This window comes from Ensifer sp. ENS09, from assembly GCF_014852425.1.
In the GTDB taxonomy this organism is placed as follows: Bacteria; Pseudomonadota; Alphaproteobacteria; order Rhizobiales; family Rhizobiaceae; genus Ensifer.
Genome location: NZ_JACVBP010000001.1, coordinates 449,777 through 507,181, shown reverse-complemented (window position 1 = coordinate 507,181; position 57,405 = coordinate 449,777). Strand labels below are relative to the sequence as shown.

Below are 57,405 nucleotides of genomic sequence, written 5' to 3'. Positions count from 1 at the left end.
AGCTTATTTAAGCCAAACTTCGATATTGGCCGCTAGGGTGCCCTCAGTATCGGCTGCCATCGTTGCGCATCGCACCTCCACAAGTGCTAGAATGCCCGGCATGGCCGGTGCGGACGAGGGGGACTGGCGTGGTGGAAAAGGCGTTGCGGCAGGCAAAACGGGACAAGACGGTCTGGGCGATCCATGCCGCCTGTACCCTGGTCGCGGTCCTGATCATTGCAAGCCTCATCTATGTGCTCGACCGGTCGGTCACCGAGGCCGATCGTTTCGGACTTTCGGCCGAGCGCCGGCTCGTCGCAAACGAACTGCGCCACCAGATGGATGCCGTCGTTCAGTTCCAGGCGCAGGTGTCCTTCTGGGACAAGACCTACGAGGAACTGGCGAGCGGGCACGCCAGCAACAGTTTTATCACGGACGAGCTTTCGGGCTGGCTTTGGGAAGACTACGGCTTCTCCTGGATCATCTTCACGGATCCGGCGCGCAACGTTTCGACGGCGCTCAAGAACGGCGTGTCGGTTCCGGCCGCGGTGGCGCGCGTGCCGCTCGACGAGGTCGACGATCTCGTGGAGGAGGCCAAGCGCCGCTACGACAATGCGCTCAGGAACAACGGCGGCACCTATAAACTCGATGTCACGACGCCGGATCCGCAGTCCGTCATGCCGGCGGTGCCCGGCATCCATGCGGTGGACCTGCGCGAGATCGACGGGCGCATGAGCGTTGCGGTGGTGCAGGCGGTCATTCCGGAGACTTTGGTGGTTCCGGCGGAACGGCGTGATCCGGTGCTGATGGTCGCCGTTCGACCGGTCACGCCGAAGATGACGCGCGAGATCGCGGCGCGGCTGGGTATCCGCGGACTGGCCTTTGTTCCGCTCAACGAGCTGCCTGCAGGCAGCGCCCATGCGTCTGTCGGGCGCTGCACAGATTCGTCCTGTCTCGTGGCCGCCTGGGTGCCGAAATCGCCCGGTGGGTTCGTGCGCGCGGAACTGTTGCCGAGCGTCATCATCATGGCGATTGTCGCCGCCCTACTGATGGCCTTCGTGGCGCTGCGGTTCTCGACGCTCTTTGCCGCCCTGCAGCAGAGCGAGGCGCTGAACCGGCACCTTGCCAAGCACGATCGCCTGACGGGGCTGATGAACCGCAGCGGCTTCGACGACATGCTGGCAGCGGCGCTTCTGCGGGCGAATACCCACCCTTTCACGCTCGTCTATGCCGATCTCGACGAGTTCAAGGAGGTCAACGACCGCCACGGCCACGCCGCCGGCGATGCCGTGCTGGTAGCCATGGCCGAGCGTTTTCGCAATCGCGCCGGGCCCAAGGGCACGGTTGCCAGGCTCGGAGGTGACGAATTTGCGGTCATTCTCGGCGATTGCAGCGAGGCCGAGGCCCGCAGCCTGACGGCCGGCCTGATTGCCGACGCGCAGACGCCGGTCGCCTTCAACGGCCAGATGCTCGTCGTCGGCGGCAGCGCCGGCATTGCCTTTGCACCGCGGCACGGACAGACGGCGCGCCAGTTGCTGCTGGCTGCGGACGAAGCGCTCTATCTCGCCAAGCGGCGCGGCCGCAATCGTTTCGAGACGGCCGACGACATGGTGTTGCCGGCCGAGAAGAACGACGGCCAGTCGGCGGCCTGAACGTTACCCGCCGATCGGCGGAAGCTCTATTCCGGAACATTATAGGGCGTGATCACCACCACGGCGGAAAGTTGGGGCCCGAGCGCCGGCGCCTGGGCGCCGGGCCGCAGCATCATCGTGCGAAAGGCGGTGCGTGCGTCGGTCCTGAGGTCATGATGCAGCACGAAGTGAATGCGCCGTTCGCGAAGCAGCGCCAGATTGTCCTCGTCTAGATCATGGGCGATATAGAGCACGCAGGAGCGTTCGAGGCGCTCGAAGGCCGCAAGCACGGAGCGGTTGCCGCCGCCGATCGAATAGGCCGCGTTGATGTCGGGATTGGCCGAAAGCGCTGCATGGGCCAGGAGCCCGGTTTCACTGTCGCGGCCGTGGCCTTCGCTGATCTCGACGATCCGGGTTGCCGGATAGCGCTCGCGCAGCACCCGGCGAAAGCCGATCTCTCGCTCCTCCTCACCTCGAAAACGGCCGCTCGAAAGGGTCACCAGCACGGTTGCCGGCGCGCCGCAAAAGCGCTCGCCGAGAAGGTAGGCGGCCGTTTCGCCCGCTGCCCGGTTGTCGGCGCCGGCATAGGCCGTCCGCTGCGAATGGGGCAGGTCGGTTACCAGCGTCACGACAGGCGTGCCGCCCATCTCGAAGCGGGCGACGGCGGCGACGATCTCGGGCACGTCTGGCGCCTTCAGCACCAACCCGTCGGTTCCGCGCAGCCGGATCCGGTCGAGCAGTTGCACGATTTCCTGCGGGCGCATCGTCTCGGCAAAGTGAAACCGGCAGCGAAAGACGGTGGGCGCGAAGGTCAGCGCCTCGCTCTCGAAGGCGCGCCGCACCGCATTGGTAAAGCGCTGCGGTGACTCCATGACGATATCGATCGCGAACTTGCGCCCCTGGATGTCGAGGCCGGCCTGCTGCTTTTCCAGTTCCTCGATGGCTGCGCGAACCCGGGCCTCCGTCTGGCGGCGCACGCCCGGCCGCTCGTTGAGCACACGATCGACTGTCGCGGTGCTGAGCCCGGCCTGAAAGGCGATGTCCTTGACCAGAAACGGATGGGCCATCGTTGCGCGCTCCTGATGAATTTTTGATGGATTCTTGCTCTATATCATGTTTTGCCGCCGCCTATAGTCGTGTTCATCAGCATGTTCCAGAGGAGGAAACGCGATGAAGACCGACAACAAAGCGCGCCAGCGGATCGACCGTGTCTGGCTCACCGAGGAGGCCTGCGATCTCGAGGCGTTCCGGGCGGAAGTCGAACGCCAGACCAATCTGTCCGACTACCCCCATGCCTCCGGCTGCGAAAAGAACGTCCTGATCTATGACAGCGCCGCGCTGATTGCGGCGTGCGGCGATGGCGCGGCGCGGCGTTCGGTTCTGGCGGAAATCTACGAGGCGCTGGCGACGGGCCCCGGCGTGGCGGTCTTCAAGCGCGCCTATGCCGATACGGCGGCAATCGACGTCGCAAGCGGGGTCTTCGACGCCATCATCGAACAGCAACATCGCAGCAACAGCGGCGGTGGCGATCACTTCGCCAAGCCCGGCGCCAACGACCGCATCTGGAATTCGCTGGAAAAGCACTGCCTGAACGCACCGGAGAATTTCGCCGCCTATTACAGCAACGCCGTCATCGCGCTCGTCAGCGAGGCCTGGCTCGGGCCGAACTACCAGATGACGGCGCAGGTCAACCGGGTCAACCCGGGCGGTGCTGCGCAATCGGCGCACCGGGACTATCACCTCGGCTTCCAGACCGCGGCCGTGATCGAGCAGTATCCGGCGCATGTCCACAAGCTTTCGCCGGTGCTGACGCTGCAGGGCGCGGTTGCCCATTGCGACATGCCGCTCGAAAGCGGGCCGACGCTATTCCTCCCCTATAGCCAGACCTATGTGCCGGGCTATCTGGCACTCAACCGGCCGGAGTTCCGCGCCTATTTCGACGCAAACCACGTGCAGCTCCCGCTCGAAAAGGGTGACGTTGTCTTCTTCAACCCAGCGCTCTTCCATGCCGCCGGCACCAACCGCTCCCGGGATATCCGCCGCGTCGCCAACCTGCTGCAGGTGTCTTCGGCCTTCGGTCGCGCCATGGAAACCGTCGACCGACTGACGATGAGCGCGACGCTCTATCCGGCCTTGCGGGCCTTGCTGGCAAACGGCAAGCTGTCGCAGGCGGAAGCGGCCAATGCCGTCGCCTCCTGTGCCGAAGGCTACTCGTTCCCGACCAATCTCGACCGAGACCCGCCAATCGGTGGGCTGGCGCCGAAGACGCAGGCGCAATTGATGCGCGAGGCGCTCACTGCGGGAACGGGCGAGGAGGAGTTTCTTGCGGTGCTTGAGGCGCAGGCGAAGCGCAAGCTGAGCTGACGCGCGAGCTACCATTTGACAGGCTCCCGGCGTGTTTCGCTCGGGAGCCGCAGCCGTTTCAAACGATCATTTCCGAGGGAGGAATTCGATGAGTGGACAATTACAGGGCAAGATCGCCATCGTCACCGGTGGTACGCAGGGGCTGGGCGCGACGATTGCTGGCCTTTTCGCCGAGCGTGGCACCAAGGGTATCGTCATTTGCGGGCGCAACGCCGCCAAGGGACGGGCGAAGGCCGAGCAGATCGGCAAGGCACATGGCGCGAAAGTCGTCTATGTCGAAGCCGATCTGGAGAAGGTGGACGACGCCCGCAAGGTGGTCGCCGCTTGCGACGCCGAATTCGGCCGGGTCGATGCGTTGGTCAACGCCGCAGCCATCACCGACCGTGGCACCATCCTCGATACCACGCCCGAACTCTTCGACCGCATGTTCGCGATCAACGTGCGCGCACCGTTCTTCCTGATGCAGGAAGCGGTGAAAGTCATGCGGCGCGAGAAGACCGAAGGCACGATCGTCAACATCGGCTCGATGTCGGCGATGGCCGGCCAGCCTTTCATCGCCGCCTATTGCTCGTCGAAAGGCGCGCTCGAAACGCTAACCAAGAACACGGCCTATGCGCTGCTGCGCAACCGCATCCGCGTCAACGGGCTGAATATCGGCTGGATGGCGTCCGAAGGCGAAGACCGCATACAGCGCGAGTTTCACGGTGCGGCTGCCGATTGGCTCGAAAAGGCGGCGGCCAGCCAGCCTTTCGGCCGGCTCGTCGATCCGGCCGAGGTGGCGCGTGCCTGCGCATACCTGTCGTCGGCCGAATCCGGGCTGATGACCGGATCGGTGATCTGCTTCGACCAGTCGATCTGGGGCGCCTACGACGGCTCGCCGCATCCGGTCGCTCCGCTCTGAGGCGAGGCAGAAAGAAGCAGGTGGAGAGCGGCGCGTCCGGTTTCGCCGGGTTGGCGCCGCTTGTCTTTCTCAATTCCCTGTGCACTTAGTGCCGTGGTCAGGTGCCCGCGAAAGCGGGAGAATCGGGAATCCGGTCGATATTCCGGAACGTGCCCAACGCTGTGAAGGGGACGATCGCGTCTAAAAGAGCCTTGAATTGATTCAAGGTTTTGCCACTGGATCTTCAATCGATCTGGGAAGGTGAGGCGATCGGTTGAACCGAAGTCAGAAGACCGGCCTGGCGAGATAGACCGAACCCCGCGTGGACGGCGGGAGGTTTTCGCATTGTTGGGGATCGAACGATGCTGACTGAACCGAAGGGCGGCCTTGCGGCTGCCGGTGCCTTTTCGCTGCAAGAGCGGGAGGCCGTCTACCGTGCCATCGAGACACGTCGTGACGTGCGCGATGAATTCCTGCCCGAGCCATTGTCGGATGATCTGATCAGACGCCTGCTGGCCGCGGCACACAGCGCCCCGTCCGTGGGCTTCATGCAACCCTGGAACTTCGTGCTGGTGCGGGCGGAAGAAACGCGCGAGCGGGTCTGGCAGGCGTTTCGCCGCGCCAATGACGAGGCCGCGTTGATGTTCGAGGCGGAACAGCAGGGAAAGTATCGCGCGTTGAAGCTCGAAGGCATTCGCAAGGCGCCGCTTAGCATCTGCGTCACCTGCGACCGCACGCGCGGCGGCACTGTCGTGCTCGGGCGTACCCACAATCCGCAGATGGACGTCTATTCCACCGTCTGCGCCGTGCAGAACCTCTGGCTTGCGGCGCGCGCCGAAGGGGTGGGTGTCGGCTGGGTCAGCATCTTCCACGAGGCCGAGATCAAGGCGATCCTCGGCATCCCCGACCATATCGAGATCGTCGCCTGGCTCTGCCTCGGCTATGTCGACCGCCTCTATCAGCAGCCGGAACTCGCCGTGAAGGGCTGGCGCCAGCGCCTTCCGCTCGAGGACCTGGTTTTCGAAGAAGGATGGGGATGCAGCAAGGAGAAGGCGTAAGGCCTCGCCCGATCAATTCTGGACCGGCTGATAGGCCGGTCCCTTCGGGTGCTTGAGGTCGATCGCAGTTTCTTCCTGCGGCAGGTAGGTGGGGCCGACGACGCGCACCTTGTTCTTCGACGGATCATAGGGCCGCTCTTCGGCCGGCACCTTGGCGGTCTCGCCCGCCGCTTCCGGCTTCTTCGTCTCGATGACGATGATCGACGACTGGTCGTCGCCGATCTTCGTTCCTGTCGTCTTCGGCGTGGTTGCGGCGGTCTGCGGTATCTGGCAGCCGCACTGGCCGGGCTTGCCGACGGCGCGGGTGCGATAGGCAAAGGCGTTGGGCATTTCGGTATAGGGACGGCCGGTCACGGCCGAGACCATCTTGTCGCTCTCTTCCGTGTTGAGGTCGTGGAAATAGAGCTCCGTCTCAGCCCCAGGGCAGCGGGCCCGGCAGGCCTGTTCATCGCGTGGGAAATCGGCCGGCGTCGCATCCGAAGAGATCGGGAAGAAGGCGCCGTCGCAGGTGCGCACGCACATGGTCCTGAGCGTGCCGCTATAGTAGCGCTCCTGCGGCGCGTAGCCGTCTTCGTCGTGTCCGAGCATCGGGCCGTAGGCGTCGTCCGGCGGCAGGTCGGCAACGATGTTGCGGTGGCTTTCCGGCACGTCCTGTTCGACGCTTGCGAACTCCTCGCGGTCGCCATAGCAACCGTTGATCTCAAGTGCTGCGAGGATGCGGCGCCGGCTGTCGTCGCTGCCGCCGGCGACGATCTGCTCGCGCTCGGATTTCAGCATGCGCAGATTGTCTTCCATCTCGGCAATAAGACCGTTGAGCCCGCCGCAGGTGTCGGGGTCGCCGCCGTCGTAGCCGGTGGCGTTGCCGCCACCGCAACCGGCGCGGCGGCGGTCGTTCTTCGCCCGCCGCAGTTCGATGTTCTGCCGTGAGATTGCGCTTGCATAGTCGCGCGCATCGGCATTGCTGGCGACGTAGTCAGGCAGTTGCGCGAGCCGGGCGTTCAGTCGGTCGCAGGCCGTCGATGCCAGTGACGGACCGGCACCGATCAGAACCAAAGGCACAAGGGCCGCAGCGACGTGTTTCAGGCGCGTGAACACGGGGCGTAAGTCTCTTCCTGTTGCCAGGTCGGCGCCAACTTCTGCGGGTGGCTGCCAGCGGCATTCCTGTTTCGCCTTCCATCATAGAGCTTGTCGGTGATCGTGCAACGACAAGCGACGGTTTGCGTTAACAGTGCCGATCGACGGACGCGCTTACGCGGCGCGGGCGGTTTCCAGCGACATCGGGCGGTCGAGAACGGTGCCTTCGATCGCAGCGACCGCTTTCATCCGTGAAAGCAGATCCGGGGTCACTTCCCATGCAACGGCAACCGCGAAGACCGAGCCGATGCGATGCGGTTCGGCGATGCGCTCGCCCGGGCATCCCATGCGGCGGAACATGCGCTCGAGGAACACGTCCGTGACTGTGACGATATGGCTGATGCCGGAAGCAAGGCCAAGCTCACCGACGCCGCACATGAGTTCGGCAGCCGCGACCGTCACCTGGTTCGAAGCGCGGTCCTGCGAAATCTCCGGCTCGATGCAGAAGCGGCTGGATTCCCAGACCGAGGCGCTACGGATTTCAGGATTGTCGCCGAGCAGGATCGGGAAGGTGTCGTCCAGCATGTTCGGACCGAGCGTCGGGAGCAGCCTCAGCGATCCACGCAGGCGGCCATCCGGGGCGTAGGACAGCACGTAGAGCGGGTTTGCCTGGTCGTAGTTGTCGATTTCCCACTCGCCTTCCGTCTGGACGTCCCATTTCAGGAAGTCGTGGAAGACGCGCTTGCGTAACCGGAACATGTCGTCGACGGCCGCCGGGTGTTGTGCGCGGGTCTTTCCGTTCAGGATCCTGATCATCGTTTTCTCCATCCGAGTTTGGGGATGGGGCGATGCTGTCAGGCTCGCGGCGGTTGCGTAACTGTCAGTAGCGACAGTTCAAATGCGCGATATTTGCCACTAGATTTCGAGGGGTTTCGGTGGAGGAGTGTTGTCGGGTGTCAAACGGTGGGGATCAGCGCGTGTCGTACGGCCTGTGCCACGGCCTGGGTGTTGGAAACGACATTCAGCTTGCGCCGCGCATTGGTCATGAAGAAGCGCACGGTGCGCTCGGAAATGCCGAGGATCGTGGCGATCTCCCAATAGCTCTTGCCGGCGGCAGCCCATGTCAGGACCTCGGTCTCGCGGCCGGTCAAACGCATCTCGCGTGTCGAAATGCTGCCGGCCATGGCGCCATGCTCCAGCATGGCGGCATGGAAGAGATTGGCGGCAAGCTGGAAATCACGCAGGTGATGGCGGCGATAGGTCGTCCATTCGCCGGCCGACATGTTGACGTTGATCGCAAGCAACGCCATGCGCCCGGCAGGCGAGAGCAACGGCAGGGCGACGCCCTCGGTGGAAATGCCGATTTCCTGGGCCGCCTGGAACAGCGGTTCGCATTCCGGGAAGCGATGCCGCGCCATCGTCCATTCCACCGGCCGCACGCCACCAAGCGCCAGCTTCAGGATCGGATCGATCCGGTGAAGGCTGCGGGCGCGGTAGATCTCGGCGGCATAGGCGCCAAAGGTGTGATGCAGCCGGCAGACCTTGAGCTCGTCCGCATAGGGCTCGGCTTCGAGATAGAGCAGATGGGCAATGCGGAAGGTTCGACGCATCAATGTGAAGAAATGAGCGGGCTCTACGCAGCCGCCGCATTCCAGAATTTCCAGCATGTCGAGGACAGCTTGCTGCTCAGTCATGCCACAACACCGAATCTCGTCCGAGGCTCCAGCATGGTTAGAGGTTCACCTTTTGTCCAGCGCAAACTTTCTCGATTGGTGTGTAATACCAATTGTGCACGCCTTGATTGCGGCTGCCGATCGGCCGCGTGAGGCTGGCTGATTCGCAGGCGATGCGTAAAACCGGCGATGTCGCGCCTGAGGCAGGCGCGACATCCGGATACGGTTTTGCCGGCGCCGGTATGGCGCCCAATTAAAGCGAAGACCGGTGGCGATCTCCGCGTTGCCATCTCAACCCGGATGGCTGGCTTCGACGACCGCCAGAGCTGCCATGTTGACGACGCCGCGCGAGGTGACGGACGGCGACAGGATATGGGCTGGAAGCGCCGAGCCGAGCAGGATCGGGCCGACATGCAGGCTGTCGGTCATGGTCTTGACGACACCGAGCGTGATGTTTGCGGCATCGAGATTGGGGAAGACCAGGAGGTTGGCTTCGCTCGTCAGGCTGCTGTCCGGCATGACGCGCTGGCGCAGCGCCTCCGAAATCGCGGCATCGCCGTGCATTTCGCCGTCGACCTCAAGGTCGGGCGCGAGTTCCCGCACGAGCTGCAGCGCCGTACGCATCTTCGTGGCGCTCTCCGAATCGCGCGAACCGAAGTTCGAATGCGAGACGAGGGCTGCGCGCGGGGTGATGCCGAAGCGGCGGATTTCCTGTGCCGCCATGACCGTCGTCTGGGCGATCTCTTCGGCGCTCGGGCAGTAGCTCACATAGGTGTCGGTGAAGAAGGTCGCGCCGCGCTGCGAGATCAACAGGCTCAAGGCCGAGAAATCGAGCACGCCGTCGCGCTTGCCGATGATCTGCGAGACGTCGCGCAGGTGCTTGCTGTAGCGGCCTTCGACGCCGCAGATCAGCGCATCCGCTTCGCCGCGCTTGACGGCGAGCGCACCGATAACGGTCGTGTTGGTACGCACGATGGTACGGGCGGCTTCCGGGATGACACCGAGGCGTCCGACGAGAGCGAAGTAGTCCTCGACATAGTCACGGTAGCGCGGATCGCCTTCGGGGTTGACCACTTCGAAATCGACATCCGGGCGAATGCGCAGGCCATAGCGGCGCAGGCGCGTCTCGATGATCTGCGGACGGCCGATCAGGATCGGGCGGGCCGTGCCTTCTTCAAGCAGCACCTGGGCGGCGCGCAGCACGCGCTCGTCTTCGCCTTCGGCAAAGATCACGCGGTTCTTCTGGGCGTTCTTGGCGGCGGCAAAGACCGGCTTCATGATGAAGCCCGAGCGGAAGACGAAGCGGTTCAGCTTGTCGAGATAGGCGTCATAGTCCTGGATCGGACGGGTGGCGACGCCGCTTTCCTCGGCGGCCTTGGCAACCGCCGGCGCGATGCGCAGGATCAGGCGCTGGTCGAACGGCGAGGGGATCAGGTAGTCGGGACCGAAGACCGGGGTCTCGCCGGAATAGGCGCGGGCGGCAACGTCGGAGGGCTCTTCGCGCGCAAGGCCGGCGATGGCGCGCACGGCCGCCATCTTCATTTCTTCGTTGATCGTGCTTGCGCCGCAGTCGAGCGCGCCGCGGAAGATATGCGGGAAGCAGAGAACGTTGTTGACCTGGTTCGGGAAGTCCGAGCGGCCGGTGCAGATCATCGCGTCCGGACGGGCCTGGCGGGCGGCCTCCGGCATGATTTCCGGCGTCGGGTTGGCGAGCGCCATGATCAGCGGCTTTTCGGCCATCTGCGCCAGAAGTTCCGGCTTCAGGACGCCGGCGGCTGAGAGGCCGAGGAAGACGTCGGCGCCGCCGATGCTGTCGGCGAGCACACGGTTGCTGCTGTCCTGCTCGTAGACGGACTTCCATTCGTCCATCAGCACCTCGCGGCCCTTGTAGACGAGGCCTTCGAGGTCATGCACCCAGATGTTTTCGCGCTTGGCGCCGAGCGTCACGAGAAGGTTGAGGCAGGCAAGTGCGGCAGCACCTGCGCCCGAGGTAACGATCTTCGCCTTGGCGATGTCCTTGCCGGCAAGCTCGAGGCCGTTGAGGATGGCAGCGGCGACGATGATCGCGGTTCCGTGCTGGTCGTCGTGGAAGACCGGGATCTGCATCTTTTCGCGCAGCTGACGTTCGACTTCGAAACATTCCGGCGCCTTGATGTCTTCGAGGTTGATGCCGCCGAATGTCGGCTCCAGTGCCGAAATCACGTCGACCATGCGCTCGATGCTCGACGCATCGATTTCGATGTCGAAGACGTCGATGCCGGCGAATTTCTTGAAGAGGACCGCCTTGCCTTCCATGACCGGCTTCGACGCCAGCGGGCCGATATTGCCAAGGCCGAGCACGGCCGTGCCGTTGGAAATGACCGCAACCAGGTTGGCGCGGGCGGTAAAATCGGCTGCCTGCTCCGGGTTGTCGCGGATGGCGATGCAAGGGGCGGCAACGCCAGGCGAATAGGCCAGCGCCAGGTCGCGCTGGTTGCCGAGCGGCTTGGTGGGCTGGATTTCGAGCTTTCCCGGGCGGGGATAACGGTGGAAGAAGAGGGCCTGCTGGTCGATGTCGCCGCTGGCCGGACCGGTATGGGATTTCGTCTTGTCGCCCGTATTCATGCTCTCACATTCCTCATTCGTGGTCGTGCCTTTTGGCATGAATTCGAAGCGAGGTACAGTTTTGCAGTGCTGATTTCGGCGGCAGACCGGCAACGCAATGTTGATGTCATCTTCTTGAAACACGAGTCTGGTTTCACGAAGGCACGAAGCGTAACCAGAGACGAGGCTGGCATGATGGCGGCGCAGCAAGACAACTCCGTACGAAAGCTCAGGACGTTGTTCATCTCGGACGTCCATCTCGGCTCCAAGGCGGCCAAGACCGACTATCTGCTCGACTTCCTGCGGCATCATGAAGCGGAGACGATCGTTCTGGTCGGCGACATCGTCGACGGCTGGCGGCTGAAGCGCAGCTGGTACTGGCCGCAGAATTGCAACGACGTGGTGCAGAAGCTCCTGCGAAAGGCGCGCAAGGGCACCCGCATCGTCTATATCCCCGGCAATCACGACGAGTTCCTGCGCGACTTTCCAGGCGTGCATTTCGGCGGCATCGAGGTGGCGCAGCGCTACATGCACGAGGGGGCCGACGGCCGTAAGTACCTCGTGCTGCACGGCGACGAATTCGATGTCGTCGTGCGCAATGCCCGCGTGCTCGCCTATCTCGGCGACTGGGCCTATGACACGGCGATCGCCATCAATATCGGCCTTGCGGCGGTCCGCAGGCGTCTCGGCATGCCCTACTGGTCGTTCTCTTCCTGGGCGAAGCTCCAGGTCAAGCACGCCGTCAACTTCATCGGCGAGTTCCAGAAGGTGGTCGCCGAGGAGGCGCGCCGCCACGATGCGCAGGGCGTGATCTGTGGTCACATCCACCATGCCGTGATCGAGGAGATCGGCGACATCCGCTACATCAACACCGGCGACTGGGTGGAAAGCTGCACGGCGATCGCCGAGCACCACGACGGCACGATGGAACTGATCACCTGGCACCAGATGCGCGGCGGCGCCAGCGAAGGCGAAGCATCCGGCGAAGCGGACAAGCTGCTTGCGCAACTGCTGACCCAGCGCGCGGCCTGATCTTCGCGCCGCGCCGAAAGTCCTGTCGCGAAAACTAGGTTATGGCGAGGCGCGTCCGGCTCGTGCTAGAGAGTGGGCACAGCCATCAGGTCAGACGATGATTCCCTCCCAAGCGCCCGCCTATGTGGGCCCTCCGCCGCGCCATTTTGCGCTTCGCATTGCCTTGCTCTTCTGTGCGCCGCTGATCGTCAACGGCTTCGCGATGCCGTATTTCCCGATGTGGCTGAGCACGCTGTCGATGAGCGACTTCGAGATCGGCGTTGTTCTGGCGCTGCCGATGTTCGTGCGCGTCATCACGGCGCCGATCGCCGGCGTCATCGCCGATCGGCTCGGCGAGCGGGCGATCGTGCTGATCTGGTCCGGGTGCCTGTCGCTTGCGACCGCGCTGGTGCTGTTTTACTTCCGTGAGTTCTGGCCGGTGCTGGTCATCTACACGCTGCAGTCGGCCGTCTATTCGCCCTATGTGCCGATCGTCGAGGCGATCGCTCTGTCTGGCGTGCGGCGCTGGGGCTTCGATTATGCCCATATGCGGCTCTGGGGTTCGGTCGCCTTCATCGGCGCGACGATGCTCGGCGGCTGGATGGTCGGCATTTTCGGCAGCGACATGGTGCTTCCGGCGATGGCGATCGGCTTTGGCCTGACGATCGTCATGGCTTATGCCGCGCCACGGGTCGGCAAGCCGCGGCGGCCGTCGCCGATCACGGCCTTGACCGAGCCGCCGCCGAAGTCGCTCCGGCAGCTCGACCTGCAGCTGTTGCTCATCGGGGTGACGCTGGTCAACGCCAGCCACGCGATGCTCTTTGCCTTCTCGGCGATCTATTGGCAGCACATCGGCTACAGCGGTACCGAGATAGGCCTGCTGTGGAGCGCGGGCGTGGCGGCCGAGGTGACGATGTTCATCTTCGCCAAGGCGATCAGCCGCCGTTTCAGTGTCTGGGTGATGATCCTGTCCGGCTGTTTTCTCGCCGTGGTGCGCTGGATCATCTTCCCGATGGATCTCGGCTTCAGCGGCTATTTCATCCTGCAGTGCTTCCACGCCTTCACCTATGCGATCATGCACACCGGCATGCAGCACAAGCTGGTCGAGCGCGTGGTGGAATCGCAGGAAGCGTCGGCCCAGGGGCTCTACTTCTTCTATACCGGCATCTTCACGGCGATCTTCACGTTCCTGTCCGGCTATTTCTACAACTGGTACGGGGTCAACGGCTTCTATTCCATGTCGGTCGTGGCCTTTGCCGGCTGCTGCTTTGCCGTCACCGCCTGGTATCTTCAGCCCCAGAGGCGAGGCTCCGGCGGGAAGACGAGCGAGGCCTCGTAGCGCAGGCCAGGTTTACGATCTTTGGCAAGCAGCAGCGGTCCGTCGAGATCGACGAAATCCGCGCCCTGGGCCACCAGGATCGCCGGAGCCATCGCAAGCGAACTGCCGACCATGCATCCGACCATGACCTTGAGCCCGAGCGCATCTGCCTGCGCGCGCATGCGCAGCGCCTCGGTCAACCCTCCGGTCTTGTCGAGCTTGATGTTGACCGCATCGTAGCGGCCGACGAGGGCTGCGAGGTCCTCGGTCTTATGCACGCTTTCATCGGCGCAGATCGGAACGGGGCGGGCGATCGTCGCCAGCGCCTCGTCTCGGCCGGCCGGCAGCGGCTGCTCGATCAGGTCGATCCGTTCCTCGGCGCAGAGCGCGAAGTGATAGGCGAGGGTCTCGGGCGCCCAGCCTTCGTTGGCGTCGAGGATGATGCGGCTTTCCGGTGCACCGGCGCGCACCGCACGGATCCGGGCGGCATCATCCGCCGTTCCGACCTTGACCTTGAGGAGCGCGCGGTGGGCGTACTTAGCCGCCTGTTGGCGCATCGCGTCGGGCTCGGCAAGCGAAAGCGTATAAGCCGTGGTCAATGCTTCCGGTGAAGAAACGCCGGCAAGAACATGGGCCGGTTGGCTTTTCTGCTTTGCTTCCAGGTCCCACAGGGCGCAATCGACGGCGTTGCGGGCAGCGCCCGGCTTCATCTCGCGCTGCAGGTCCGCACGGTTGAGCCCGGCCTCGATGCGGGTACGGATGGCCGCGATTTCGGCCAGCACCGTGTCGAGCGTTTCGCCGTAGCGGCCGTAGGGAACGCATTCGCCGGAGCCGGTATGGACGCCGTCGCCTATGCGGCAGGTGACGACGCTTGCCGTCGTCTTGGAGCCGCGCGAGATCGTAAACGTGCCTGCAATCGGGAAATGTTCCACGGTGGCATCGAGGGAAAGTGACATGAAAGCGTCTCCGGCAGGTAAACTGTTGGCCCGGCGTCATAGCGCCGCAACGTTCGGGTGACAGCAAAGGTGCGAGCCGTTATGACGGTGGAAGGATTTACGAATCTTTACACAGTCGTTGCCTCCGGTCGGACGCGCAACGCTCGCGGTAACACTTTAGGTCTGCTGCATGATCTTGTCCTCAAATCTATCGAGATTGGGCAGGTTTTGCAGGGGCAAATCGGGATAACAGAAGACACGTGTCGCAAGCCGCCCGCAAGATGACCGCCGATGTCGCGCTGTCCGAGAGTGGCAGCGGGCGAAGCTATGTCTTCACCGGCGCCTGGCGGCACGAGACCGCCGAGGCGATGGCGGCAAAGCTCGATGGCCTTGCGCGCAACGACGACGGGGTAGCCCAGTTCGATCTGTCCGGCGTGACGGCGATGGATACCGCTGGCGCCTGGATCATCCGCCGCTTCATGACCCGGATCGTCGGCCCGTCGCGCGACAACGTCCATTTCGCCGAGGGCGGGCAGCGCTATGTCGAGTTGATCGACGCCCTGCCGGCGGAGCTGCGTTCTCCGGACAAGGGCGGCGAACGGCTGCCGCTGTTCCAGCGCATCTTCGCCCCGATCGGCGAGGTCATGGCGGCGACGTGGGAAGATATCGTCGCGGCGATGTATATTCTGGGCTCCGCGGTGCGCGGCGCGCAGCTGAAGCTTGGACGGCATAGCGGCGTCTCGCCGGCGGCAATCGTTCACCAGATCGACCGCATGGGCGTGATGGCGGTTCCGATCATCACGCTGATGTCGTTCCTGATCGGCGCCATCATCGCCCAGCAAGGCGCGTTCCAGCTGCGCTATTTCGGCGCCGAAGTCTTCGTCGTCGATCTCGTCGGCATCCTGCAGTTGCGTGAAATCGGCGTGCTCCTGACGGCGATCATGATCGCCGGCCGCTCCGGCAGCGCGATTACCGCCGAAATCGGCTCGATGAAGATGCGCGAAGAGGTGGATGCGCTGAAGGTGATGGGGCTGAGCCCGGTCGGCGTTCTGGTCTTTCCGCGCCTCGTGGCGCTGACCGTCGCGCTGCCGCTCCTGACGATCATCGCAAACTTCGCAGCTTTGGTCGGCGCGGCGCTCGTCGCCTGGGGCTATTCCGGCATCACGATCCCGACCTTCCTTGCCCGCTTGCAGGAAGCCGTCGATTTTTCGTCGGTCGCCGCCGGCATGATCAAGGCGCCGTTCATGGCGCTGATCATCGGCGTCGTGGCCGCCGTCGAGGGCTTGAAGGTGGGCGGCAGCGCGGAGTCGCTCGGCCGCCACGTGACGTCTTCCGTGGTCAAGTCGATCTTCGTCGTGATCCTGATCGACGGGCTGTTCGCCATGTTCTACGCGGCCATTGATTTCTGATGCGGAGAACAGCGTGAACCCAGTCGAAAAGAGGCACGAGGAATACCAGCCGACCGAGGCGAACGAGCGGGAATCGGTGCTTTCCGTTCGCGACCTGACGGTCGGTTTCGGGTCCAACATCGTGCTCGACAAGCTGAACCTCGAGATCTACCGCGGCGAAATCCTCGGCTTCGTCGGAGCGTCGGGCACGGGCAAATCGGTGCTGATGCGCACCGTTCTGAGGCTGCTTGCGAAGCGGTCCGGCAAGATCGAAATCCTCGGCGCGGACTACGACAATATCACCGAGGGCGAGCGCATCGCGCTCGACATGCGGCTTGGCGTTCTGTTCCAGCACGGGGCGCTGTTTTCGGCGCTGACGGTGCGCGAGAACATCCAGGTGCCGATGCGCGAATATCTCGACCTGCCGCAGAGCCTGATGGACGAGCTGGCGCGGGTGAAGATCGAGTTGGTCGGTCTTGCACCGGAGGCGGCGGAAAAGTACCCGTCCGAGCTTTCCGGCGGCATGATCAAGCGCGCGGCACTTGCGCGCGCACTGGCGCTCGATCCGGACCTGGTCTTCCTCGACGAGCCGACTTCGGGGCTCGATCCGATCGGGGCGGCCGAGTTCGACGAGTTGATCGCCAAGCTGCGCGACACGCTGGGATTGACCGTGTATATGGTGACTCACGACCTCGACAGCCTCTTTTCGGTCTGCGACCGGATCGCGGTTCTCGGCAACAAGAAGGTTCTGGTCGAAGGCACGGTTGAAGACATGCTCGCCTGCGACGATCCGTGGGTGCAGTCCTATTTCCGTGGCAAGCGGGCACGATCGATCGTTCGCCACGATCAATGACCGGAGCATCCGGCGTCAGGCGAACGGCCTGAAGCGGGTATGATCCGGAAACAAATGTTGGAGCCTTGCGCGATGCGTTCGTTGGACGCATGGCGCTCCGCTAGGTGCGGTTTTGACGCCCAGGTGTCGAGATCGAAGGAAGAGCCGGTGAAGCGGCCACGAAGGTAGTCGGTACGAATGGAAACGAAAGCGAACTACGCCATTGTCGGTTTCTTCACGGTGTTCGTGGTCGCGGCCGCATTCGGCTTCGTCTACTGGATGTCGCAGTATGGCCGAAGCGGCGAGATGATCGAGCTGGTGGTCAATATTCCGGGGTCGGCCAACGGCCTTTCGGTCGGCTCTCCGGTGCGCTTCAACGGCATTCCCGTCGGCACGGTTCGCAACCTCGCGATCGATGCCAACGACCCGCGCTATTCGATCGCGCTGACCGAGGTTTCGGTCGATGCGCCGGTGCTGAAGTCGACCAAGGCGACGCTCGAAGTGCAGGGCCTGACGGGCGCTGCCTATATCGAGCTTAGCGGCGGTCACAAGGGCGACGAGAACATCCTGAAGACCGCGATCGAAAAGGGCACCCAGGCCCGGATCCTTGCGGACCAGTCGAGCGTCACCAGCCTGCTCGCTACGGCCGACCAGATCATGGATCGCGCCAACAGCGCCATCACCGACATCCAGGGCTTCGTGACCGACGTGCGCGGTCCGCTCACCAAGACGATCGGCAATGCCGAGAAGTTTTCCGACGCGCTTGCGAACAATTCCGGCGCTATCGACGATTTCCTCAAAAGCGTGACGGAACTCTCCGGCTCTGTCAGCGCGGCATCCAAGAAGCTCGACTCGACCCTCGAAACGGCCGAGACGCTCGTGAAGTCGGTGGATCCCAAGAAGATCGACCGCATCGTCTCGAACGTCGAGCAGATCAGCAACGACCTGAAGCAGGCTTCGGGCGGCGTTTCCGAGACCATCGCGGCTTTCCGGCAGACCGTCGAAACCTACGAGCAGTTCGGAAAGAACGCTCAGAAGACGCTGGAGCGGGTCGATACGCTGGTCGCTTCGGTCGACAAGCAGAAGGTGGAACTCGTCGTCAACGACATCACCGCGGCGACCGCCGACGCCCGCAAGACGGTCGCCAACATCTCGCAGTTCGCCGCGAAGATCACGGCGCGCCAGCAGGACATCGACCGCACGATCACCGACGTTACGCAGCTTGCGAGCAAGCTGAACGCTTCGGCCAACCGCGTCGACAGCATTCTCGTCAAGGTCGACGGCTTCCTCGGCGACGCCGACGCGCCTTCGCTTTCGGCCGATGCTCGCGCGACGCTCGAGTCCTTCCGCAAGATGGCAGACAATCTGAACGCGCAGATCGGGCCGATCGCCGACAACCTTCGTCGCTTCTCGGGCTCGGGCCTGCGCGACGTCGAGGCGCTCGTCACCGACACGCGCCGCACGGTGCAGAGCCTGGAGAACACGATCTCCACGTTCGACAAGGATCCGCAGCGTCTTCTCTTTGGCGGCGAGACGGTAAAGCAATATGATGGCCGCACCCGACGCTGAGTCGGTGGGCACAGCCGGCGTGGGGCCGGGTGGTGTGTTTCGATCCGGAATGCGCCGAAGTTGTGTGGGACAAAGGTAACGGCAGTATGAGTTTTCCAGGGCTGGTGGGCGTGCGAGTGACGGGAGCGTGGCGCTCCGCCCTGATTTTCATGCTGGCAGCGGGCCTTGCCGGCTGCGGTACCAAAGCGGTCAATGACACCTACAGTCTTTCGGCAAGGCCGGCCGTCGAAGGTCGTGCAGCCACGGGCAAGCAGATCCTCGTGCCGGAGCCGACGGCTCTGAAGGCGCTCGACAGCGATCAGGTGGTCATCCGCCTATCCGGGGCCGAGCTGCAATATCTCGCCAAGGCGCAGTGGAGCGATCGCCTGCCGAAGCTGGTGCAGTCGAAGCTCGTCCAGGCCTTCGAGGACACGGGCAAGGTCGGCGGTGTCGGCAAGCCCGGCCAGGGCCTGGCAATCGATTACCAGGTCATCACCGAAATCCGCGCCTTCGAGATTTCGACCGAAGGCACCGACGTGGCCAATGTCGAAATCTTCGCCAAGATCCTGAACGACCGCAACGGCACAGTGCGGGCGGCGAAGGCGTTTCGCGCCTCGGCTGCGGTGAGGGGCACGGGCAATACGGCCTTCATCAACGCCATGGACCAGGCTTTCGCCACGGTTTCCGCAGAAATCGTCAGCTGGACGCTCGGTTCCATCTAGAGACGCCGACGGCGTCCTCTACCGCGCGACGACCGTCTCGATCCGGTTGATTACTTCCGCGACGCCTTGCACGTGCCTGGCCGCCTCTTCGGCGCGCGCAACTTCGGCTGCCGTTGCCACGAAGCCGGCGAGCAGGATCGTGTTGCCTTTGCCGGTCACCGTGACATCGGCGGCATCGAGGCCGGGCGTGACCGCCAGGAGATGGGCGACGCGACGTTCCAGTTCCGCAGGGTGATCGGCCGCCTGCCGCTCCGGTTCGTCGCCGTAAAATGTGCGCTTCTTGAAGATCATCGTTTTCACCTCGCTCGACGAAAGTGAAACGCCAGACGACGCGCTTTGTTCGCCTGTTTCATTCGAAACAGCGGGATGAGCCCGATCCGTGCGATGGCTCGCTTCAGGCGACGGGCGGCTCCGTCGCGGTTAAGTCACACGGGGATATACAAAATGCGCGGTTCTTGCTTCGCCATGGCTCTGGCGACGACGATGGCATTTGCCTTGGCCATACCGGCAAAGGCGGCGAACTACAGCTACGGCTGCAAGCCGAGCTGCGTCATCAAGACCGAACGGGCCTATGGCGCCGACGGCAAGCTTTTCTGGAAGAAGGTGCGGATCTGCAAGTGATGTTGAATAAGCCCGGAACGGTTCAGGGAGCCGTTTTCTGCTGGGGCGCACGCTGCGCGCGATCCCGGAGAGAAGCGCGTCCGCGCAGTGCAAGCGCTTCTCTCATTCTGTGTGATGCCGTTGAGCCTTACGGCCAGCGCACGACCGGGGGCAGGGACGACAGGATGGACTCGACATTGCCGCCGGTCTTCAGGCCGAAGATGGTGCCGCGATCGTAGAGCAGGTTGAACTCGACATAGCGGCCGCGGCGCACCAGCTGTTCGTCGCGGTCGTCCTCGGTCCAGGGTGTGTTGAAGTTGGTGCGGACGATCTTCGGATAGACGATGGCGAACGCCTTGCCCACATCACGGGTGAAGGCGAAGTCGGCGTTCCAGCCGCCTTGCTCTTCCGGGGAGTGCAGCCAGTCGTAGAAGATGCCGCCGGTTCCGCGCGCCTCGTTGCGATGCGGCAGGAAGAAGTAGTCGTCGCACCACTTCTTGAACTTGGCATGATCGGCGACGGCATGGCGGCCGCAGGTGATCTCCATCGCGCGGTGGAAGAGCTGGGTATCGGGATCCGTCATGACGCGACGGCGATCGAGCACCGGGGTGAGGTCAGCACCGCCACCGAACCAGTTGCTGGTCGTCACGACCATGCGGGTGTTCATGTGAACCGCCGGCACGTTGGGATTGACCGGATGGGCGATCAGCGAAATGCCCGAGGCCCAGAAACGGGGATCTTCGGCAGCACCCGGGATCTGGCTGCGGAATTCGGGCGAGAATTCGCCGTAGACGGTCGAGGTGTGCACGCCGACCTTTTCGAAGACGCGGCCTTCCATCATCGACATGCGGCCACCGCCGCCCTTGCCGTCTTCACGGCTCCAGTCCTTGGCGACGAAGCGGCCGGGGGCGCGATCGGACAGCGGCCCGGTCAGCTCGTCTTCAACCGCCTCGAAGGCGGCGCAGATGGTGTCGCGCAGCCCCTCGAACCATGCACGCGCCTCCGCCTTCTTGTCTTCGATGTCTGCGGGGAGCCCCTGGGGTAGCTGCGGTCGTTCCATGAAATTACGTCCTGTTGGCGGGATATCCCGATGAAATACCGCCGATTCGAGTGAAGTCGTCACAGTTCACACTTTGGCGCTGATGGCAACGGCGGTCCAGCCGCCTCGGCCACTCTGTCGCGGCGCGTCCTTGGCCCAGCGAAACCGCCGCACAAAGCTCTGGCAAAGGCTGGCTTGCCTCCCTATCTTACAATCCAGAGGTATAGCCCATGGCAAGAATACCTGCAGGCCCGCCGCTCGATGGATTGCGGCGGCAGATCGCCCGGCATCGCCGGGACAATCCGACACGAGGCGATGGCCTTTTCGTGCGGGAAACCTTTCGGCTCGATCGCAGTGCTGCCCGCGCGAAGGCCCGGGAATGGTTCGACACCTGGCCGAAGGCCGCCTACTGGACCGAAGTGGAAAGCTGGCGACAGCTCGACGGCGACGAGATCGAGTTTACGATGCGCCGCCTGCCGAGCGCGGATTGATCCGTCGCCCTGCCGCTTTTTCAGTGATCACCAGTCGCGTCGACAAACGCGGCAGATTTCCACCGTCCCGGCGCTCAAGGGCGGCCGTCTTCATCCATGAGCCGCGGCCCGGCACCCTCCATAGACAGCACGTCGTGCGGATTGCGCAGCGGACACTCACGCAAGGACAGGCAGCCGCAGCCGATACAGCCCGTCAGGTGGTCACGCAAGGCCATGAGGTTGGCGATGCGTTCGTTCAGCTGTTCGCGCCAGGTTTCGGACAATCTGCCCCAATCCTCGACCGTCAGCGGACGATCGTCCGGCAGCACCGACAATGCGTCCTGGATTTCCGACAGGGGAATGCCGGTGCGCTGCGCCACCTTGATGACGGCGACGCGCCTGAGCACGCCGCGCGGATAGCGGCGCTGGTTGCCGCGGGTGCGGTTGCTGCGGATGAGGCCCTTGGCCTCGTAGAAATGCAGGGTGGAGACGGCGACGCCGCTGCGCTCCGCCACTTCGCCCACGGTCAGTTCGCGGCGTAATTCGCTTTGCTTCACAATCGTCATGACGGCTATTGACCTCAACTAATATTGAGGTTTTATAGCATTGGCTCCATGACTGAGACAACAGGAGCTTGATCCCATGACTGAGAAAATGACCCTTGCCGTGATCTATGGCAGCGCGCGCCAGGGTCGCTTCTGCGACACGGTCGCCAACTGGCTGATCCGGGAACTTTCGGCTTCCGATACGTTCACGCTGACGATCATCGATCCGGCCAGACTCAGAACGTCGCGCGGCCTTGGCGCGGCGGTCAATCCCGGCGAGTGGCTGGAGCGCAAGATCGCCGAGGCCGATGCCTTCATCGTCGTCACCCCCGAATACAATCACGGCTACCCGGCGGCGCTGAAGGAGCTGATCGACTCGGTCTACGAGCCCTGGCATGCAAAGCCGGTCGCCTTCGTCTCCTATGGTGGCGCCTCGGGCGGCATTCGCGCAGTCGAGCAATTGCGCCAGGTGTTTGGAGAGTTGCACGCGGTGACGCTGCGCGACGGGGTGACCTTCCCGAAGGCGTGGTCGAAGTTCGACGCTGCCGGCAATCTCTACAAGCCGGAGGAGCTGCGCGCGCCGCTGTTTTTGATGATGGATCGCCTGACCTGGTGGGCGCGGGTGTTGAAGCAGGCGCGCAAGACCAAGCCTTACAACGAAGTCGCGGCTTGATGCGCCTGTGTGAACGGCGGTGGGATCTCAAAGGCTCGGCCTGGCGCCAAGGAGACGGCTATGGAGACGGTATCAGACCGGCGAAACCTGCCGGATCGCTTCGCCGGCGATCATCGCGGCGGAGATGGCGATGTTCAGCGAGCGTTGGCCGTCGGCCATCGGAATGAGAATGCGGCCGTCGGCGCGCTCGTGCACGTGGTCGGGCACGCCGGCGCTTTCCCGCCCGAAGAGCAGGATGTCGTCCTGGCGGAAATCGTAGCGGGTATAGGGCAGGGCAGCCTTGGTGGAGGCGAGCACCAGGCGGCGTCCACTCGCGGCGCGCCACTCCTCGAAGCGCTCCCAGTTGACGTGACGGGTCAGCGCCACCGACGCGATATAGTCCATGCCGGCGCGCTTCAGGTTGCGGTCGGAAAGGTCGAAGCCGGCGGGCTCGATCACGTCGACGCCAAGCCCGAGGCAGGCCGCCATACGCAGGATCGTGCCGGTGTTGCCGGGAATGTCGGGCTGGTAGAGGGCGATGCGCAGATTGCTCATGGGGTCGTGACTGCTCCGGGAGATAGCGGCGGAACGAATATCGATGGCGGCTCCTATCGCACCGAATGCATAAGCGATCCACCCTCGATCGAACGGTGTGGCCGTCAATTTCCGGTCGCTCATTTTGCCCGCGCTAATCTGTGCCGAAACAGCAACAGCGGTCGGAGCGATGAAAAATTGGGCAAAAAAGTGCCTGCGACAATCTGGCATGCGAGCGCGAATAAGGGTAGAGATCGGACCTCTTCAACGCGAACCGACGGAGGCAAACATGAATGTATCGATGTTGACACGCCTTCCTGGAGTAGTGGGCCACCGTTTGGCCTGACCGGTTCCGCGACCTATCTTCTAACCGAGATCGACGCGCTTCCGGGACTCCGGAAGACGAAGCCCTTTGTGGGCTGCATTTCCGGACTGACTTTTTCATCATAAGAATGCGGGGCGAAATCCCGCTTTCCTTCAAAATACTCTGAAGGAGCAATGTTATGTTTGGCTGGTTTGAATCCCGCCTCAATCCTTACCCTGCGGAGGAACCGACGGTTCCGCCGAAGACCCTGTTCGGCTTCTGCTGGCACTATTCCAAGCCGGCGGCACCCTGGCTCGTCATCATGTCCGTCTGCACGGCGCTGATCGCCATTGGCGAGGTGGCGCTGTTCCAGTTCCTCGGCAACATGGTGGACTGGCTGTCGAGCGCCGACCGTGAGAGCTTCCTTGCCGCCGAAGGCGGACGGCTGTTCTGGATGGCTGCGCTCGTCCTCATCGGCCTGCCGGGCCTGGTGGCGATCGATTCGCTGATCATGCACCAGGTGCTGCTCGGCAACTATCCGATGATCGCCCGCTGGCAGATGCACCGCTACCTGCTGCGCCAAAGCATGACCTTCTTTGCCAACGAGTTCGCCGGACGCGTTGCAACGAAAGTGATGCAGACGTCGCTGGCCGTGCGCGAAACCGTGATGAAGATCCTCGACGTCTTCGTCTATGTCGTCAGCTACTTCGTCACCATGCTCGCGGTCGTCGCCACCGCCGACTGGCGGCTGGTGATCCCGCTCGGCATCTGGCTGGCGATCTATATCTGCATCGTCAGCTATTTCGTGCCGCGGTTGCAGAAGATCTCCAAGGAGCAGGCGGATGCACGCTCGATGATGACCGGGCGGATCGTCGACAGCTACACCAATATCGGCACGGTCAAGCTGTTCTCGCATGCCGGCCGCGAGGAAGGTTATGCCCGCGACGGCATGGACGGTTTCCTCGACACCGTGCATCGCCAGATGCGCAAGGTGACGCTGTTCCATGTGTTGGTCTATGCCAACAACAGCATCGCCCTCTTTGCGATCGCAGCGCTTGGCATCCATCTCTGGCTGACGAGTGCGATCTCCGTTGGCGCGATCGCGATCGCCGTCGGCCTTGCGATGCGCATCAACGGCATGTCGCAGTGGATCATGTGGGAAGTCTCGGCACTGTTCGAGAATATCGGCACGGTCTATGACGGCATCGGCATGATGACCAAGGCGCACGACATCGTCGACGAGCCGGACGCCAAGGCGCTGACAGCGGACAAGGGGGCAATCGCCTTCGACAACATCCGCTTCCACTACGGCAAGGCCAAAGGCGTCATCGATCACCTCTCGCTCGACATCAAGCCGGGCGAGAAGATCGGCCTCGTCGGTCGCTCGGGCGCCGGCAAGACGACGCTGATGAACCTGCTGTTGCGCTTCTACGACCTGGAGGACGGCGCGATCCGGATCGATGGCAAGGATATCGCAACCGTCACGCAGGACAGCCTGCGCTCGCAGATCGGTGTCGTGACGCAAGACACCTCGCTCCTGCACCGCTCCATTCGCGACAACATCGCCTATGGCCATCCGGAAGCGGACGACGAGGCGATCATCGCGGCGGCCAAGAAGGCGAATGCCTGGGACTTCGTTCAGGGGCTCGAGGACAACCAGGGCCGCAAGGGCCTGGATGCCCAGGTCGGCGAACGCGGCGTCAAGCTCTCCGGCGGCCAGCGTCAGCGCATCGCGATCGCGCGCGTGTTCCTGAAGGACGCGCCGATCCTGATCCTCGACGAGGCGACCTCGGCGCTCGATTCCGAAGTCGAGCAGGCGATCCAGGAGAACCTGTTCGCTCTGATGGCAGGCAAGACGGTGATCGCGATCGCCCACCGCCTGTCGACGCTGACGGAGATGGACAGGCTGGTGATCCTCGAGGCGGGCCGCATCGTCGAGACCGGTTCGCATGCCGAGCTCGTGGCCCATGGCGGTCTCTACGCCGATCTCTGGTCTCGCCAGTCGGGCGGCTTCATTGCCGACGATGTGGAGAAGGAAGAGGCAGCGGAGTAAGCAACCAGAGGCCCGCCGTTCGAATGAGCGGCGGGCCTCTTTGTTAGACGTTACGCATTTGTAATCTGCAATTGTGTCGAAACCGATTGCTGTTGTCGCCGAACCGCCTATATCGGAACCATGCTCAGCGCCATCGTCAGCCTCTTCGAGAACTGGATCAAGCCCTTCGCACCGCGCGAGCGCCTGCAGCCGCCGAAATCGCTCTGGGGTTTTGCCTGGTTCTATGCCAGCCAGGCCAAGGGACCGTTCATCGCAATGGCGGTGCTCGGCGGCCTCGTTGCCATGCTGGAGGCGGGGCTCTTCTATTTCGTCGGCCGGCTCGTCGATCTGCTCGACACCGTGAAGCCGGAAGCCGGCTGGAGCGGCCTGATCGCCGCCAATGGGCCGGAACTCCTGTTCATGCTCCTGACGGTCATGGTCTTCCGCTTCGTCGCGGTGTCGCTGGCGGCGCTCGTTGAAGAACAGGCGATCACGACAGGCTTTTTGAACCTGGTGCGCTGGCAGTCCTATGTGCATGTCGCCCGGCAGTCGCTGACCTTCTTCCAGAACGACTTTTCCGGCCGCATCGTCACCAAGGTCTGGGCCGGGGCGCAGGCAACGAGCGACCTGCTCGTCTCCCTGTTGCAGGTCGTCTGGTTCATCGTCATCTACACCGCGTCGACCATGGCGCTGGTGGCGCAGCTCGACTGGCGTCTGGCGGCGATGGTCGGCTTCTGGATCGTCGTCTTCCTGGTGCTGGCGCGCTTCTTCGTTCCACGCATCCGCAAGCACGCCCGCGACACGGCTGAAATGGCGTCGATGCTGAACGGCCGCATGGTCGATGCCTATTCCAACATCCAGACCTTGAAGCTCTTCGGCCGCGACGAGGAGAACGACCGATACATCCACGGCGGCTTCGACCGGTTCCAGCGCGCGGTCATCCCGTTCACGCGGCTGCTGACGGCGGTGCGCGCTTCGCTGGCGCTGCTTTCCGGCCTGATGATCACGGCGATCGCGGTCTATGCCATCCATCTCTGGCTCGCGGGCGCGATCAGCTCCGGCGCGGTCGCCTTCACACTGGCGCTGGTGCTGCGGCTCAACATGCTGCTCGGCCGCATGATGACGCAGTTCAACTCGATCATGCGCAACATCGGCACGATCCAGAACTCGGCCGAACTGGTCTCGCAGTCGATCGGTCTCGTCGATCGGCCGGACGCGACGGAACTTGCCGTCAGCAAGCCGGAAATCCGCTTCGAACACGTGCGCTTCCACTACGGCAAGGGCGAGCGCGTCATCGACGACTTTTCCCTCGTCGTCCGTCCGGGCGAGAAGGTGGGCATCGTCGGCCGCTCCGGCGCTGGCAAGTCGACCCTCGTCAATCTGCTGTTGCGCTTCTACGACCTTGAAAGCGGGCGCATCTTGATCGACGGGCAGGATATCGCGACCGTAAGCCAGGAATCACTGCGCGCCCAGGTTGGCATGGTCAGCCAGGATACCTCGCTGCTGCACCGCTCGATCCGCGACAACGTCCTCTTCGGCCGCCCCGATGCGAGCGAGGAGCAGCTGATCGCCGCGGCACAGAAAGCCGAAGCCTATGACTTCATCGCCGACCTTCAGGACCAGCGCGGCCACAAGGGGCTCGACGCCCATGTCGGCGAGCGCGGCGTCAAGCTTTCGGGCGGCCAACGCCAGCGCATCGCGATCGCCCGGGTGATGCTGAAGGATGCGCCGATCCTCGTGCTCGACGAGGCGACCTCGGCGCTCGATTCCGAAGTCGAAGCGGCGATCCAGTCCAATCTCGACCGCCTGATGCAGGGCAAGACGGTGCTCGCGATCGCCCACCGGCTGTCGACGATCGCGGCACTCGACCGGCTGGTGGTGATGGACAAGGGACGGATCGTCGAACAGGGAACGCACGCCGAACTTGTTGCCCGTGGCGGGCTTTACGCCGGCCTCTGGTCGCGCCAGTCCGGCGGATTTCTCGCCCGGGAAGAGGCGGCGGAGTAGGGCGCTCTTCGGGCGCCTCCAGGCACATCCGGCGGGTGCAAATTCCGCCTAACTGATGGCCGTCAAGTCCTTGTGCCAATTGGCCGCGCTTTTCCCCGCGACAATCTGCCCACATCCCCTTGTCAAGGCTGGACATAATTTGCGATCAAGCATAGAACGCGCCGGATTGACGGGGATTCTGCGTGCCGTGTGCGCGCCGATTCTTTTCGGATTCTGTGCCGATGTCGCATTTGCAACTGCAGGGCGACGGGGCGACAGCACTATGAATAGGGCGTGGTTCCTTGACCTGGATCAAACCGCAAGGGGCAGGAATTTCGCCGGGGGCGGATGCGGTTTCCGCAATATTGCGTGAGAGGATGGTTTAGCCGTGAGCGAACACGACACTTCAAGCGAGGCCTTGGGCGAGCCCACTCGCCGCGACTTCCTTTATCTGGCTACCGGTATGGCAGGCGTCGTTGGCGCTGGCGCCGTCGCCTGGCCGTTCATCGACCAGATGCGTCCGGATGCATCAACGCTCGCGCTCGCCTCGATCGAGGTTGACGTATCGAGCCTGCAGCCCGGTATGTCGCTGACCGCGAAATGGCGCGGCAAGCCGATCTTCATCCGCAACCGTACGGAGAAGGAAGTCGAGGAGGCAAAGGCCGTCCAGCTCGACGAGCTTAAGGACCAGGTTGCGCGCAACGCCAACCTTCCGGCCGATGCAACCGCGAGCGACCTCGATCGTTCCGCCGGCGAAGGCAAGGAAAACTGGATCGTCATGATCGGTTCCTGCACCCATCTGGGTTGCGTGCCGCTTGGCCAGGCCGGTGATTTCGGTGGCTGGTTCTGTCCCTGCCACGGTTCGCACTACGATACGGCCGGCCGCATCCGTAAGGGTCCGGCGCCTGAGAACCTTCACGTGCCGACCTTCTCGTTCGTATCCGACACAGTTATCAAGATCGGTTGAGGGGACTACTGATAATGAGTGCTGAACATTCAACCTACACGCCGACGACTGGCATTGAGAAATGGGTTGATTCCCGTCTGCCGTTGCCGCGTCTGATCCACGATAGCTTCATCAGCTATCCGGTTCCCCGGAACCTGAACTACGCCTACACCTTCGGTGCCATGCTCTCGGTCATGCTGATCGTCCAGATCCTGACCGGTATCGTTCTTGCGATGCACTACGCCGCTGAAACGACCGTCGCCTTCAATTCGGTCGAAAAGATCATGCGCGACGTCAACCACGGCTGGCTGCTGCGCTACATGCACGCCAACGGCGCATCTTTCTTCTTCATCGCCGTCTACCTGCACATCGCCCGTGGTCTCTACTACGGCTCGTACAAGGCTCCGCGCGAAATCCTCTGGATCCTCGGCGTGGTCATCTACCTCCTGATGATGGCGACCGGCTTCATGGGCTACGTTCTGCCCTGGGGTCAGATGTCCTTCTGGGGCGCGACCGTTATCACCGGCTTCTTCACCGCCTTCCCGCTGGTGGGTGAGTGGATCCAGCAGTTCCTGCTCGGCGGCTTCGCCGTTGACCAGCCGACGCTGAACCGCTTCTTCTCGCTGCACTACCTGCTGCCCTTCATGATCGCCGGCGTCGTCGTCCTGCACATCTGGGCCCTGCACGTAACGGGTCAGACCAACCCGACCGGCGTTGAAGTCAAGTCCAAGACCGACACCGTTCCCTTCACGCCCTATGCGACGCTGAAGGATGCACTCGGCGTTTCCGTCTTCCTGATCATCTATGCCTGGTTCGTCTTCTACCAGCCGAACTTCCTCGGCCACCCGGACAACTACATTCCGGCTGACGCGCTGAAGACGCCTGCTCACATCGTTCCGGAGTGGTACTACCTGCCGTTCTACGCGATGCTGCGCGCCATCACCTTCAACATTGGCCCGATCGACTCCAAGCTCGGCGGCGTTCTGGTGATGTTCGGCTCGATCATCATCCTGTTCTTCCTGCCGTGGCTCGACACGTCGAAGGTCCGCTCGGCCGTCTACCGTCCGTGGTACAAGCTGTTCTTCTGGGTCTTCGTGGTCAACGCCATCCTGCTCGGCTGGCTCGGCTCGCGTCCGGCAGAAGGCCTGTACGTCGTGATGTCGCAGATCGGCACGCTGTACTACTTCGGCTTCTTCCTCGTCATCATGCCGGTTCTCGGCCTGATCGAAACGCCGAAGCGCATTCCGAACTCCATCACCGAAGCGGTGCTGGAAAAGCAGAATGCCAAGGCGCAGCCGGCCGCCGCGCGCGCCTGATCAGAACAGCGATTGATAAGGAACCCACAACAATGAAAAAGCTTGTTACAGGCATTCTGTCACTCGCTGTCGTCGCTGGTCTCGGTCTCGGTGCGGCTGTTGCCGAAGAGGCGAAGAGCGGCGAGGAGCATGGCGGCGGTACGCCCCACTATCCGATCCACAAGCCGGAACAGCAGGACTGGAGCTTTGCCGGTCCCTTCGGTCACTACGACAAGGGCCAGCTGCAGCGCGGCCTGAAGGTCTACACCGAAGTCTGTTCTGCCTGCCACTCGATGAACCTGGTTGCCTTCCGCACGCTGGAAGGCCTGGGCTACTCGGATGCACAGGTAAAGGCTTTCGCGGCGAACTACGAAGTCCAGGACGGCCCGAACGCCGACGGCGAGATGTACACCCGCAAGGCTGTCGCCTCCGACCACTTCCCGTCGCCTTACGCGAACAAGGAAGCGGCTGCCGCATCGAACAACGGTGCAGCTCCGCCGGACTTCTCGCTGATCGCCAAGGCACGCGGCATCGAGCGCGGCTTCCCGCAGTTCATCTTCGACATGTTCTGGCCCTACCAGGAAGGTGGCCCGGACTACATCCACGCGCTGCTGACCGGCTACCAGGATCCGCCGCAGGGCGTCGAAGTGGCTGAAGGCACGCACTACAACCCGTACTTCGCCAACGCCGCCGCGCTGGCGATGGCGCAGCCGATCTCCGCCGACCAGGTCACCTATGACGATGGCACGCCGCAGACGGTCGACCAGTACGCCAAGGACGTTTCGGCGTTCCTGATGTGGGCCGCCGAGCCGCACCTCGAAGAGCGCAAGCGCACTGGCTTCATGGTCATGGTGTTCCTGCTGATCTTCACCGGCCTAGTGTACCTCACCAAGAAGTCGGTCTACGCCAACAAGGAACATTGATCGGTTTCCGGCTTGAGCCGGTTCGATCAAGACCCAACGAAAAAGCCCCGGTTCGTCCGGGGCTTTTTGCGTTTGCCACCGTGCATCCCGACACCGTTGACCCTGGGCGAGGAATTTGGCCGGACCTGCAGCAAGTTCGCGATGCTTCACGCATTCCTTTGGCGAAGGGCAGGCGGCTAAAGACCAGTCGCTCGCAGGGCAGGCTTGCGATGGAGACAGCCGCTACCGTATTCGGCCGATCATTGGCCACCGCACCGATCTCGGATTAAGGCTGTGCCGGGGCAACGGAAGACCGGTCTGTCGATCCGCAGCTCCTACGCATCGGAAGGACCTGGTCTCCAGCCGCTTGCCGCAGCCCACCGATCCGCGCGTCGAATGACCTGCCACAAGTGTTCCGACTTGCCCTCGGTATAGGCTGCCCGGTCGTGGCGATGTCGGCTTGCCAATGCCCGCTTCAGCTCGACGTATGGGCCGTGTTCCTCGGCATGGGCGCGCATGTAGTCGCGAAACAGCAGCGACCATTGTTCCTGCCAGCTTCCCGCTCGGCGCACGTGGATGTGCGTGCGTTCGTCGCCAGGGCGCTCACGAAAGTAGCGTTTCGTCAGATCGGTATTCTGCGGCCGCCACAGGTAGCCGATCGCCGCCATTTTTTCCGCCAGCACGTGGATGGGCACCAGATCGGTAACGGAAATCTGAACATCGATGATCGGCTTGGCAGCCAGACCACGGATTGCGGTGGAGCCGATATGGTCGATACGCAAGGCATGATCGCCCGAAACCTGGCGTATCGTCTTCGCCTTGGTGGCAAACCGCTCCGCCCAATCGGAGGACCAATCGCAGATTTCGATCGGCTGTGTCGTGCAAGGCAGCTCCCTATCCATTGGACGAACTTCAGATGCAGAGCGCGATGATGTCAACATTCATTCCTGCGTTCCACCTGTCTGGCTGGCAGAGTGTCTGCCCGTCCGGATGCTGTTAAGGACGACTGCATGTTATGGTTGCACCGACCGTTGGCGCCCGCCTAGAAGGCTGCGTTATTGTTTCTTCAAGGGGGGTGAAACCCAATGCATATTTCGTTGAAACGCCTGGCGGCCGCCGCCGTGATCGGCCTGGCCTTCGTTCCCGGCATCGCGCAGGCGGAAAGCTATTCGGCGCTCACCAAGCAGGGCTACACCACCGGAAAGCTCGCCAGAGGCAAATCCGGCGCCTGGGGCTGGGTTGTCGGCAATGGCGAGAGGAAGTTCTTTTGCCGGCTCAACGTCGCCTCGGCCTATGTGAACAAGAAGGAGATGGTGAGCTTCACCGCAAGCGGCCGCATGCTCAAGATCGACCGTGCGACCTATGACGGCGCGCTCGGTGGACCGGACCCGGACAAGCCTTACCTGAAGGATCTGCAGGCGGGCCGGGTCAAGCCCGCCGATGTCGGCGGCTGCTCGCCGCTGCGCTGACTGGTCGGATCCGGCCGCTTCGCCCAGCGTGGCTGTGGAGGGCGTCGACAGCACGTTGTCCGCGACGCCGCCGACGAACCCAAGTCCCGCTTGTCCGGCTCCGCTCGCAGGCAGTCGTCCTGAAGCAGCGAGAAGCTCGATAGCGCGGCGCACGGCCGCGGGGAGCGCCTGAAATGCACACCGCGTCATAAAGGGCTTGCGACACCGGAGCGGAAGCGATCAGTCGCTTTTCTTCTCTGATATCCCTGCATACGAAAACGGCCCCGTCGCGAGACGGGGCCGTTTCCTTGTTCTCTATCCGGGCTCGCTTAGCTGAAGCGGCCGGCGGCGTGGGCGAGCATCGTGTAGACCTTGCCGGTATCCGACGTCAGGTAGGTCTGCGTGATGCGCTTGTCCGGGTCGTTGCGGGCGACGTCCGCGAGCAGCTTTTCGAAATCGGCGATGTAGCGGTCGACGGCGGTGCGGAACTCCGGCTCGCGGTCGTACTTGCGCTTGATCTCGTCGAAGGTCTGCTGGCCCTTCAGCGTGTAGAGGCGACGGGTGAAGACGTCGCGCTCGCCGCGCTGGTAGCGGCGCCACAGATCGACCGACGCATCGTGATCGATGGCGCGGGCGATATCGACCGAAAGCGAGTTCAACGATTCAACCACGTGGCGCGGGTTGCGGCTGTCGCTGGCCCGTGCCGTCGGCTGGGCCTCGGCCGGGCGCTGCGGCGCGGGCGAGGGTGCCTCTTCGCGGGACGCCGCACGGAGCAGGTCGCGCATCCAGCCACCACCTTCGGCGACCTCGTTGCTGACCGCCTGCGACGGCGCCGGCTGGCGAACGGCGGGCTGTTCGATGCCGAGGCTGCCGCGAAGCGCAGGTGCCGGTTCCTGACGGCGCGGCTGCTCGACGACGGGCTGCTGCGCTACGGTCTGCTGAACCACCGGCTGCTGGGCCACTGGCTGGGGCTGCGGCTGTGCGACCGGTTGCGGCTGCGGGGCTGCCTGCTGCTGCACCGGACGGGCGACCGGAGCGGCGGCCGGCTGCTGGCGCAGCGGCTGGGCCACTTCGAGCTGCGTCGAGGACTTGCCGATGATATCAGACAGTTCCTGCAGCGCCTTGATCTGTTCGCTGACGGCGCGGCGCATGACGGCCGCGTTTTCCTTGGCTTCTTCCGGCAGGTCGAAGGCACCGCGCTTCAGCTCTTCGCGGGTCATGTCGAGTTCCTTGCGGATCTCCCCGGCAGAGCGACGGATTTCGTCGGTGGCACCACTGAAGCGGCCGATCGCCTCGTCGATCGCGACGCGAACGGCGTCACGCAGCTGGCCTGCGACGCCATCGGACTTCTTGCCACTCTCGGCAAGCATGCGCTCGATGTCGGACACCGAGGCCGCAACGCTGCCGCGCAGACGCGAGGCGACTTCCTTGGAGCGTTCCTCGGCATTGGCAAAGGCGCCTTCGATCGAGGCACCGGCATCTTCGCCGACCTTGGCGATCGCCTGGCGAAGGGCTTCCGATGCGCCGAGCGCACGGCCCTCGACCGAGGTGAGCGTCTTGTTGACGTCGGCAAACGAGGTCTCGACGCCGGAGCGAAGCGTGTTTGCGATCTGGCGCGAACGCTCCTCGGCGCGGCTGAAGACCTGCTCGACCGAGGCACCGGCCTCATCGCCGGCCTGGGCCAGCGTGTTGCGCATTGCTTCAGCAGCTTCGGCTGCGCGCTGTTCGGCGCTGGTCAGCAGACGACCGACATCGGAGAAGGACTGCTGGATGCCGCTGCGCAGGTTGCCGGCAACGAGGCCCGAGCGCTCTTCGGCGCGCTGGAAGGCGCCGTCGACGAAGCCCTCGAGCGAACGCATCGTGCGTTCGATCTCTTCCGAGCGCTGGACGAGGCCGACTGACAGGGTGCGAAGCGCATCCTGTCGTTCCTCGAGCGTGCTGACGAGGTTCGACTGGGCGGCGCCGAGCAGATCGGAGGCCTGACCGAGAACGCGCGAGTGGTCTTCGAACCGGCCGACAATGCCGCCGATCTGCGACAGGGTCGAGGCAGAGATATCGGAGAGCTTGTCGACCTTGCCTTCGATGAGGCGGGTGGAGGTCGACAGCATGTCGGAGGCCTGGCGGGTCGATTCCGACACGCGGGTGATCGTCGATTCCAGGCGCTGGTCCATTTCGCCGAGGTTGCTGCTCGCCTGGTCGATGACCGTGGCGATGGCCGCATTGTTGTTGGCGAGCTGGTCGATCAGGCCAAGGGCGGTCGACTGCAGACGGTTTTCGACCATCTTCATCGCCTTTGCCGTCTCTTCGGCGCGGTAGGAGATCGCGTTCAGCGTCTCGCCAGTGCGCTCGGCGATGGCGTTGACGAGGGCGGCGTTTTCCGCACGCAGACGGTCGGCGCTTTCCTGGGTCACGGCGGCGATGCGCTCGGCGGCCTCGCGGCCGGTGGCGGCATACTGGTCGATGACCGGGCGTGCCTGCTCGTCGATCAGGCGCGACAGCTCCATCGAGCGGCCGGCGAGCATCGAGTTGAGTTCGCGGGTGCGCTCGTCGAGCGTGTTGCGGATCGCCTCGCCACGGGCTTCCAGCGCCTTCTCCGTGTTGGTGAGGCCCTGGTGGATGTTGTCGGCGTGGTTGGCGATCTGACTGTGCGTTGCGGCCAGCCGTGCGGTTGCGCTGTCGGCCGCATCGGCGATCGAGCGTGCGAGTTCGGCATGACGTGCAGCGGTGGCTGCCGCCTTCTGCTCGATCGAGCTGGCAAGCTCGGCATGGCGTGCGGCCGTGGAGGCTGCCGTCTGGTCGATCGTATTGGCGAAATCCGCCTGGCGCGCGGCAAGTGCTGAGGCGAAATCTTCGCCGGCCTTCGACAGGAGCCCGGCCGAGCGGACGGCTTCCGCGTCGATTTCCTGGGCCGCATCGCTGATGGCGCCGCGCATGCTATTCACAAGGCCAGCAGCCTTGTCTTCCATACGCAGCGTTTCCGCATCGAGCTCCTGGGCGACGTCGCCAACGGCACTGCGCAGCGTGTTGACGAGGCCGGCAGCCTTGTCTTCCATGCGCAGCGTTTCTGCGTCGAGTTCCTGCGCGACATCGCCAACGGCGCTGCGGAGCGTGTTTGCAAGACCGGCTGCCTTGTCTTCCAGGCGTACGGCTTCGGCATCGAAGTCTTCGGCCACGCCGCCGACGGCGCTGCGCAGATTGGCGACGATGTCGGAGGTCTTGCCTTCCAGACGGTTGGCTTCGGCGTCGATATCCTGCGTCGCCTCGTGAACAGCGCCGCGCAGGCTGGTGACCAGAACAGCCGCCTTGCCTTCGATCGTGCGGTTGACGTTCTCAAGGCCGATGTTGAGGGCGCGATCCATGGTGCCGAGGCGTTCGGCGATGCGCTCCGCACCGGACTCGATGGCGCCGGTGATCCGGGTTGCTGCCATTTCGCTCATGCGGTCGATGTCGCCGGCGCGGTCGCCGAGGCTGTCGGCGATACGCTGTCCGGCGCCGTCGACGATCTGGTTGACGCTGCCGACGCTGTCGCGAACCCGGTCTTCGAGCGAGCTGAGGCTGACTTCCAGGCGCAGGCCGGTATCGTCGACCAGGGTGTTGACGTCGTTGACGCTGCCGCGAATGCGGTCCTGAAGGGCGCCGAGGCTGCTTTCGATCAGGACACCGGTCTCGCCGACGACGGCGTTGACACCGCTGACGCTGCCGCGGATACGGTCTTCAAGCGCGCTGAGGCCACCTTCAACGCGGGCCGCCGCATCATCGACGACGGAGCCGACATTGGTGACGCTGCCGCGAATGCGGTTTTCCAGCGCGCCGAGATTGCTCTCGATCCGCGCGCCGGTGTCGTCGACCACGGCGCCGACATTGCCGACGGTGCCACGGATGCGGTCTTCGAGCACGCCGACGCGGGTCTCGAGATGCATGCCGGTTTCGTCGACGATCGAGCTGATGTTGCCGGCGCTCTCGCGCATGCGCTCTTCGAGGGCGCCGAGGCTGGTTTCGACGCGCATGCCGGTGTCGTCGAGGCGGTCGTTGAGGCCGTTGATCGACAGGTCGACGCGGTTGGTGAGGCTGTCGGCCGCCAGGCTGATCTGGTTGGCGGTTTCGGCCAGGCGCTCGGCAATATGGCCCGTAGTCGAACGCATGCGGCTGTCGAGTGCTTCGCCGCTGCGGTCGATCGCTCCGGCGAGTGCCGCCTGGCGTTCTTCGAGCGACATTTCCAGCATGCTGGCGCTGGTGGCAAGCGTCGTGGCGATCGAGGTCGACTGATCGGCAAGCATGCCTTCGAGCTGGTCGCGGCCCTGGCCGACGGCGAGGTTGATGGCGTTGATGCGGTCGTCGAGCGTGGCGCGGATCTGCTCGTGCGTGGACGAGAGCGTATCGCGCAGGTGCTCGGCGCGGCCGCTCAGCGTCTCCTCGATTTCCGCTGCCTTGCCGGCGAGCGATGCGGTCGCTTCGGTGGTGCGTGCCGTGAGGGCGTCGGCGATGTGCGCGCTGGTCTCGGTCAGCGTGTCGGAGATCTTGCTGACACGTCCGCTCAGATCCTCGGCAATGCGGGCGCTCGTCTGGGTGAGCGTATCGGAGATCAGGCTGACGCGGCCGCCGAGGTTTTCGGCGATCGTGTTGACGCTCTCGGAGAGCTTCTGCTCGATGTCGCCGACGCGGTCCGTCATGGTTTCGGCGACAGCCGTTGCCCGGAAGGTCAGGCTGTCGGCCACGTCTTCGGCGTGACGGCTCAGCGTGTTGGCCATCTCGTTGGCGCGCGACGACATCGTCGAAGTGATCGCGGCGGCGCGCTCGGCGAGGACGCCGTCAAGCGCCGTCGTCTGGTTGGTGAGAGCGTCGGAGATCGCTTCGCCGCGTTCGGAAAGAACGCGCTCCAGCCGGTCGGCCGTGCCGCTGACGGCGGTATCGATCGAATCCGCGCCCATGGAGAGGATCGTCGAAAGGGCGAGGGTGCGTTCCGACAGGGTGTTGTCGAGGCGGTGCTGGCTGGCAGCGATCGCGCTGGTGATCTCGTCGGTCGAGCCGTGCAGGGTCTGCTCGATCCGGGCGTGCGCTGCGTGCAGGCCATCGACGAAGGCGGCCGTGCGGCTGTCCAGACCTTCGGTCAGGCGCTGTTCGCTCGTCGTCAGTGCGCTCGAAAGCGCGTCGGCACGCTGGCCGAAGCCGTTTTCGATGCGGTCCTGGGCCTGGGTGAGGGCACCCATCAGACCGCTGGTCTTTTCGGAGAGCACGCTGTCGATGCGGGTGTGCGCATCCCCGATCATGTTGCCGAGTTCCGTGGTGCGGCTGGCAATCGTCTCTTCGATGAAGTCCTGGGTGGCGCCGAGCGTGGTCGCAAGCGTCAGCGACTGGTCGGAAAGGGCCGAGCCGATCTTCTCGATGCTGCTGTCGAGCGCGCCGCCGATCGCTTCCGAACCGCCGGAAACGGTCTCGTTGATGCGGTGCAGGCTTTCCATGAGCTTGGTGTCGAGCAGGCTCGCGCGCTTGTCGAAGGCGGAGGCAAACTCGTGGAAGCGCTCGTCGAAGGCGGTGGCGAGCTGGCCGACGGTCGTCTGCAGCTTTTCTTCGAAGAAACCGCCGCGCAGGTCGAGGTCCATGATCGCATCGTCGGCGCTGGAGCGCAGGCTCTGACGGAAGCTCGCGCCCTTTTCGTCGAGCGTGGCGTTGAGCGAGGCGAGCACGTGGTCGAGGCCGCCGGTGATGGCGTGCTGGCCGACGCTCAGGCTTTCGTTGAGGTCGCGGGTGCGGGCGATCAGCGTTTCGTTGAGCTGGCGGGCGCGCTCGTTGAGCGCCGCATTCAGCTTCTCGGTGCTGGCGTCAAGCGAGGAGGCGCGCGTCTCGAACTGGCTGAGCAGATCTTCGCCGCGCTTCGTCAGCGTGTCGCTGAGCTGGTCAAGCCGGGTGTCGAATTCGGTGCTGAGGCCGAGGCCGGCAGCCGTGAGGCCCGAAAGCAGCGCATCCGTGCGGGTCGTCAGCATGCTGCCGATCGACTGCAGGGCGGTGTCTGACTTCTCGCTGAGGGCGGCCGCACGGGTATCGATCAGCGAGGCAAAGGCTTCGCCGGAGATCGCGATGCGCGAAGCAATGTCTTCGCTCGCCTGTTCCAGGTCGTCCTTCAGCTTGCCATGGGCACCGGAGATCGCCGAACGGATACGCTCGGAATGGCCGATGATGGCTTCGCGCTCAAGGCCGAGTTCCTGCACCAGGGTGCGCACGCGCAGTTCGTTTTCGCTATAGCTGCGTTCGAGGGCGTTGACCTCGGAATGAACAAGCGTTTCGAGCTCGGTTGCACGGGCGATCGTGCGTTCGATGCCCTCGTTCATCGCCGAGACTTCACGGCGGACGGCCTGGCCGACGGTCATGACGCGATCGGCGGCAGCGGTTTCCGGTTCGGCAAGGCGCAGGGCGACTTCGGCCATCGAGCGCGCGGCGTTGCGCAGTTCCTGCGCGCGGGCGATCATGATGGCAAAGGAGAAGAAGAGCATGATCGGCAGAACGATACCGATCGCGACGCCGACGGCGCCAGGCGTGGCCGAGAGGTCGCTCAGCGAACGGATCTGCCAGATCTGCGGCCCGTAAAGAAGGTTGGCGACGCCAAGGCCGGCAACCGCCCAGATGACGGACACCAGCGCGGCAACGCGGATCGCGGCGCGATTGGAGCGAACGTCGAGCGCGCGCAGCATCGCAGCCGGCGAACGGCGACCATCGTCGTTGGCGGCGGAAAGGGACGGGGACTTGGGCGCAGGTTCCGGAGCGAGCGTCTTGGCCGCTTCTGCAGCACGTGCCCCGCGGGACTGTTCCGGCTGAGGCCGTGCTTTCTTATTCTGATCGGGCGTTGCCGCCTGATTGGTGGGCTGAGACACATTTTCCTCCGGATCATCCAAGGAAGTCTTGTCATTCGGGCTCGATGCAAGCTCGTCGAAATCAATCTTCAGGGCAGCTTCCAGAGCCTGGAACGCCTTTTCGTCGATCGACTCATTGCTCTTTTTCGTCGCCATAGGGATACGCCTCATTACCTTTTGCCCAGAACGGAAAGCGCCTCTGGCCCGTTATCGGGCAGGGTCTCTTCCTCATGGGCGGTGACGGCAAGACACGCGCATCAGATCTACGCAATACCCTACTGATCACCCACTGCATTGCCTCGACGGATAGTCGCATTTGTGGCCGAATGGGACCACGCGTCGAGCTTATCCACCGGAACGGTTGCCATTTTCGTACGCGGGTCCGTTCCTAAGCGTATCGTAGTGACACATTAGCTGGGTTCTTACAATTAAGAGCGCTTGGGGTTGATTAAAATCCTAATGAAATCTTAATGCAATACGGACCTGAAAGCCGAAAAAGATAAGGAAATCAGAGAGTTTAACGGACGTTAACCATTTTCCCAAAATACTGCCTATATTGCGCCCGGATTTGAGCCAATAGGTGCCGGAGCCCGCCGAAGATGGAAGTCTCAATCGTGCGGGCGGCGGCACCGCTCGCGTGTGAAGCGATGCCGAAAACAGGCCAACATCAAACAAACAATAGGGAAATTGGCTCATGGCGGCCCTCAGGATTGCCTTTGAAGCCCCGGACAGTCCGGGAAACTCTTCTGCGTCAGGCAAAAAGCCGATCGACCTTGCGCACCTCGCCGTGCAGACGATGGGTGACAAGGCGCTCGAAATCGAAGTGCTGCAACTCTTTGCGCGCCAGGCGCGCCAGGTCTTGAAGGAAATTGTAGAGGGCGAGGGCACGCCCCGCGCCCAGGCAGCCCACCGGCTGAAGGGCGCAGCCCTGGCGGTGGGTGCCGTCGATGTTGCAAGCGTTGCCGGCGCGATCGAGCACAATCCGTCCGAAGCCTCGCACTGCGACCAGCTCGCATCGGCGGTGCTCGAAGCGGAGCTCTTCATTCTGAAGCTCTGCCGCTAGCGGCTCCCCCGAGCAGACAGGGGCCGCGTTCCCGGCCCCTGTCTGCCGAACGATGCCCGCGCCTCGCTTCGAGGCCTCGTGCCGGCGTTAATTGCTACTGGCGCTATCCGCGACGTTGCACGGAATGATGGCCGTTGTTGACTGGCCGGCAGATTTGTTGGAAGAACTTTCCCTGAATTTGCGCCCGCGGCGTTCCTTCTCAACAGGCCTGCGCCCGGCCAATCCACCAGTTCATTCCGGAAAGAGACATGACAAAACTTAACATCGTTGCCTTTGATGGCGCGCGCCATGAACTTGATGTCGAAAACGGCTCGACGGTCATGGAAAACGCCGTTCGCAATTCGGTTCCCGGCATCGAAGCCGAATGCGGCGGAGCCTGCGCCTGTGCGACCTGTCATGTCTATGTCGACGATGCCTGGGCCCAGGTCGTCGGCGCTCCGGAAGCGATGGAAGAAGACATGCTGGACTTCGCCTACGACGTCCGCCCGACGTCGCGGCTTTCCTGTCAGATCAAGATGAGCGATGCGCTTGACGGTCTCGTCGTGCACGTGCCGGAGCGCCAGGCCTAAGGCCTGCGTTTCACGCCCCGTCTTTCAGACCTCCGCACAAAAAAAGCGCCTCGCCGGTCGTTGGACAAGCGAGGCGAGGAGGGCGCATCGCATACAGATGAGGGAGGGAACATCTGCTGCACCAAGACACGCCAGGAGAACCCGTTCCGGCTCCGCTGTTCGATTTCTTCTTTTTCTTTTCAAGTGAACAACGTTGCGCAAGTCAAAGTAAAGGCAACATCTAAGCTTTTCGCGCCGCAATCGCGTCGCGCATAACCTATTCAATTTGTGGGGCTAGTCTTTGTCCCGGCCCCTCTCTCCATGGTTTGAATATAGATGAGTCGCCGGCCGGCAGCCATCGTTATATTTCACCAATAAAATACTGTGGGTATTGCCGCTGAAATGGCTCGAGCCGCGACTATAGTCAGGCTCTTCTTCGGGGTTCCGGCTCTGCTATCTACTGTTGCGCTTTCTTCAGCGTTTCCAGCCTGTATTGCAGAAGACGGATCATGCGCTTGTCGAAGTTGGCGGCTTCGGTGCGGTCGAAGCGGGCCTGATCCTTGTCATGCGCCTCGATCGCGGTCGCGCTGGCGCGGGCGACACTTTCCTGCATTTCTTCGCACGTGTCCTGAGGCTTCAGCGCCAGGAACATCTTTTCCATCCGCCGGGCGTGATTGCGGGCGATTTCGGCGTGGCGCTCCTCGTGACGCTTGATGTCGCTCGACAGCGTGTCCCACACGAGGGCGAGGTCACGTCCGGCCTGGCGGCGGTATTTCCATTTGGGCAGAATGATGCGCGTGTTCAGCGTGACGCGGGCCGAGCCGACGGCGCAGCGTCCGTTGCGGCTGACATAGGTGATCGAGCCGCCGAACTTGATGCGGGTGGCGCCGGGATGCCGGGCGCCGGTCGACTTCATCATCGGGCCGCTCGCCGAGAGTGCCTTGTCCAGTTCTTCCGCAGTCCGGCCGCCGATCGAAAAATAGGAGAAGCTCTTGTTCACCACGGTTTCGCCCGAGGCCGTGCCAAACGGGGCGGCAACCAGGAGAGCAAGAAGGGCGACTTTGAACGGGACGCGTACTCGGGACATCAATGCGTGGTTCTCTTCGGTTGAACTTCAATCAAGCTTGGGGCATAGCCAGCGCCGGCGCAACAGCAAAACGATGGCTCCCGGCCGTATGCGGATGGTGAGGGAAAATGACTTACAATCCATTTCAGAAATTTAGCTGGAAGCTGGCGCACGGACGCAGCCTCGAACTGGGGCCGCGTGGCGTTTTGATGGCGATCGTCAATGTTACCCCGGATTCTTTTTCCGATGGCGGCCGTTTCATCGATGCCGTTGCGGCGGTGGCACAAGGAGTGCGCTGCCTGGAGGAGGGCGCCTTGATCCTCGATATCGGCGGTGAATCCACGCGGCCCGATGCCGCGCCCGTCAGCGCCGAGGAGGAACAGGCGCGGATCCTGCCGGTGATCGCAGCGCTTGCCCGCGATACCGATGCGCTGATTTCCGTCGACACTTACAGAGCCTCGACTGCCCAGCTTGCGGTTGATGCAGGCGCGCATATCGTCAACGACGTGCACGGCCTTCAGCGCGAACCCGACATTGCCACGGTCGCCGCCAAGACCGGCGCCGGCATCTGCATCATGCATACCGGCCGGGGCCGTGAAAAACTCGCTAACGTGATCGCCGACCAGTTTGAGTTTCTCGACCGGTCGCTCGAGATCGCGGCTGCGGCCGGCGTGGAGCGGGATCGCATTATCCTCGATCCGGGCTTCGGCTTTGCCAAGGACACGGACGAGAACCTGGAACTGATGGCGCGCTTTGCAGAGTTGCACCGTTTTGAACTGCCGTTCCTGGTCGGAACCTCGCGCAAGCGCTTCGTCGGTGCGGTCAGCGGCCGCGAGGCGGCCGATCGTGACATGGCGACTGCTGCAACGACGGCGCTTTTGCGCGTTGCCGGCGCCGCGATTTTCCGCGTACACGATGTCGCAAACAGCAAGGATGCACTGGCAATGGCCGATGCTATGCTGCACGCCAGAGCGAGGTGAGACTTACTCGCCCGCATTCCGCCTGAACCTGTGACTACCAATCACGCGCATGACTGCGGAACGGCTCGACCGCGCAATCATCGCGATCCAAGAAAGCCGATGGGACTGAGAAGCATGAGCGCGACCTATATCATCACCCTCAAGAACTGCGCCTTCTTCGCGCGCCACGGCGTCTTCGACGAGGAGGAGCTTCTCGGTCAGCGCTTTTTCGTCGACGCCGAGCTTGAAGTCGAGCAGGGAACGGCCCTGGTCGACGACTCGATTGAAGACACCGTGCATTACGGCATCGCCTTCCAGGAAATCGAGCGCATCGTCACCGGCCGCCGCCGCTACCTGATCGAGGCGCTGGCGCTGGAAGTGGCCAAGACGCTCTGCGTGCGTTTTCCGCAGATCAAGCGCGCCAAGGTTTCGATCCGTAAGCCGAATGCGCCGGTTCCAGGCGTGCTCGATTATGTCGAAGTGACGGTCGAGCATGTCGTCTGAGGTGACTTGGCGAGTGGCAACGCTCGGGCTTGGAGGCAATCTCGGCGACCCGCGCAAGGCGATGGCCGAAGCGCTTCGGTTGCTCGATGCCCGCGACGATTGCGTGGTCGAGGCGGTCTCACGACTTTACCGCACGCCACCCTGGGGCAAGACGGACCAGGCCTGGTTCTACAATGCCTGCGCCAAGGTCGAGACGACGCTCACGCCGGAAGCCCTGCTCGACGCCTGCCTTGAAATCGAACGGTCGATGAAGCGGGTGCGCGACGAGCGCTGGGGGCCGCGCACGCTCGACATCGATGTACTGACCTTCCAAGGTGTGGCGCAATCGGGCGGGCGGCTGGAGCTGCCGCATCCAAGGATGACCGAGCGCGGCTTCGTGCTGATGCCGCTTGCCGACTTTGCGGCCGACATGACCGTTGGCGGCCGGTCGGTCGGCGACTGGCTGCAACAGGCTGACGTCGCTGGCATCGAGGTTGCCGACGATCACATGGGCTGGTGGCGCGCAGGCGCCTGAACAGGACCGCAACGCAATCCACAAACGACAAAGCCCCGGTCGATGCCGGGGCTTTGTCGTTTGATCGGGTGTTTGACGTTACTTGATCGAGCCGACGGCGATCGCGTCGATCTGGCGATTGAGGCTGACGCCGATGACCGGCACCATCGTCTCTTCGACCTTGACCGAAATGGTGATGTTCATCGTCTGGTCGTCCTGCAGGCGGGCGATCATGGCGCCGTTCAGCTTCTTGCGGTTGATGCCGACGACGACCTTGTCCTTGGCGACATTGCCGGAAATGATATCCAGACCCTTGCCCTCGGCGCCATCGAGGAACTTGCCGGTGTAAGTGTTTCCCTTCTGAGTGATCAGCGCCGACATCGGCTGCTTGAACACGCCGACGCGGCAGAAGCCGTCGAGCTTGATGCCGGTCTCATCGCCCGCGACCGGTTCGCCCGAGAGGTCGCAAGTGAACTTGGTGCCCTTGTATTTGCCGGCGACAATCTCGCCAGGGCCTTTCCACTGGCCGGCGACCTTCTCGAAGAAGACCTTGTCCTTGGCGCCGGAGAAAGCCGGTGTCGCAAGGCCGACGGTGGCTGCCAGCGCAAAGGCGGCAGCGCCGCGAGCGATCAAAGAAGGGCGCGAGAACATAAACGATCCTTGATGAGTCAACGTCCGAAACTGGATGCCACATTTGCGCGCAAATGGTTAATGGGAGGTTTCCGTCTAGCGGATATCGGGGCTGATCGCGGCCCGAAAACCAGTTGTTCACAGGCTTTCGCGGCCTGGTGATTGCCTGCCTTAGCATGCACTTGCAATCGAACAGCTGTCGGCACTGCACGAAGCATGCTCGCGAGCGGGAGAGCCCGGTTGCGATTCGCTTGCAAACGTTCAGGCTATTGTCAGAGCAAGCTTACTTCTCGCCGTTGTCGCCAAGAACGCGCCCGGCGCCGGGGCTGAGGTCGGAGAGAAAGTCACCGATACCCGGACGTTTCAACGCCCGAAACGGCATGGGACGGCAGAGGTCCATGGCGGCGATGCCGATGCGTGCGGTCATCAGGCCGTTGATGACGCCTTCGCCAAGGCGCGCCGAGAGCTTCGAAGCCAGCCCGTGGCCGAGCACCTGCTGGATGAGACTGTCGCCAGCCGCGATCGAGCCGGTGACGGCCAGATGGGCGATGACGTCGCGCATCAGCCGCAACAGGCCGAGCGTGCCGGGGCGGCCACCGTAGAGTTCGGCCATGGCGCGGATCAGGCGGGCGGACTCGTAAAGGACATAACCGAGGTCGACGAGCGCCCGCGGACTGACCGCCGTGACGATCGACACGCGCTTGGATGCCGCGAGAATAAGGCGCCGCGCCTCGCGGTCGAGTGGGCTCAGCAATTCGCGCTCGGTGAGCTCGATCACGTGCGGACCGTCGATGATCTCGCCTTCGCTCTCCTTCAACCGTGTGCGCCCGCGCGCCGTTCGCGGATTGCCGGCCAGCAGGTGCACGAGCTTAGCCTGCGCTGCGCGCGCCGGTTTCGCAATCGCCGAAGTCGCGGCCGCCTCCGTTTCCGCTTTCAGCTTCTGGATCGCCGTGAGCTGCATCAGCCCTGAAAGCTCGCGGCCAACAACGATCAGCAACGCCAGCAGCCCGATCGCGACGACGGCAAGCGCGGAGTAGCCGAGCCAATCGGCGCGCGCGAAGAGGTCGCGCAGCAGGCGATCGACCCAGAGGCCTGCCGCAAGCGAGAGGATGATACCGAGCGCGCCGGTTGCGATCTTGCCGACCGACAGCCGGCGTTTGCGAGGACTTGCTTCGGGCAAGGCGAGGGCTTCGACCGCAAGCGTGGTTTCGCGGAACGGGTCTTCCGCATCGGGTGTCAGCACCACGTTGTCGTCGAAGCTCGCAGGCGCGCGCCGCGTGCGCATCTGCGGCGCTGCCTCGGCGGGCTTGTCTTCGCCAACAGAAAAGGCACCGGGACGGCGGCTGCGGCCGTTGCTGTCGTCACTCATGCGAGCCGGTCTCCGAACAGGAATTGCATGGCCCGGTCGAGGCGGATATGCGGCACCGACAGTTTCAAGCCGCCGCCGGTTTCCTCAAGATGTGGCGGACGGAAGCGAACGAATCTCAAGTCCGGCAGCGGATGAGCGCTCTCGATATAGGTGGTCGCGCCGGACCGGGTCTCCATCGTCTTGAAAAGAACTTCAGGATCTGCCGGCAAGTCACCGGGAAATATAGCAGTTTTCTTCTCTCCGTCGAAGATTTCGCCGTTGATCTTCTCGCCTGCGATTGGCGTGCCGACGATGACCGGCAGGGCATGGCCATCGTGGTTGACGGTCGCTTCGCGGGTGGCCCTGACCGATGCGAGCGCCATGACCTCGAGGCCGGCACCGCTCAACCCGATGCTTTCGGCAGCGCGGTCGACGAGGCGCGCAGCGATGCGCTCCAGCCGGTCGTGGCTTTCGTGATGCAGGTGATCCGCCTTGGTTGCGGCGATCAGCACCTTGTCGATCCGACGCGTCAGCAGGGAGGAGAGCCAGCTGTTGGTCCCCGGACGGAAGCAGGCAAGCACGTCCGCCAGGGCCTGCTCGAGATCGAGCAGCGCCTCCGGCCCGTTGTTGATCGCCTGCAGCGCATCGATCAGCACGATCTGCCGGTCGAGGCGCGCGAAATGCTCACGAAAGAACGGGCTGACGACATGTTTCTTATAGGCTTCGTAGCGCCGCTCCATCATCGCCCAGAGCGAACCTTTCGGCGCGCGGCCCTCGGGCAGATCCGGAAGCGGCGAAAAAGTGAGCGCCGGCGAACCTTCGAGGTCGCCCGGCATCAGAAACCGTCCGGGCGGTAGGGTCGAGGGCGAGCGTTCGTCCGCCTTGCAGGCTCGGAGATAGCCGGTGAAGCTCTCGGCGAGCCGACGGGCGCTGGCCTCGTCGGCGGTCGCCGTGGATCCGGCCGACGCGGCGAGCGTCAACCACTCGGCCGACAGCTTCGCGCGGCCAGGTGCACGGGCGCGCGCCACGGAATTGTTGCTGAACGCGCGGAAGTCCTGCGCGAGCAGGGGCAGGTCGAGCAGCCATTCGCCGGGATAGTCGACGATGTCGAGCGACAGCCGACCCGGCGAGAACAGCCGGTTCCAGCCGCTGGCGCTCTCATATTCAAGGGTGATGCGCAGCTGCGAGATGGCACGCGTGGAGTCCGGCCAGATGCGATCGCGCACGAGGGCGGCGATATGGTCTTCATACTGGAAGCGTGGCACGGCATCGTCGGGCTGCGGCTCGAGCCTGACCTTGGAGACGCGGCCCGAACGCACCGGCTCGAACACCGGCAGGCGCCCACCGTTCAGCAGGTTGTGCACGAGCGACGAGATGAAGACGGTCTTTCCCGCACGGGAAAGGCCCGTTACGCCGAGCCGGATCGAAGGGTTGACGAGGCCGGAGGCGCGGTCGGTGAGATTGTCGAGCGCGATCAGCGCGTCGTCTTTGAAGCTGGTCAGGTTAGGCGCCAAGTCTTGGTCTTTCTTGCGGCGTGTTTCCCGGGATCGTTCGGATCGGCGAGCCTGCGAAATGGCGATCGGCTGCAGGCTGCCTCCGCGATATAGGCACTAATTGCGGCGCCGCAACGCGCACGCGGCATTTCTTCTTACGCCGTTATGGTGTCGGCAGCAGCAGCGACACCAGGCGGGCGGAGGCGGCATCGCCAACAGCAGGCAGATCCAGGATGGCCAGCCCCGCCGGCGGATAGCCGTCGGGAAGCGCCTCCCGGGCGGCATCGTCTCCAACCAGACTGCACAGCAACTGTTCGATCATCGGGTTGTGGCCGACGAGCATCAGCGCGCTTACATGCCGGTGGGCGTCGATGAGGTCGAGATAGACGCTCGTCGGACCGGAATAGAGCGCATCGATGTAGCGGATATCCAGATCTTCGCTGACCGTGCGGAAGAATGGCTCGGCCGTTTCGCGGCAACGCACGGCCGTCGAACAGAGGATGCGGTCGGGGCGGATGCCCTGGTCGGCGGCCGTCTGGGCAAGCCGCTCCGCATCGATGTAGCCGACCTCGTCCAGCGATCGATCGAAATCGCGCTGGCCCGGAAGCGCCCAGCCGGAACGGGCGTGCCGCAGAAGGTAGAGGCGGAGAGCCTTGGGGGCGCTGTCTTGCATCGAATGGTTCCGGCGTTGCCTGCCGGTTGCAGCGACAGGGTAGAATTTTGTCGGCTTTCGTGTCGGCCGGCAGACCGTCACCTTTCCCCGCCCGGACCGTAAAGATCAAGCTGGCCGCCGTGATTTTTTCGGGGACTGCCGGGTGCTGCGCTTTGCCGCGGTCGCGAATGGACGATCAAATGACGCAAACACATCATCGTCACTTTTCAGCGAGCAGAGGCGGTGTCGTCGGTGGGCGCAAGTCGGAAATCAAGATCCGATGTGTAATTTTGATGAAATATTCGTCAGTTAGCCTGCAACGCGAGCAATATTAAAATACGGTTGAGTGTCTGTTCCGAGGCTTGAATCACGGCTTCCATAGGTCTATACACCGCCGCAATGAGATGTTCTTCAGGAGAATCGCGTTGAGTGAGAAGATCGATCTTAGTACCTTCGTCCTTTCCGAGGACGACGAATTCATGAATGCCAACCACCGGGCGTATTTCCGGGCCAAGTTGAACGCTTGGAAAAATGACATCCTTCGCGAGGCACGCGAGACACTGGATCACTTGGCAGAGGAGAGCGCCAATCATCCGGATCTCGCAGACAGGGCTTCTTCCGAAACTGACCGGGCAATCGAGCTCAGAGCCAGGGACCGCCAGCGCAAGCTGATCTCCAAGATCGATGCGGCGTTGCAGCGGCTCGACGAAGGCACCTACGGCTACTGTGAAGAAACAGGCGAGCCGATCGGCCTGAAGCGACTGGACGCCCGTCCGATCGCAACCCTCTCGATCGAGGCGCAGGAGCGCCACGAGCGGCGGGAAAAGGTCTACCGGGACGAATAAGCTTTCGGGCTTTCGTAGCAGTCTGAAAAAAGGCGCGGGTCAAACCGCGCCTTTTTCCGTTATGCCGAATTTCTTGCGAAGAAACGAAGCGGATTTTCGCTTCAGTATCTGGCCTCAAACAGTATCCCGCGTTGTCGCGATGCCCGACGTCGCCGTCGGGCCAATGCGCAATCAGGGCTTACGCCCGGCGGAGATGTCGGCCAGCATGCGGTTCATCTCTTCTTCGATCGTCGGCTCCTTGTGACCGCCATCGGCGCCCGGCGCGCCGAGGGTTGGCTCCTGACGGCCGGATTGAAGCGATGCACGGTTTTCCGGAGTGACGGATGTCGCCGGGCCGAGGCGCTGCAGGTCGCCGGTGATCTCGGCGTCGAGGAGGCGCTCGAAGTCGGAAAGGGCGGCTGTTGGAGCCGGCTGCGGCTGAGGCTGCGACTGGATGATCGGTGCGGGGCGCTGAAGCTGCTGGGGTGGCTGCGCCTGAATGGGCTGCGGCTGCACGGTCTGGGCCATGGCGACCGGACGGCTCATCGGCGCATCGACGTTCACCGAAGGGGGTGCGACGGCGGCAACGGACGGGATCTCGGGTGCCGCTTGGGCGACGGAGCGGGCAAGAGGGCGCTGCTCTGCCGCAAGGGCAGGTGCGGCCACCGGGCGCTGCTCGGCCGTAACGCGCATCGGCGCCACAGGCTCGACGCGGGCAACCGGCTGTTCCTCGGTCCGGGTGATGGGGCGAACCGGCGTTGCGACGACGGGTTCGGCCTGCATCGACGGCGCGGGCTGTTGAAGGGGTTCCCTGACGGCCGGACGGCTTTCAGCCATCGGTTCGGCGACCTTGCGTTCGATGACAGCGGGGCGTTCGGCCGGACGCTCGTCGCCGCCGGTGACGATCCGGCTTTCGATGACGATATCCGTTGGCCCGCCGATCATGATCAGGTGCTCGACATCATCACGGCGCACCAGCACGAGGCGGCGCCGGGTATCCACGGCGGCGGCGTCGAGCACGGCCAGACGCGGCTGGCGGTTCTTGCCGCCGCGGATGAAGGGCGAGGAAGGGCGGTTGCGCATGATCCAGAGTACGGCCACGAGGCACAAAAGTCCGATCGCGACCGCTGCAGCGGCGACAACGAACCGGCTGCCGTTGTCGGCGATGATCGTTTCCATCATAGGCTGAACTCCTTCTGCCTTTCGAGTGGCAGTATTTGACGGCTTTTTTCGGGCTCGGACAAGCACTTCGCCGACATTCCCTGTGAATTGGCTCGAATGCTTCCGCACAGGTGCTTTTTGCTGTTATCTCTGATTGTTAAAGATGATTCTTGTCCGAATGATCGAGGGCGTGTCGGCAATGGCCGATTTTGCCCGGCGGTTTGAGCGGATGCCGGCCGGAAGGGCTGGGCCGCGCCCGCGCGCGGTGCCGGCCGCGTAAGAGGACCCGATGACGAAATTGCGGCAGTCAGGCGACTACCAGATGCCGGTTGTTGACCGTGGCGTCAGGCCCGGAACCGTGCTGCGGATCGTGCTGCTCGCGATCGTCCTCACCGTGTCCGCCATCGCCTTCGTGATCTTCCGGAACCAGATGGAAAACGAGATGGTGCTCGGCATCCTCGGCGTTCTCGCCATGGTCGGCATCTTCTTTCTCGTGTCCTCGGTCATCGGCTTCATCGAGGTGATGCCGCAGTCGCGCCCGGACGAACTGGCGCGCGCCTTCCTCGATGCGCATGAGGACGGCACGATCGTGACCGACCGCAAGGGCCGGATCATCTATGCCAACGCTGCCTATGGCGCGTTGACGGGTGCCAGAAACGCTGCCGGCATCCAATCGCTCGAAACCATCCTGTCGCGCAATCGCGAGGCGACGGAAGCGATCTACCGGCTGACCAACGGCCTGCACGAGGGCAAGCAGGGGCATGAGGAATTCCGCCTGCTGAAGCCGCTCGCGACCGGTGCGGCCACCGGCTCCGGCGCCCATTGGTTCCGGCTGAAGGCGCGGGTGCTGCCGCTCGAAGACAGCGAGCGCAACCCGCTCTATCTCTGGCAGATCGCCGACATCACCGCGGAGCGCGACGACCAGGAACGCTTCTTCAAGGAATTGCAGAACGCGATCGACTATCTCGACCACGCGCCCGCCGGCTTCTTCTCCGCCGGCCGCAAGGGCGAGATCTTCTACATCAACGCCACGCTCGCCGACTGGCTCGGCATCGATCTCACCAAGTTCCAGCCGGGCTCGATCAGCATCGGCGATCTGGTGGCCGGCGAGGGGCTGACGCTCGTCCAGGCGGTTCAGGCGGAGCCGGGTCTGAAGAAGACCAAGATGCTGGACCTCGACCTGCGCAAGATGAACGGCCAGAGCCTTCCGGTGCGCATGATCCACCGCGTTTCTTCGACCCGCGACGGCGCGCCCGGCGAAAGCCGCACCATCGTCATGTCGCGCGAGGGCGGCGAGGACAGCGACCAGTCGGCGTCGAGCGCGGCGATGCGCTTTACCCGCTTCTTCAACAACACGCCGATGGCGATCGCCTCGGTCGACGGCAATGGCCGGATCCTGCGCACCAACGCGCCGTTCCTGAAGCTGTTCTCCGGCCTCGTCTCGCAAGACGATGTCGAGCGCGGCGCGCTGATTGATGCCGTGGTGCACGAAACCGAGAAGCTTCGCCTGCACGATGCGCTTGCGGCCGCCAAGGACCGGCAGGGCGACATCGCACCGATCGACGCGTTGCACCCCACCGATGGCGAGCGCCATTTCCGCTTCTACGTCAATGCCGTGATCGACCAGACCGATCAGGCGCCTGAGGAAGCGGCGATCATCTACGCGCTGGAGATTACCGAGCAGAAAGCGCTCGAAAACCAGATGGCGCAGACCCAGAAGATGAACGCGGTGGGCACGCTTGCCGGCGGCATCGCGCACGACTTCAACAACGTGCTGACAGCGATCCTGCTGTCGTCCGACCACCTGCTCCTGTCTGCCCGGCCGGCCGACCCGAGCTTTGCCGACCTGATGGAGATCAAGCGCAACGCCAACCGCGCCGCGGTTCTCGTGCGGCAGCTGCTCGCCTTCTCGCGCAAGCAGACGATGCGGCCGACGGTGCTCAACATGACCGACGTCATCGGCGACCTGCGCATGCTGGTCGACCGCATGACCGGCACCAACGTCAAGGTCGAGGTGGATTATGGCCGCGATCTCTGGCCGGTCCGGACCGATCTCGGCCAGTTCGAACAGGTGCTGCTAAACCTCGCCGTCAACGCGCGTGACGCGATGCCCCAAGGCGGCATCATCACACTTCGCACCCGCAATCTGCCGGCGGAGGAGGTCTCGGCCTTCGGACGGCGCGAACTGCCGGACGAAGACTTCGTGATGGTCGAAGTTTCCGACCAGGGAACCGGTATTGCGCCTGAGATCCTCGACAAGATCTTCGAGCCGTTCTTTACGACCAAGGAGGTCGGCAAGGGCACCGGTCTCGGCCTGTCGATGGTTTATGGCATCGTCAAGCAGTCGGGCGGCTACATCTATCCGGAATCGGAAGTGGGCAAGGGCACGACCTTCCGCATCCTCTTGCCGCGCCATATCGAGGTGCCGGTTGCGCCCGAGGAGCCCGTGCAGGCAGGCACCGGAACCGTTGCTGCGCCGGTGGTGCAGACGATAGCGGCTCCCGTGGTCAAGAACGAGGAGCCGACCGATCTCACCGGCGATTCGGCAGTCGTGCTGCTCGTCGAGGACGAGGAGGCCGTTCGCCGCGGCGGCAAGCGCATGCTGGAAACGCGCGGATACACCGTCTATGAGGCCGGCTCCGGCGTCGAGGCGCTCGACATCATGGACGAGCTCAACGGCGCCGTCGATATCGTGGTATCCGACGTGGTGATGCCGGAAATGGACGGACCGACGCTTCTGACCGAACTCAGGAAGAAGTATCCGGACCTGAAGTTCATCTTCGTCTCGGGCTATGCCGAAGACGCCTTTGCCCGCAACCTGCCGGCGGACGCCAAGTTCGGCTTCCTGCCGAAGCCGTTCTCGCTGAAGCAACTGGCCGTCGCCGTGCGCGAGATGCTCGATTCCTAAGCCTGGTCGGTCTAAACCTCTTTTGAGTAATCCCGGTGAACTCCGGACACGAAAAAGCCCGGCGAAATGATCGCCGGGCTTTTCTGTTTGTCGAAGACTGTCCGAGATTACTTCGCGTTCAACGCCACCGCGATCTCGCCGGCAAGCCGGGCATTATTCTCGACCAGCGCAATGTTGGTCTCGAGGCTGCGGCCCTCGGTCATTTCGAAGAGGTTGCTCAGCAGATAGGGCGTGACCGCCTTGCCGGTGATCTCGTCGTTCTCGGCGTTGTCGAGCGCGCGGGCGATGTAGATTTCCATCTCTTCGCGCGGGATCTCGGCAGCTTCCGGAACCGGATTGGCGACCAGCATGCCGCCTTCGACGCCGAGCTGCTCGCGCATGGTCTGGAAGTTGGCGATCGCCGCCGGGCTGTTCAGCATCAGCGGGCTCTTGAGGCCGCTGTCGCGCGACCAGAAGGCCGGGAAGATTTCGCTGTCATAGGTGACGACAGGAACGCCGCGCGTTTCGAGCACTTCGAGCGTCTTCGGGATGTCGAGGATCGCCTTGGCGCCGGCGCAGACGACGATGACGCCGGTGCGAGCGAGCTCGTCGAGGTCGGCCGAGATGTCGAAGGAGAGCTCGGCGCCACGGTGCACACCGCCGATGCCGCCGGTCGCAAAGACCCGGATGCCGGCGCGGGCGGCAGCGATCATCGTCGCGGCAACGGTCGTCGCGCCGGTGCGGCGCTCGGCGATCGCGAAGGCGAGGTCGGCGCGCGAGACCTTCATCGCGCCCTGGGTCTTCGCCAGTTCTTCGAGCTTGGCGTCGTCAAGGCCGATATGCAGTAGGCCATGGATGACCGCGATGGTCGCCGGCACGGCACCCTGCTCGCGGATGATCGCTTCAACGCTGCGGGCCATGTTCAGGTTGCCCGGGTAGGGCATGCCATGGGTGATGATGGTCGACTCCAGCGCCACGATCGGCGCGCCACGCGCCTTGGCGGCTGCTACCTCGTCGGAATATTCCATCGGCAGGAAGGGGGAAGCGGGTTTGGTCATGGTCTTTCCTTGGGAGTTCTGCTGGCAAATGTCATGACAGCATTTGGGGCACGGGCACAAGGGCCAGCGCCTGTTCGAGATTGGCCGCGGACATGTCTTCGGATGCGGCCAAGGGAGAGCGCAAGGTGATTTGAGCGGCTGCGATGCCGTGCCGCAGGCACGCGTTGATGGCGTGGCCGCCAAGGCGCGCCGAGAGGAATCCGGAGGCGAGCGCGTCGCCGGCGCCGGTGACGTCGGCAAGGGCGGGAAGGGCTGGCGGAACGGCAACGCAGGTGTTTTCGCCGTCGAAGGCGACGACGGCACGGCCACCGCGTGTGACGACGCCACCCGTAAGGCCGACGTTTCTCAGCAACGACGGCCACTCATCCGCCTCGGCTGCCTCCTTGCCGGTCAGTGCCCGGGCCTCGGATTCGTTCATGAACAGGAACGAGAGATGCGAGAGGCACGGCCGGTAGCGGATGACCTTGGCCGGCGAAACGGCGATGCCGGCGACGAGGCGGCCGTTGCCGGCAGCTGACTGGGCAAGTGCGGCAATGGTTTCTTCGGGCAGGTTGGCGTCGGTCAGAACGAGCTGGCTCGTGGCAATGACCTCGCGCAGCGCGCGCCGCTGCAACTGCCGCGGCGAGAACAGCCGATAGAGCTCCATGTCGGCAAGCGCAATCACCAGATTGCCGTCGTTTTCGAGGATCGCCGTATAGCTCGGCGTCTGGCGGTCGAGAAAGGTGAGGGGGCTGTCGATGACGCCGGCGGCGGCCGCGGCTGCGGTCACCATCTCGCCGGCCGCATCGCCGCCGCGGGTGCTGATCATGCGCACGCTGTGGCCAAGCCGCGCCATGTTGCGCGCGGCATTGAAACCACCGCCGCCCGCTTCTTCGAACCAGCTTCCCGGATTGCTCGATCCGGGCGCAGTCGTTCCCGATATACGGCCGCGCCTGTCGATATGCGCGCCACCGAAAACGACGATCTCAGCTTGCGTCATGAATGTTCCTCTGCTTGGCCGATCGGCCGAATATCTGTTGGCATCCTGCGATGCCGCATCGCGGAGCGCCACGCGCCCGACCCGTCCGGAGGGTCATGCGCCAACGAATCGGCCGGGCCTTGCTGGGCAGGTTCGAAGCGCTGGCGCCAACATTCGAAAACTCCGGTTTCGTTCCGTGAACAAGAATCGAACGCATGGTGGATAGCTATTGTTTTTCAATGTGTTGTCGCGCTCTTGCAAATACGGAACAAAACATGTACAAAAACTCCTGCGGCGGCTTCATTGCCTCGGTAGCTTCAATAACCTAAAGGTGGACCAAATGGCACAAAACTCTTTGCGGCTCGTAGAGGACAAATCGGTGGATAAAAGCAAGGCACTTGAAGCGGCACTTTCCCAGATCGAACGGTCGTTCGGCAAGGGATCGATCATGAAGCTCGGTGGGAAGGACAGCATCATTGAGATCGAGACGGTTTCGACCGGCTCTCTCAGCCTCGACATCGCGCTCGGCATTGGCGGCCTGCCGAAGGGCCGCATCGTTGAAATTTACGGCCCGGAAAGCTCGGGTAAGACGACGCTGGCGCTGCAGACGGTTGCGGAAGCTCAGAAGAAGGGCGGCATCTGCGCCTTCGTCGACGCAGAACACGCGCTCGACCCGGTCTACGCTCGCAAGCTCGGCGTCGATCTTGAAAACCTGCTGATCTCGCAGCCCGATACCGGCGAGCAGGCGCTCGAAATCACCGACACGCTGGTGCGCTCCGGCGCGATCGACGTTCTCGTCGTCGACTCCGTTGCAGCGCTCGTGCCGCGCGCTGAAATCGAGGGCGAAATGGGCGACAGCCTGCCGGGCATGCAGGCCCGCCTGATGAGCCAGGCGCTGCGCAAGCTGACCGCCTCGATCTCCAAGTCGAACTGCATGGTCATCTTCATCAACCAGATCCGCATGAAGATCGGCGTGATGTTCGGTTCGCCCGAAACCACCACCGGCGGCAACGCGCTGAAGTTCTACGCCTCGGTTCGCCTCGACATCCGCCGCATCGGCTCGGTCAAGGAGCGCGAAGAGGTGGTCGGCAACCAGACCCGCGTCAAGGTCGTCAAGAACAAGATGGCGCCTCCCTTCAAGCAGGTCGAATTCGACATCATGTATGGAGAGGGCGTATCGAAGACCGGCGAACTGGTCGACCTCGGCGTCAAGGCCGGCATAGTCGAGAAGTCGGGCGCCTGGTTCTCCTACAACAGCCAGCGTCTCGGCCAGGGCCGCGAGAACGCCAAGACGTTCCTGCGCGACAATCCGGATCTCGCACGCGAGATCGAGACGGCGCTGCGCCAGAACGCCGGCCTGATCGCCGACCGGTTCCTCGAGAATGGCGGTCCGGAAGCGGACGACGGCGACGAACCGCCGGAAGCATAAGCCGCTCGGTCCACTGAGCTTACCCAGGAACCGGTCGCCCCATGGGCGGCCGGTTTTTTGCTGGCGTCTGGACAGTCGGATATGTGAGCGATAAAAGCCTTTGGTTCCGGCGACCCAGCGCGTTGGAGGGTGTGGTCACCAAGGGCGGCTGCAGGGTTTAGGGACAATGGCTTAGTGGCGCGGCGTGGGCCGGACCCGGGCCGGAATCGGTGCTTAAGAATAGGACGCAAGATGAGCGGCGTGAATGAAATCCGGTCGACCTTTCTCGACTATTTCCGCAGGAACGGTCACGAGGTCGTGTCGTCGAGCCCGTTGGTGCCGCGCAATGATCCGACATTGATGTTCACCAATGCCGGCATGGTGCAGTTCAAGAACGTCTTCACCGGCCTGGAGCAGCGTCCCTATTCGACGGCCGTGACGGCGCAGAAGTGCGTTCGCGCCGGCGGCAAGCACAACGACCTCGACAATGTCGGCTACACCGCACGCCACCACACTTTCTTCGAGATGCTCGGCAACTTCTCCTTCGGCGATTACTTCAAGGAGCGCGCGATCGAGCTCGCCTGGAACCTGATCACCAAGGAATACGGCCTCGACGCCAAGCGCCTGCTGGTCACGGTCTACCACACCGACGATGAGGCCTTCGATCTCTGGAAGAAGATCGCCGGCTTCTCCGACGACCGCATCATTCGCATTCCGACCAGCGACAATTTCTGGGCGATGGGCGATACCGGCCCCTGCGGCCCGTGCTCGGAAATCTTCTACGACCACGGCGACCACATCTGGGGCGGACCTCCGGGTTCGGCCGATGAAGACGGCGACCGCTTCATCGAGATCTGGAACCTCGTCTTCATGCAGTACGAGCAGATCACCAAGGAAGAGCGGGTCAATCTGCCGCGTCCGTCGATCGACACCGGCATGGGCCTCGAGCGTCTCGCCGCCGTTCTCCAGGGCGAGCACGACAACTACGACATCGACCTGTTCCGCGCGCTGATCGCCGCTTCTGAAGAAGCAACCGGCGTCAAGGCCGAAGGCGACCGTCGTGCCAGCCACCGCGTCATTGCCGACCACCTGCGTTCGTCCGCCTTCCTGATCGCGGACGGCGTGCTGCCGTCGAACGAAGGCCGCGGCTACGTGCTTCGCCGTATCATGCGCCGCGCCATGCGCCATGCGCAGCTGCTCGGCGCGCAGGATCCGTTGATGTGGAAGCTCTTGCCGGCACTCGTTGGCCAGATGGGCCGCGCCTATCCGGAGTTGGTGCGCGCCGAAGCGCTGATCTCCGAGACGCTGAAGCTCGAGGAGACCCGCTTCCGCAAGACGCTGGAGCGCGGCCTCAACCTCTTGTCCGACGCCTCTGCTGATCTGTCGGAAGGCGACCAGTTCAACGGCGAAACCGCCTTCAAACTCTACGATACCTACGGCTTCCCGCTCGACCTGACCCAGGACGCACTGCGCGCCAAGGGCATCACCGTCGATACCGACGCTTTCTCGGCCGCTATGGAACGCCAGAAGGCTGAAGCCCGCGCCAACTGGGCCGGTTCCGGCGAAGCTGCGACTGAAACCATCTGGTTCGAGCTTAAGGAAAAGCACGGCGCGACCGACTTCCTCGGCTACGACACAGAGACCGCCGAAGGCGTGATCCAGGCGATCGTGCGTGACGGCGCCGTCGTCGCCTCGGCTGCCAAGGGCGACACCGTCCAGGTTATCCTGAACCAGACGCCGTTCTACGGCGAATCGGGTG

Annotated in this window: 48 protein-coding genes and 1 riboswitch (1 of these 49 running past the window's edge); of the genes, 28 read left to right on the top strand and 20 right to left on the bottom strand. The window is 63.5% G+C overall.

Translation table 11 applies throughout. The annotated features are described in order from the left end of the window. Positions 1-143: 143 nt before the first annotated feature. The gene (locus tag IB267_RS02515) at positions 144-1,631 is read left to right on the top strand and encodes a diguanylate cyclase domain-containing protein (protein ID WP_192446263.1); all 1,488 of its coding nucleotides are present in this window, start codon (positions 144-146) and stop codon (positions 1,629-1,631) included. Positions 1,632-1,657: 26 nt separating this feature from the next. Here IB267_RS02515 and IB267_RS02510 read toward each other — a convergent pair whose 3' ends face one another. Next, entirely contained in the window at positions 1,658-2,677 is a 1,020-nt protein-coding gene (locus IB267_RS02510; protein WP_192446262.1) for a LacI family DNA-binding transcriptional regulator, read from the bottom strand. Between the two features lie 103 nt (positions 2,678-2,780). Here IB267_RS02510 and IB267_RS02505 point away from each other — a divergent pair, with 103 nt between their 5' ends. From IB267_RS02505 to bluB, 3 genes are all read left to right on the top strand, one after another. After that, complete coding sequence (locus IB267_RS02505) at positions 2,781-3,974, top strand: phytanoyl-CoA dioxygenase family protein (RefSeq protein ID WP_192446261.1); 1,194 nt, start codon at positions 2,781-2,783, stop codon at positions 3,972-3,974. 88 nt (positions 3,975-4,062) lie between these two features. Then, entirely contained in the window at positions 4,063-4,875 is an 813-nt protein-coding gene (locus tag IB267_RS02500; protein WP_192446260.1) for an SDR family oxidoreductase, read from the top strand. A gap of 82 nt (positions 4,876-4,957) precedes the next feature. Further along, positions 4,958-5,171: riboswitch (cobalamin riboswitch) on the top strand. A 45-nt stretch (positions 5,172-5,216) separates the two neighbouring features. Further along, positions 5,217-5,912, top strand: a complete 696-nt coding sequence (gene bluB, locus IB267_RS02495; RefSeq protein WP_192446259.1) for a 5,6-dimethylbenzimidazole synthase — start codon at positions 5,217-5,219, stop codon at positions 5,910-5,912. A 12-nt stretch (positions 5,913-5,924) separates the two neighbouring features. Here the strand turns inward: bluB and IB267_RS02490 are convergent, their stop codons facing one another. From IB267_RS02490 to IB267_RS02475, 4 genes are all read right to left on the bottom strand, one after another. After that, positions 5,925-7,007 (bottom strand): DUF2865 domain-containing protein, encoded by a 1,083-nt coding sequence (locus IB267_RS02490; protein ID WP_371742485.1) that lies wholly within the window; start codon positions 7,005-7,007, stop codon positions 5,925-5,927. Positions 7,008-7,160: 153 nt separating this feature from the next. Continuing rightward, positions 7,161-7,802 (bottom strand): acyl-homoserine-lactone synthase, encoded by a 642-nt coding sequence (locus tag IB267_RS02485; protein ID WP_192446258.1) that lies wholly within the window; start codon positions 7,800-7,802, stop codon positions 7,161-7,163. 140 nt (positions 7,803-7,942) lie between these two features. Continuing rightward, positions 7,943-8,680 carry a LuxR family transcriptional regulator gene (locus tag IB267_RS02480; protein WP_192446257.1) on the bottom strand — a complete coding sequence of 246 codons (738 nt, stop codon included), beginning with the start codon at positions 8,678-8,680 and terminating at the stop codon, positions 7,943-7,945. A 270-nt stretch (positions 8,681-8,950) separates the two neighbouring features. Then, the gene (locus IB267_RS02475) at positions 8,951-11,263 is read right to left on the bottom strand and encodes an NADP-dependent malic enzyme (RefSeq protein WP_192446256.1); all 2,313 of its coding nucleotides are present in this window, start codon (positions 11,261-11,263) and stop codon (positions 8,951-8,953) included. A gap of 171 nt (positions 11,264-11,434) precedes the next feature. Between IB267_RS02475 and IB267_RS02470 the strand changes: the two genes are divergently transcribed. Beyond that, positions 11,435-12,274, top strand: a complete 840-nt coding sequence (locus tag IB267_RS02470) for a UDP-2,3-diacylglucosamine diphosphatase (protein WP_043623860.1) — start codon at positions 11,435-11,437, stop codon at positions 12,272-12,274. A 97-nt stretch (positions 12,275-12,371) separates the two neighbouring features. Further along, positions 12,372-13,592, top strand: coding sequence for an MFS transporter (locus IB267_RS02465; protein ID WP_192446255.1), 1,221 nt, complete (start codon positions 12,372-12,374; stop codon positions 13,590-13,592). On the opposite strand, the gene dgcA is transcribed toward IB267_RS02465, so the two are convergent. After that, positions 13,544-14,527 (bottom strand): N-acetyl-D-Glu racemase DgcA, encoded by a 984-nt coding sequence (gene dgcA, locus IB267_RS02460; protein ID WP_192446254.1) that lies wholly within the window; start codon positions 14,525-14,527, stop codon positions 13,544-13,546. The two genes, IB267_RS02465 and dgcA, sit on opposite strands and share 49 nt — an antisense overlap. A gap of 260 nt (positions 14,528-14,787) precedes the next feature. Here dgcA and IB267_RS02455 point away from each other — a divergent pair, with 260 nt between their 5' ends. From IB267_RS02455 to IB267_RS02440, 4 genes are all read left to right on the top strand, one after another. Beyond that, positions 14,788-15,915 (top strand): ABC transporter permease, encoded by a 1,128-nt coding sequence (locus IB267_RS02455; RefSeq protein WP_210335773.1) that lies wholly within the window; start codon positions 14,788-14,790, stop codon positions 15,913-15,915. Between the two features lie 13 nt (positions 15,916-15,928). Continuing rightward, positions 15,929-16,747 (top strand): ABC transporter ATP-binding protein, encoded by an 819-nt coding sequence (locus tag IB267_RS02450; protein ID WP_192446252.1) that lies wholly within the window; start codon positions 15,929-15,931, stop codon positions 16,745-16,747. A 177-nt stretch (positions 16,748-16,924) separates the two neighbouring features. Beyond that, on the top strand, positions 16,925-18,295 hold the full coding sequence (locus tag IB267_RS02445) for an MlaD family protein (protein ID WP_043623847.1): 1,371 nt from the start codon (positions 16,925-16,927) through the stop codon (positions 18,293-18,295). Positions 18,296-18,381: 86 nt separating this feature from the next. Then, entirely contained in the window at positions 18,382-18,996 is a 615-nt protein-coding gene (locus IB267_RS02440) for an ABC-type transport auxiliary lipoprotein family protein (protein WP_192446251.1), read from the top strand. Between the two features lie 18 nt (positions 18,997-19,014). On the opposite strand, the gene IB267_RS02435 is transcribed toward IB267_RS02440, so the two are convergent. Further along, the gene (locus tag IB267_RS02435; RefSeq protein ID WP_043623841.1) at positions 19,015-19,287 is read right to left on the bottom strand and encodes a BON domain-containing protein; all 273 of its coding nucleotides are present in this window, start codon (positions 19,285-19,287) and stop codon (positions 19,015-19,017) included. A 153-nt stretch (positions 19,288-19,440) separates the two neighbouring features. Here IB267_RS02435 and IB267_RS02430 point away from each other — a divergent pair, with 153 nt between their 5' ends. After that, positions 19,441-19,617, top strand: coding sequence for a hypothetical protein (locus IB267_RS02430; RefSeq protein ID WP_192446250.1), 177 nt, complete (start codon positions 19,441-19,443; stop codon positions 19,615-19,617). 127 nt (positions 19,618-19,744) lie between these two features. Here the strand turns inward: IB267_RS02430 and hemF are convergent, their stop codons facing one another. Continuing rightward, complete coding sequence (hemF, locus tag IB267_RS02425) at positions 19,745-20,656, bottom strand: oxygen-dependent coproporphyrinogen oxidase (RefSeq protein WP_043623839.1); 912 nt, start codon at positions 20,654-20,656, stop codon at positions 19,745-19,747. Between the two features lie 209 nt (positions 20,657-20,865). On the opposite strand from hemF, the gene IB267_RS02420 reads away from it, so the two are divergent. Continuing rightward, positions 20,866-21,126, top strand: a complete 261-nt coding sequence (locus tag IB267_RS02420; protein WP_077961089.1) for a hypothetical protein — start codon at positions 20,866-20,868, stop codon at positions 21,124-21,126. Positions 21,127-21,200: 74 nt separating this feature from the next. Here the strand turns inward: IB267_RS02420 and soxR are convergent, their stop codons facing one another. After that, positions 21,201-21,671, bottom strand: coding sequence for a redox-sensitive transcriptional activator SoxR (gene soxR / locus IB267_RS02415; protein ID WP_192446249.1), 471 nt, complete (start codon positions 21,669-21,671; stop codon positions 21,201-21,203). Between the two features lie 76 nt (positions 21,672-21,747). Here soxR and IB267_RS02410 point away from each other — a divergent pair, with 76 nt between their 5' ends. Next, the gene (locus IB267_RS02410) at positions 21,748-22,323 is read left to right on the top strand and encodes an NADPH-dependent FMN reductase (protein WP_192446248.1); all 576 of its coding nucleotides are present in this window, start codon (positions 21,748-21,750) and stop codon (positions 22,321-22,323) included. 72 nt (positions 22,324-22,395) lie between these two features. On the opposite strand, the gene IB267_RS02405 is transcribed toward IB267_RS02410, so the two are convergent. After that, a complete protein-coding gene (locus tag IB267_RS02405; RefSeq protein WP_192446247.1) occupies positions 22,396-22,857 on the bottom strand; it encodes a tRNA (cytidine(34)-2'-O)-methyltransferase in 462 nt (153 codons plus the stop codon). Positions 22,858-23,339: 482 nt separating this feature from the next. On the opposite strand from IB267_RS02405, the gene IB267_RS02400 reads away from it, so the two are divergent. The 5 genes from IB267_RS02400 to IB267_RS02380 all read left to right on the top strand — a co-directional run bounded on the left by IB267_RS02400 (position 23,340) and on the right by IB267_RS02380 (position 30,322). Then, entirely contained in the window at positions 23,340-25,193 is a 1,854-nt protein-coding gene (locus IB267_RS02400; RefSeq protein ID WP_192446246.1) for an ABC transporter ATP-binding protein, read from the top strand. 120 nt (positions 25,194-25,313) lie between these two features. Next, the gene (locus IB267_RS02395; protein ID WP_192446245.1) at positions 25,314-27,179 is read left to right on the top strand and encodes an ABC transporter ATP-binding protein; all 1,866 of its coding nucleotides are present in this window, start codon (positions 25,314-25,316) and stop codon (positions 27,177-27,179) included. Between the two features lie 367 nt (positions 27,180-27,546). After that, positions 27,547-28,125: a ubiquinol-cytochrome c reductase iron-sulfur subunit gene (gene petA, locus IB267_RS02390; protein WP_192446244.1), complete on the top strand. Its 579-nt coding sequence runs from the start codon at positions 27,547-27,549 to the stop codon at positions 28,123-28,125. A 14-nt stretch (positions 28,126-28,139) separates the two neighbouring features. Next, positions 28,140-29,420 carry a cytochrome b N-terminal domain-containing protein gene (locus tag IB267_RS02385; RefSeq protein WP_192446243.1) on the top strand — a complete coding sequence of 427 codons (1,281 nt, stop codon included), beginning with the start codon at positions 28,140-28,142 and terminating at the stop codon, positions 29,418-29,420. A 32-nt stretch (positions 29,421-29,452) separates the two neighbouring features. Continuing rightward, positions 29,453-30,322: a cytochrome c1 gene (locus tag IB267_RS02380; RefSeq protein WP_192446242.1), complete on the top strand. Its 870-nt coding sequence runs from the start codon at positions 29,453-29,455 to the stop codon at positions 30,320-30,322. A 314-nt stretch (positions 30,323-30,636) separates the two neighbouring features. Here IB267_RS02380 and IB267_RS02375 read toward each other — a convergent pair whose 3' ends face one another. Continuing rightward, positions 30,637-31,203, bottom strand: a complete 567-nt coding sequence (locus tag IB267_RS02375; RefSeq protein ID WP_192446241.1) for a GrpB family protein — start codon at positions 31,201-31,203, stop codon at positions 30,637-30,639. Positions 31,204-31,386: 183 nt separating this feature from the next. Between IB267_RS02375 and IB267_RS02370 the strand changes: the two genes are divergently transcribed. After that, positions 31,387-31,770: a hypothetical protein gene (locus IB267_RS02370; protein ID WP_192446240.1), complete on the top strand. Its 384-nt coding sequence runs from the start codon at positions 31,387-31,389 to the stop codon at positions 31,768-31,770. A 308-nt stretch (positions 31,771-32,078) separates the two neighbouring features. Here the strand turns inward: IB267_RS02370 and IB267_RS02365 are convergent, their stop codons facing one another. Further along, entirely contained in the window at positions 32,079-38,750 is a 6,672-nt protein-coding gene (locus IB267_RS02365; RefSeq protein ID WP_192446239.1) for a kinesin, read from the bottom strand. Positions 38,751-39,288: 538 nt separating this feature from the next. Here IB267_RS02365 and IB267_RS02360 point away from each other — a divergent pair. Together IB267_RS02360 and IB267_RS02355 are read left to right on the top strand one after the other, a co-directional pair. Beyond that, positions 39,289-39,657, top strand: a complete 369-nt coding sequence (locus tag IB267_RS02360) for an Hpt domain-containing protein (protein ID WP_192446238.1) — start codon at positions 39,289-39,291, stop codon at positions 39,655-39,657. A gap of 248 nt (positions 39,658-39,905) precedes the next feature. Next, the gene (locus IB267_RS02355; RefSeq protein ID WP_043624554.1) at positions 39,906-40,226 is read left to right on the top strand and encodes a 2Fe-2S iron-sulfur cluster-binding protein; all 321 of its coding nucleotides are present in this window, start codon (positions 39,906-39,908) and stop codon (positions 40,224-40,226) included. Positions 40,227-40,662: 436 nt separating this feature from the next. On the opposite strand, the gene IB267_RS02350 is transcribed toward IB267_RS02355, so the two are convergent. Then, positions 40,663-41,292 carry a DUF922 domain-containing Zn-dependent protease gene (locus tag IB267_RS02350; RefSeq protein ID WP_043624550.1) on the bottom strand — a complete coding sequence of 210 codons (630 nt, stop codon included), beginning with the start codon at positions 41,290-41,292 and terminating at the stop codon, positions 40,663-40,665. A 107-nt stretch (positions 41,293-41,399) separates the two neighbouring features. Between IB267_RS02350 and folP the strand changes: the two genes are divergently transcribed. The 3 genes from folP to folK all read left to right on the top strand — a co-directional run bounded on the left by folP (position 41,400) and on the right by folK (position 43,248). Further along, positions 41,400-42,251: a dihydropteroate synthase gene (gene folP / locus IB267_RS02345; protein ID WP_192446237.1), complete on the top strand. Its 852-nt coding sequence runs from the start codon at positions 41,400-41,402 to the stop codon at positions 42,249-42,251. Positions 42,252-42,365: 114 nt separating this feature from the next. Further along, positions 42,366-42,734, top strand: coding sequence for a dihydroneopterin aldolase (gene folB, locus IB267_RS02340; RefSeq protein WP_034794609.1), 369 nt, complete (start codon positions 42,366-42,368; stop codon positions 42,732-42,734). After that, positions 42,724-43,248 (top strand): 2-amino-4-hydroxy-6-hydroxymethyldihydropteridine diphosphokinase, encoded by a 525-nt coding sequence (gene folK, locus IB267_RS02335; RefSeq protein ID WP_192446236.1) that lies wholly within the window; start codon positions 42,724-42,726, stop codon positions 43,246-43,248. The genes folB and folK overlap by 11 nt, the downstream gene beginning before the upstream one ends. A gap of 78 nt (positions 43,249-43,326) precedes the next feature. Here the strand turns inward: folK and IB267_RS02330 are convergent, their stop codons facing one another. The 4 genes from IB267_RS02330 to IB267_RS02315 all read right to left on the bottom strand — a co-directional run bounded on the left by IB267_RS02330 (position 43,327) and on the right by IB267_RS02315 (position 47,371). Then, on the bottom strand, positions 43,327-43,878 hold the full coding sequence (locus tag IB267_RS02330) for a hypothetical protein (protein WP_043624541.1): 552 nt from the start codon (positions 43,876-43,878) through the stop codon (positions 43,327-43,329). Between the two features lie 262 nt (positions 43,879-44,140). Then, positions 44,141-45,226, bottom strand: a complete 1,086-nt coding sequence (locus IB267_RS02325) for a YcjF family protein (RefSeq protein ID WP_192446235.1) — start codon at positions 45,224-45,226, stop codon at positions 44,141-44,143. Then, positions 45,223-46,719 carry a YcjX family protein gene (locus IB267_RS02320; RefSeq protein ID WP_192446234.1) on the bottom strand — a complete coding sequence of 499 codons (1,497 nt, stop codon included), beginning with the start codon at positions 46,717-46,719 and terminating at the stop codon, positions 45,223-45,225. Before IB267_RS02320 ends, IB267_RS02325 begins: the two co-directional genes overlap by 4 nt. A 142-nt stretch (positions 46,720-46,861) precedes the next feature. After that, positions 46,862-47,371 (bottom strand): histidine phosphatase family protein, encoded by a 510-nt coding sequence (locus tag IB267_RS02315; RefSeq protein WP_192446233.1) that lies wholly within the window; start codon positions 47,369-47,371, stop codon positions 46,862-46,864. A 404-nt stretch (positions 47,372-47,775) separates the two neighbouring features. Between IB267_RS02315 and dksA the strand changes: the two genes are divergently transcribed. Next, the gene (gene dksA / locus IB267_RS02310) at positions 47,776-48,195 is read left to right on the top strand and encodes an RNA polymerase-binding protein DksA (protein ID WP_034794589.1); all 420 of its coding nucleotides are present in this window, start codon (positions 47,776-47,778) and stop codon (positions 48,193-48,195) included. A gap of 171 nt (positions 48,196-48,366) precedes the next feature. Here dksA and IB267_RS02305 read toward each other — a convergent pair whose 3' ends face one another. After that, positions 48,367-49,356 carry a flagellar biosynthetic protein FliO gene (locus IB267_RS02305; protein WP_192446232.1) on the bottom strand — a complete coding sequence of 330 codons (990 nt, stop codon included), beginning with the start codon at positions 49,354-49,356 and terminating at the stop codon, positions 48,367-48,369. Between the two features lie 268 nt (positions 49,357-49,624). On the opposite strand from IB267_RS02305, the gene cckA reads away from it, so the two are divergent. Continuing rightward, a complete protein-coding gene (gene cckA, locus IB267_RS02300) occupies positions 49,625-52,243 on the top strand; it encodes a cell cycle histidine kinase CckA (RefSeq protein ID WP_192446231.1) in 2,619 nt (872 codons plus the stop codon). A 107-nt stretch (positions 52,244-52,350) separates the two neighbouring features. On the opposite strand, the gene IB267_RS02295 is transcribed toward cckA, so the two are convergent. Then, entirely contained in the window at positions 52,351-53,280 is a 930-nt protein-coding gene (locus IB267_RS02295) for a pseudouridine-5'-phosphate glycosidase (protein ID WP_192446230.1), read from the bottom strand. Between the two features lie 31 nt (positions 53,281-53,311). Next, entirely contained in the window at positions 53,312-54,259 is a 948-nt protein-coding gene (locus IB267_RS02290; RefSeq protein WP_192446229.1) for a carbohydrate kinase family protein, read from the bottom strand. 319 nt (positions 54,260-54,578) lie between these two features. Here IB267_RS02290 and recA point away from each other — a divergent pair, with 319 nt between their 5' ends. Both recA and alaS read left to right on the top strand, forming a co-directional pair. Continuing rightward, a complete protein-coding gene (gene recA, locus IB267_RS02285) occupies positions 54,579-55,667 on the top strand; it encodes a recombinase RecA (RefSeq protein WP_043614579.1) in 1,089 nt (362 codons plus the stop codon). Between the two features lie 231 nt (positions 55,668-55,898). Next, on the top strand, positions 55,899-57,405 hold the 5' portion of the coding sequence (gene alaS / locus IB267_RS02280) for an alanine--tRNA ligase (RefSeq protein WP_192446228.1). Its footprint extends 1,157 nt past the window's final position; the window shows 1,507 of its 2,664 coding nt (coding positions 1-1,507); it begins with the start codon at positions 55,899-55,901; its stop codon lies off the right edge, out of view.

What these genes read in the sequence shown, in the direction of transcription:
- IB267_RS02435 (WP_043623841.1), bottom strand. Translation starts at nt 19,287, where the DNA reads ATGATCTTCAAGAAGCGCACATTTTACGGCGACGAACCGGAGCGGCAG.
- dgcA (WP_192446254.1), bottom strand. Translation starts at nt 14,527, where the DNA reads ATGTCACTTTCCCTCGATGCCACCGTGGAACATTTCCCGATTGCAGGC.
- IB267_RS02395 (WP_192446245.1), top strand. Translation starts at nt 25,314, where the DNA reads ATGCTCAGCGCCATCGTCAGCCTCTTCGAGAACTGGATCAAGCCCTTC.
- IB267_RS02380 (WP_192446242.1), top strand. Translation starts at nt 29,453, where the DNA reads ATGAAAAAGCTTGTTACAGGCATTCTGTCACTCGCTGTCGTCGCTGGT.
- IB267_RS02365 (WP_192446239.1), bottom strand. Translation starts at nt 38,750, where the DNA reads ATGGCGACGAAAAAGAGCAATGAGTCGATCGACGAAAAGGCGTTCCAG.
- IB267_RS02485 (WP_192446258.1), bottom strand. Translation starts at nt 7,802, where the DNA reads ATGATCAGGATCCTGAACGGAAAGACCCGCGCACAACACCCGGCGGCC.
- IB267_RS02455 (WP_210335773.1), top strand. Translation starts at nt 14,788, where the DNA reads ATGACCGCCGATGTCGCGCTGTCCGAGAGTGGCAGCGGGCGAAGCTAT.
- IB267_RS02295 (WP_192446230.1), bottom strand. Translation starts at nt 53,280, where the DNA reads ATGACCAAACCCGCTTCCCCCTTCCTGCCGATGGAATATTCCGACGAG.
- IB267_RS02500 (WP_192446260.1), top strand. Translation starts at nt 4,063, where the DNA reads ATGAGTGGACAATTACAGGGCAAGATCGCCATCGTCACCGGTGGTACG.
- IB267_RS02430 (WP_192446250.1), top strand. Translation starts at nt 19,441, where the DNA reads ATGCGCGGTTCTTGCTTCGCCATGGCTCTGGCGACGACGATGGCATTT.
- IB267_RS02475 (WP_192446256.1), bottom strand. Translation starts at nt 11,263, where the DNA reads ATGAATACGGGCGACAAGACGAAATCCCATACCGGTCCGGCCAGCGGC.
- IB267_RS02470 (WP_043623860.1), top strand. Translation starts at nt 11,435, where the DNA reads ATGATGGCGGCGCAGCAAGACAACTCCGTACGAAAGCTCAGGACGTTG.
- IB267_RS02325 (WP_192446235.1), bottom strand. Translation starts at nt 45,226, where the DNA reads ATGAGTGACGACAGCAACGGCCGCAGCCGCCGTCCCGGTGCCTTTTCT.
- IB267_RS02400 (WP_192446246.1), top strand. Translation starts at nt 23,340, where the DNA reads ATGTTTGGCTGGTTTGAATCCCGCCTCAATCCTTACCCTGCGGAGGAA.
- IB267_RS02330 (WP_043624541.1), bottom strand. Translation starts at nt 43,878, where the DNA reads ATGTTCTCGCGCCCTTCTTTGATCGCTCGCGGCGCTGCCGCCTTTGCG.
- IB267_RS02375 (WP_192446241.1), bottom strand. Translation starts at nt 31,203, where the DNA reads ATGGATAGGGAGCTGCCTTGCACGACACAGCCGATCGAAATCTGCGAT.
- IB267_RS02480 (WP_192446257.1), bottom strand. Translation starts at nt 8,680, where the DNA reads ATGACTGAGCAGCAAGCTGTCCTCGACATGCTGGAAATTCTGGAATGC.
- IB267_RS02290 (WP_192446229.1), bottom strand. Translation starts at nt 54,259, where the DNA reads ATGACGCAAGCTGAGATCGTCGTTTTCGGTGGCGCGCATATCGACAGG.
- folB (WP_034794609.1), top strand. Translation starts at nt 42,366, where the DNA reads ATGAGCGCGACCTATATCATCACCCTCAAGAACTGCGCCTTCTTCGCG.
- IB267_RS02445 (WP_043623847.1), top strand. Translation starts at nt 16,925, where the DNA reads ATGGAAACGAAAGCGAACTACGCCATTGTCGGTTTCTTCACGGTGTTC.
- IB267_RS02505 (WP_192446261.1), top strand. Translation starts at nt 2,781, where the DNA reads ATGAAGACCGACAACAAAGCGCGCCAGCGGATCGACCGTGTCTGGCTC.
- IB267_RS02305 (WP_192446232.1), bottom strand. Translation starts at nt 49,356, where the DNA reads ATGATGGAAACGATCATCGCCGACAACGGCAGCCGGTTCGTTGTCGCC.
- IB267_RS02440 (WP_192446251.1), top strand. Translation starts at nt 18,382, where the DNA reads ATGAGTTTTCCAGGGCTGGTGGGCGTGCGAGTGACGGGAGCGTGGCGC.
- IB267_RS02315 (WP_192446233.1), bottom strand. Translation starts at nt 47,371, where the DNA reads ATGCAAGACAGCGCCCCCAAGGCTCTCCGCCTCTACCTTCTGCGGCAC.
- IB267_RS02410 (WP_192446248.1), top strand. Translation starts at nt 21,748, where the DNA reads ATGACTGAGAAAATGACCCTTGCCGTGATCTATGGCAGCGCGCGCCAG.
- IB267_RS02370 (WP_192446240.1), top strand. Translation starts at nt 31,387, where the DNA reads ATGCATATTTCGTTGAAACGCCTGGCGGCCGCCGCCGTGATCGGCCTG.
- IB267_RS02465 (WP_192446255.1), top strand. Translation starts at nt 12,372, where the DNA reads ATGATTCCCTCCCAAGCGCCCGCCTATGTGGGCCCTCCGCCGCGCCAT.
- soxR (WP_192446249.1), bottom strand. Translation starts at nt 21,671, where the DNA reads ATGACGATTGTGAAGCAAAGCGAATTACGCCGCGAACTGACCGTGGGC.
- IB267_RS02385 (WP_192446243.1), top strand. Translation starts at nt 28,140, where the DNA reads ATGAGTGCTGAACATTCAACCTACACGCCGACGACTGGCATTGAGAAA.
- folP (WP_192446237.1), top strand. Translation starts at nt 41,400, where the DNA reads ATGACTTACAATCCATTTCAGAAATTTAGCTGGAAGCTGGCGCACGGA.
- IB267_RS02405 (WP_192446247.1), bottom strand. Translation starts at nt 22,857, where the DNA reads ATGAGCAATCTGCGCATCGCCCTCTACCAGCCCGACATTCCCGGCAAC.
- IB267_RS02360 (WP_192446238.1), top strand. Translation starts at nt 39,289, where the DNA reads ATGGCGGCCCTCAGGATTGCCTTTGAAGCCCCGGACAGTCCGGGAAAC.
- IB267_RS02355 (WP_043624554.1), top strand. Translation starts at nt 39,906, where the DNA reads ATGACAAAACTTAACATCGTTGCCTTTGATGGCGCGCGCCATGAACTT.
- bluB (WP_192446259.1), top strand. Translation starts at nt 5,217, where the DNA reads ATGCTGACTGAACCGAAGGGCGGCCTTGCGGCTGCCGGTGCCTTTTCG.
- folK (WP_192446236.1), top strand. Translation starts at nt 42,724, where the DNA reads ATGTCGTCTGAGGTGACTTGGCGAGTGGCAACGCTCGGGCTTGGAGGC.
- IB267_RS02350 (WP_043624550.1), bottom strand. Translation starts at nt 41,292, where the DNA reads ATGTCCCGAGTACGCGTCCCGTTCAAAGTCGCCCTTCTTGCTCTCCTG.
- hemF (WP_043623839.1), bottom strand. Translation starts at nt 20,656, where the DNA reads ATGGAACGACCGCAGCTACCCCAGGGGCTCCCCGCAGACATCGAAGAC.
- cckA (WP_192446231.1), top strand. Translation starts at nt 49,625, where the DNA reads ATGACGAAATTGCGGCAGTCAGGCGACTACCAGATGCCGGTTGTTGAC.
- IB267_RS02510 (WP_192446262.1), bottom strand. Translation starts at nt 2,677, where the DNA reads ATGGCCCATCCGTTTCTGGTCAAGGACATCGCCTTTCAGGCCGGGCTC.
- recA (WP_043614579.1), top strand. Translation starts at nt 54,579, where the DNA reads ATGGCACAAAACTCTTTGCGGCTCGTAGAGGACAAATCGGTGGATAAA.
- IB267_RS02420 (WP_077961089.1), top strand. Translation starts at nt 20,866, where the DNA reads ATGGCAAGAATACCTGCAGGCCCGCCGCTCGATGGATTGCGGCGGCAG.